This window comes from Streptomyces sp. NPDC058678, assembly GCF_042714835.1.
Classification (GTDB): domain Bacteria; phylum Actinomycetota; class Actinomycetes; order Streptomycetales; family Streptomycetaceae; genus Streptomyces.
In genome coordinates, this window is record NZ_JBHXSG010000043.1 from 1 (window position 1) to 55,249 (window position 55,249).

Here is a 55,249-nt window from a genome sequence, read left to right on the forward strand (position 1 = left end):
CCACTTGATCGAGTCGAACCCGATGCCGTCCCAGGTGGTGAAGGCCAGCGCGATCGAGGCGAAGGCCGTCACCCACACGAGGGCGATGTGCAGGAGCGTCGGCAAACCCGCCATCAGCGCCAGGGTGAACCGGTCGCGGCGGGTGAGCAGGCGGCGGTGCCCGTGGGGCACCTTCTTCTTGGCGGGGGCAGCACCCGCAGGCGGCACGGCGGCCGCCTCCGGGATGTCCTTTGTGGTTTCGGTTGTCATGACGAGGCGAAGATCGTCTTCTTCTGGCGCTCGATCGAGGACAGCAGACTGTCGACGCCCTTGGGGTCACGGACGAACTTCTGCAGCGCGGGCTGCATCACCGTCGAGGTGAAGTCCGGGCGGCTGTCGCGGTCCATGAACTGGGTGAGGCTCTTGGCCCCGGCGATCATGTCGTACGCCTTCTTCTGAAGGGGGGTGTACGCGGAGGTGTCGGCCTTGGTGGAGGCGGCGACGACGCTCGGGTCGGCCTTGAGGTAGGCCTCCTCGGCCTCCGGGGTGCCCAGGAACTCCATGAGCTTGACGCCCTCGGCCTTGTTCTTCGGGCTCTTGCTCATCATGAAGCCGTCGGTCGGCGCCTCGACGGTGTCCTGACCGTACGCCGGGTCGATCTCCGGGAAGGCGAAGAAGTCGAGGTCCTCGAGGTCGGCCGGGTTGGTGAACTGCTGGCCCACGAAGGTGCCCAGCAGGTACATGCCGGCCTTCTTCGACACCAGGGTCTGGGCGGCGTCCTGCCAGGTGCGGCCGACGGCGCCGTCCTGGTGGTACGGGAGGATCTCGGCCCACAGGTCGAAGACGGACTTCACCTTGGCGTCGGTCCAGGAGGCCTTGCCCGCCATCAGGTCGACGTGGAAGTCGTAGCCGTTCTTGCGGAAGTTGATCTGGTCGAAGGTGCCGAGCGCGGGCCAGGCGTCCTTGTCGCCGAAGGCGATCGGGACCAGCTTGTCCTTCTGCATCTGCTTGCACAGCGCGACGAAGTCGTCCCACGTGGTGGGGACCTCGTAGCCGTACTGCTTGAAGACGCTCTTCCGGTAGAACAGCGCCCAGGGGTACGTGTACAGCGGCACGAAGTAGTACTTGCCGTCCTCGCCCTTGCTGAGCTTCTGCATCGCCTCGGGGAAGTTGCCCGCGATCGTCTTCCACACGTCGTCGATCGGGGTGGCCAGACCCTTGGCCGCGAAGAACTGCATCCGGTAGCCGGCGAACCAGGTGAACACGTCGTCCGGCGTGCCCTGCAGGTAGGAGTTGATCTGCTCCTGGAAGGTGTTCGAGTCCTTGGTGTTCACGTCGACCGTGATGCCGGTCTTCTTCTTGTACGCCGCGTAGACGTCGGCGAACGCCTTCTTCGGCACCGCGTCGGACGCCTTGGACCCGAGGGTGACCGTCTTCGGGTCGGAGGACGTGCCGCTGCCGCCGCAGGCGCTCAGCAAGGGTATCCCGGCGCCGAGCAGGGCCGCACCGCCGACGCCGCGCAGCAGGGTGCGGCGGCTGGGAGAGGGGAGGGAGAGACCGGAGGGAGAGAGGTCGGGCATGAACGGCTCCTGACGGGAGGGTCGGTCATGGTCGGGCGAGATCCGATCGCAATCGACCAGAAATCAACTTGACCAAACACGTTTGCGCAATGACAGCCGTATGTCAGGTCATACGTCAATAGCTTTCGGGCCGTTTTGTCGAAACGTAATCGACACGAGCCCTTCCGCCCGGATGGGAACGTTCACGGAGGGGAGGGGACGCTCAAGGAAGGGGTCGGGACCGGTTGCTGAAGGTGGAAACCAGTCGGCCGGGCCGCCTCCGTCGTACGGAGCCTCGGTGTCCCCGCGTCGGCGGTGGCCGCTCGCGACCGTCCAGCTGAATCCAGATCCGCACCTCGGTCCCGCCGAGCACCGACGCCCCGAGGCGCACGTCCCCGCCCGTCTCCTCCGCGAGCCGCCGCACGATGTCGAGTCCCAGCCCGGTCGACCCGGCGCTTCCCGAACCCCGGCCGCGCGCCATCGCCGCCTCGGGGTCGGCTATGCCCGGCCCCGCGTCGGACACCAGCACGATCACCGCGTCCTCGCCGTTGTGCAGGTCCACCGCGAAGGCGGTGCCCACCGGGGTGTGCCGGAAGACGTTGCCCAGCAGGGCGTCCAGGGCGGCGACCAGGTCCGCGCGGGCCACGGGTATCCGCACCGGCCGGTCGGCCCCGGCCACCCGCCACTTGCGGCCCTCGTCCTCCGCGAGCGCCGACCAGAACGCCATCCGCTCCCGCACCACCTCCGCCGCGTCGCACCCGGCGCCCGGTCCGGCCGCCGCGGTCTGTGGCTTGGCGTCCCGGGCGGTACGGATGATCGTGTCGACCTCGCTCTCCAGCTGCGCGACCGCGGCCCGGGTCTGCTCGGCGGCCGACCCGTCCCCCAGCGAGGCCGCGTTCAGCCGCAGCACGGTCAGCGGTGTGCGCAGCCGGTGGGACAGGTCGGCCGCCAGCTCCCGTTCGTTCGCCAGGAGCTGTACGACCTGGTCGGCCATGGAGTTGAACGCGACCGCCGCCAGCCGCAGTTCGGTCGGCCCCTCCTCCGGCACCCTCGCACCCAGCTTCCCCTCCCCCAGTTCGTGCGCGCCCTCGACCAGGCGCTGCGCGGGCCGCACCATCCGCACGCCCAGCCGGTCGGCGACGGCGACCGAGCCGACGACGAGCGCGGCACCGACCCCGGCGAGCACCGCCCAGGCGGTGGCCACGCCGTTGCTGACCTCGGACTCCGGGACGTACACCTCGACGACCGCGATCTCGCCGGAGCTCAGCGCGACCGGCTGGAGCAGCGCGGAGCCGCCGGACACCTCGCTGGTGGAGGCGCGGCCGAGCTTGCGCACGGTCGCGATGTCCCCGTCGGCGGCGCGTCGGCGCCCGAGGTCCATGGCCGCGGCGCCGTCGGACGCCGGTATGTGCACCGTCAGGTCCGCGTCGGAGCCGGCCGAGGCGACGACCCGCTCCAGCTGGTCACGGTCGGTGGTGATGGACAGGGCGGGGGCGACGGCCGCGGCCTGCCGTTCGGCGTTGGAGAAGGCGCGGTCCCGGGCCATCTCCTTGATGACGAGACCGAGGGGGATCGCGAAGGCGACCACGACCATGGTGGTGACCGCCAGCGAGACCTTGACCAGTGCCCACCTCATCGCACGGGCTCCGCTCCCGGTGGCTCGAGCTTCACCCCGACGCCCCGCAGCGTGTGCAGATAGCGCGGGCTCGCCGCCGTCTCGCCCAGCTTGCGCCGCAGCCACGACAGGTGGACGTCGATGGTCTGGTCGTCGCCGTAGGACTGCTGCCAGACCTCGGCGAGCAGTTCCCTGCGGGGGACGACGACACCGGGCCGTCCGGCCAGGAAGGCGAGCAGGTCGAACTCGCGCCGGGTGAGGTCCAGTCGTACGCCGTCCAACTCGGCCTGCCGGCGCAAGGGGTCGACGGTCAGGCCGCCGACGCGCAGCACGCTCTCCGGCGGGGCCTCCCCTACGGCACTGCGGGATCGCCGTAGGACGGCGGCCATCCGTGCCGACAGGTGCTCGACCGAGAACGGCTTGGTCAGGTAGTCGTCCGCCCCCGCGTTCAACAGCCGGACGATCTCCGTCTCGTCGTCCCGGGCGGTGGCGATGATCACAGGCACATCGGTGATGCCGCGCAGCATCTTCAGGGCCTCGGAGCCGTCCAGATCGGGCAGACCGAGGTCCAGGATCACCACGTCGAAACGGAAGTGGGCGACCTCGCGCAGCGCCTCCAGTGCGGTACCCACGCTGCGCACCGTGTGGGCGGCGTCGGTGAGATGCCGGATGAGCGCCGAGCGTACGAACTGGTCGTCCTCGACCACGAGCACACTTGCCATGCGCCGCACCGTACGCCATGCCGCACCGGCCCATCCGGTGCCTGTGGACAACTTCTCGCCGGTGGAAAACGGGGCGGGGAGCGGGCGACACCGGTGGGACGCGTGGGGCAGTATGGCCCGCGATGCGCAGAGGACTCATGCACGTACTGGCTTGGACGCTCGCCACGGGCGCGGCGGCCACGCTGTCGTGGTGGGGCGTCCACACGGTGATGGCGGGCACGGCGTACGACCCGCCGCGCGCCCTGCCCGTCACGGCGGCCGACGCGACCACGCAGGAGTCGAAACCCCTGGCGTCGTCGACGGACCGGCCGACACCGACCCGGTCGGAGACCCCCTCCCGCAAGCCGTCCCCGACCCCCGCGCGGACCCCCTCAAGGACGCCGACGAACAACCCCAGCCCGTCCCCCACCGCGTCCGGGCAGGTCAAGAGCTACGACACCGACGGCGGCCGGGCGGTGTTCGACCTCGGCAGGACCTCCGCGACGCTGGTGTCGGCGACTCCCGGCACCGGCTGGTCGATGCAGGTGTGGAAGACGGAGTCGTGGATCCGGGTGGAGTTCTCCTCGGGCACGGACCGGGTGTCGGTGTTCTGCACCTGGCACGACGGACCGCCGCGGGTGGAGATCGGGACCTACTGAGTCACCTCACCGGAACACCGACGCGGGCGGCGCCGGAGAGGCCACGGCGGCCGCGTCGGTCACCGGTACGGCCCCGCCCGTGAAGTCGGTCAGCGACCTGCCGTGTTCGACGCGGCCCGGGTGCGGGTCGGAGGCCGCGCGACGGGTGAGTTCGGTGACGGGAAGCGGGTGGTCCCCTGCCACGAGGACCGCGTTGCCGAAGCGCTTGCCGCGCAGGACGGTCGGGTCGGCGACCAGGGCGAGTTCCGGGAAGCGGGCCGCCGCGGTGGCGATCTGGCCGCGCAGGTGGGTCAGCGGCGGCCCGTCGGCGAGGTTGGCGGCGTAGCAGCCGCCCGGCTTCAGCGCCCGGCGGACCTCGTCGAGGAACTCGGTGGAGGTGAGGTGGGCCGGGGTGCGGGCCCCGCTGAACACGTCGGCGATGACGAGGTCGGCCCAGCCGTCGGGCACCTTGGCGAGTCCTTCGCGGGCGTCGAGGGAACGCACCCGGATCCGGGCCCCCGAGTCCAACGGGAGTTCCCGGCGGACCAGTTGGACCAGGGCCGCGTCGCGCTCGACGACCTGCTGGGTGGAGCGGGGGCGGGTGGCGGCGACGTAGCGGGCGAGGGTGAACGCGCCGCCGCCGAGGTGCACGGCATGCACGGGCTTGCCGGGCGGGGCGGCCAGGTCGATGACGTGCCCGAGCCGCCGCTGGTACTCGAAGGACAGGTACGCGGGATCGTCGAGATCGACGTGCGACTGCGGCGCCCCGTCGACGAGCAGCGTCCAGGCCCGCGCCCGGTCCCGATCGGGTATGAGCTCGGCGAGCCCACCGTCGACGGCCTCGACGACGGCGGCGCTTTCCCGACGGGCGTTCCTGGACTTTCCCATTGCGCCATTATCAGGCGCCGCGGGACGCTCGGCTCAGCGAGCCCGGGCCGGCGTCACCGGCAGTTGTCCGCCGCCTCGATCAACCGGGCCGCCTCTCCCAGCGCGGCTCTCAGCACCGCGGGATCCGTCGCGAGGTCCGCCTCCCCCGGTGGCAGCAGCCAGTCCGAGCCCTCCACCGGCGGCTCGGGGCTCAGCCGCAGCCCCCGCCCGTCCGTCTCCGTACAGGTACTGCCCGGCACGTCCCACCCGGCCGCGGTCCCCGGCGGCACCACGAACCCCAGCGTGCCGCAGTCGTCGTCGTGCAGGACGGGCCCGACCGCCTCGTCGCCCGCCCCGCGCCTGAGGATGTCGACCGCCTCGAGCCCGTGCCGCGTCGGCACGGTGACGACATCGCACGCGACGTCCGGACACGCGGTCGGCGCACTGAACGAGTGGGACGCACAAGGATCGGCGCTGTGTCTGGTCTCCATGCCGGCCTCCACCACGGAACCCTTCCGACGAACGGCTCGGGAGTCGGGCGGCTCCCGGTCCGCAGGGTTCAACGCGCCCAGGTGTCAACGGCTACGGCGGAAGTTGGCCGCAAAGGATGGCAGTTCATGGCAGATCCCGGATGAGATATCCGGTTTGTAGCCAAACACCGCGTGGCGGGTCCGACACAGCGGGTACGTTCTTGCCCGCCGGAAACGGGGTGTCACACGGACAACTCATCCTGAATCCACTTCGGTTCCGGCATGGTTCGACGGTTCGCACGAGAGGACCCGGCCATGGCGTCGTCAATGGTGACCCCGTCCCCGTCCCCCCGACCACCGCAGCCGAACCTCGCGTTCCGGCAGTTGCGCGGACAGCGCTCGCCGGCCGAGTTCGCCTCGGCGGTACGGCGGGCCGCCCGCGAGATCGGCGAGCGGGTCAGCTGCGACGCACGCTATGTCGGCCGGGTCGAGGCGGGTGAGATCCGCTGTCCCAACTACGCGTACGAACGGGTGTTCCTGCACATGTTCCCCGGCCGCACGCTCACCGACCTCGGGTTCGCGTCCCGCTCGTCCGTACGCGGACGCCGGGCGCGCGAACCCGAGGACGCGCCCCCGTCTCTCGCGACGACCCCGGTGCACATCGCCGGTGAGACGGCGGAGGAGTACGAGCCGTATGAAACGCAGGACCAGTACGAGACGCACGACAACGACGAGGAGAGCGACGTGCTGCGTCGCGCATTCATGACCAGCGGGGGCACCACGATGGCAGTCGCGTCGCTGGGCCCCTTCACACTCGCCTTCGACACCTCGGCCGCGGAACGGCCCGTCCGGCGGGTCGGAACGAGCGAGGCGGGAGCCCTCGAAGAGGCCGTCCGCAGGATCCGGCTGCTCGACGACCGGCACGGCGCGGACGGCCTCTACCGTCGCGCCGCCGCCCCGCTGCGCGCCGCCTACGCCCTGCTCGACGCCGACACGACCCGGCAGACGACCGCCGAACGGCTCCACTCCGGCGCCGGTGAACTGGCCATCTCGGTCGGCTGGCTGGCCCACGACTCGGGCCGCTTCGACGACGCCCGCTCGCACTACGCGGAGGCGCTCGCGACCGCCCGGATGACCGGGGATCCGGGCCTCGAGGCGCACGCCTTCTGCAACACGGCGTTCCTCGCGCGTGACGCGGGCCGGCCGCGCGAGGCGGTGCGCGCCGCTCAGGCCGCGCAGCGCGTCGGGCGCCCGCTGGGTTCCGCCCGCCTGATGTCGCTGCTCGCGCTGCGCGAGGCGGGCGGCTGGGCCGGGCTCGCCGACCGCACCGGCTGCGAACAGGCGCTCGCCCGCGCGCAGGTCCTCTTCGAGCGAGGCCACTCGGACGCCGACCCCGAGTGGATGAGCTTCTACGGAGAGGCCGAGCTGGAAGGGCTGGAGGCGCAGTGCTGGTCGACACTCGGCGACTGGCGGCGCGCGGCCCGGCACGCACGCCGTGCGGCGCAGCTCCAGGACCCGCACTTCACCCGGAACATCGCCCTCTACACGGCGGAACTGGCCGACGACCTCGCGCGCGGGGGATGTCCCGACGAGGCCGCGGCGGCCGGGATGCGGGTGCTGGACCTGCTGGGCGAGGTCCAGTCGTCCAGAATCCAGACGATGCTCGCGGGCACGGCGAGAGTACTGCTGCCGCACCGGCGGGCGTCGGGGGTGTCGACGTTCCTGGAACGCCACGCGAGCCTGCCGCGCACGGCCTAGTGAGCCGGTCCGGAGATGTGTGAGCAGTAGCGGCAGATCCGGTCGAGGATCTGGTCGGCGGTCTTGGTCCATTTGAAGGGCCTGGCCTGGTCGTTCCAGACCTTGATCCAGTCCTCGAGTGCGGCCTTGAGGTCGTCGAGGGAGCAGAACACCCCGCGTTCGAGCCAGCGTCGTTCCAGCTCGGCGAACCATCGCTCGACCTGGTTGATCCACGACGAGTAGGTGGGGGTGAAGTGGAGGTGGAAGCGGGGGTGCGCGAGCAGCCACTTGTGCACCACCGGTGCCTTGTGGGCGGAGAGGTTGTCGCAGATCACGTGGACTGCCAGGCCGGGCTCGGTCTGGCAGTCGATGTCATCGAGGAAGTCACGGAAGTCCACGGCCCGGTGCTGCGCGGACAGCTTCGAGATCACCTTGCCCGTCGCGGTGTTCAGGGCGGCGAACAGATCGACGGTGCCGTGCCGGACGTAGTCGAAACTGCGCCGCTCGGGCACTCCAGGCAGCATTGGCAGGACCGGTGCGGACCGTTCCAGGGCCTGCATCTGCGGCTTCTGCGCAAGCCTGCTGTCGCCCATTCCCACAGCAGACCGCAAACGACCTGGCCCGTCACCGCCCAAGCCACGATCGGAAACAGAACACGACTCAAGTGGCGACGGGAGAACTCAAAACCGGCTCACTAGCCGTGGGCCGTCGTGCCGCCGGGGCGCGGCTCCCGGCCCGCAGAGGCGCGGCACCCGGCCGGCGCGGGCGGGAGGCACCCCACCCGCCGGCACCAGCACCGTGTGCGGCGCTACGCCGTGAGGTGCCCCACATCGTTCCAGCTCTCGATCGCCGGTTCCCCGTAGGCCCAGCCGAGGACGGACAAGGACGTCGGGTTGAGCCTGATCCGCGCCGCGAAGTCGATCGGCAGTCCCAGCCACCTCGCACCGATGGACCGGAGTATGTGCCCGTGCGCGAAGACCAGCACGTCCCGGTCCTCCGCACGCGCCCACGCCACCACCTCGTCCGCCCGGGCCGTCACCCCGGCGAGCGACTCGCCTCCCGGCACGCCGTCGCGCCAGATGAGCCAGCCGGGCCGGATGTCCTGGATCTCCTGCGGGGTCATGCCCTCGTAGGAGCCGTAGTCCCATTCCATGAGCGTGTCCCAGGTGCTCGCGCGCTCGCCGAAGCCGGCGAGTTCGCACGTCTCACGCGCGCGTGCCAGCGGGCTGGTGCGCACCTCCACCCCGGCCAGGCCGTCGCACGGCGCCCGGTGCAGGCGCTCGCCGAGCAGTTTGGCCCCGCGTCGGCCCTCCTCCAGAAGCGGTACGTCGGTCCTGCCGGTGTGCTTGCCGGACAGCGACCACTCCGTCTGTCCGTGCCGGGCCAGCAGGATGCGCGGTGCCATGGAGAGACCCTTCCGGGAGAAATGGGAGGCGGGGCCCCTCCATCATCGCGCACCCTGTTCGGGGGCAACCCGCCGGGCGATCTCTGCGTCTTGAGGGCCGGGGGCGTGCCACGAGGGCGCGCACACGCGCCGTAAAGTGGCACGACCGGAGACAGACCACCGGACGCGCGCGAGACGAAGGGGGAGGCGATCGGATGCCGCAGACCGAGACACCGGGCATCGAGGCGGCCCCGCCCATCCGGTTGCGCTGGTGGACCGAGCTGCCGCTGATCCTGCTGGTGTACGCCTGCTACTCCGCCGGCCGGCTCCTCGCCCGGGGCGACGTCACGAGTGCCGTCGACCACGGTCTGGCGATCCTGCGCGTCGAGAAGGTCCTGCACATCAACGCGGAACACCCGCTCAACCGGCTCTTCACGAGCGAGGCGTGGATCGGGGTCCCGGCCGACTTCTGGTACGCGTCGCTGCACTATCTGGTCACGCCCGCGATCCTGGTCTGGCTGTTCCGGTCCCGTGCCGTGCACTACCGGCTGGCCCGCACCTGGCTGATGGCGTCCACCTTCATCGGCCTGATCGGCTTCACCCTGCTGCCGACCTGCCCGCCCCGGCTCCTCTCGTCGGGCCACGGCTTCGTCGACACGATGGCCCAGTACAGCTCGTACGGCTGGTGGGGCGGCGAGGCGAGCGCCCCGCGGGGCATGGGCGGAATGACCAACCAGTACGCGGCCATGCCGAGCCTGCACGTGGGCTGGGCGCTGTGGTGCGGTGTGATGCTGTGGAAGTACGGCGGGACGCGTACCGCGAAGGTCGCCGGTGTGGTCTATCCGCTGGTGACCACGATCGTGGTGATGGGCACCGCGAACCACTACTTCCTCGACGCGGTCGCGGGGGCCGCGGTGATGGGGGCCGGGCTGCTGCTCGCGCCGGTCGTCAGGCGGTACGCGGAGCGGGTCATGGCGCCGATGCGGGTCCGGTTCGCGGGTGTCGCGGCGGCCACTCCCGGCGCACCTGCCTCAATTGTCAGTGACGGATGCCAGACTTCCGCGGGTGAGCACATTCCACGGCAGCGCGAGTCACAGTTCGCAGGCGGAGCCGAGCCGAGTGCCTCTCCCACGGACGCGGGAGACGGGGCTCCGGCAGCGGCTCGCTGAGCTGCGCGGTCCCGAGGTACCGGCCAAGGCACTGGACGCGCGCGCCCTGGCCGCCCTGGCCGCCAACCCGGGCTGCAAGCGGCGGGCGATCCTCGACGGCGCCGGGGTGGACAAGGCGGCGCTGGCGGACGCGCTGGGCTCGCCCTCCGCCTTCGGCCAGTCGCAGTTCGCCCTGACCCGGGGCAATGCGTTCGAGGCCCGGGTCAAGGCGGACGGCGGCGCGGAGCTGCTGCGGCTGGTGCACGAGAAGCTGGACGGCAAGGCCGAGCCGCCGTCGGACGCCGAGGTGCCCGACCTCACCGCGATCGGCCCCGAGGGCCGCACGGCGCGTACGGCCCTCGCCCTGCGCGACGCCACAGCGACCGACGGCTGGACACTCCTCGACCACCCGATGCTGGCGCTCGACGTCGCGGGTTCGCCCGCCTTCCTGGAGCCGGACGCGGTGGTCGTGCACCCGGACGGCAGCTGGACGGTCGTGGAGATCAAGTCCTTCCCGATGCTGGACGGTTCGGCGGACCCGGCGAAGGTGGGCGCCGCCGCCCGCCAGGCCGCGGTGTACGTGCTGGCGCTGGAGGACGTGGCCGCCCGCCTGACCCCACCCCCGCGCGTGCGTCACCGCGTCCTGCTGGTCTGCCCGAAGGACTTCTCCAACCTCGCCACCGCGTCCGCCGTGGACATCCGCAAGCAGCGCGCGGTGACCTCCCGCCAGCTGGCCCGCCTCACCCGCGTCCAGGACATCGCCGACGCCCTGCCCGAGGGCACCTGCTTCTCCCCCGAGCTGCCCGCCGACGAGCTGACGACCGCGGTCGAGACGGTCCCTGCGACGTACGCACCCGAGTGCCTGTCCGCGTGCGAGCTGGCCTTCCACTGCCGGGACCGCTCCCGCGCGGACGGCGCGGTGACGTCGCTCGGCCGCGCGGTGCGTGCCGAACTCGGCGGTCTGACGACGGTCGAGGACGTCCTGGCGGCGGCCCGCGGGGAGGCCGGGGATCCGGACGATCCGGCGGTGGCGGCGCTCAGGAGGGCGGCCGAGCTGAGGGCACAGGCCCTCGGTCAGGGAGTGGCCGCATGTCACTGATCTCCACCCTCGCCCGCCTCGAAGCCGTCAGCACGGGCCGCGCCCAGCCCGTCGCCACCGTCCGGCACCGGCGTCTTTCCGAGCACCCCCTCGTCTTCGTGCCGCTCACCACCGCCGGTGAGGCCGGTGCCCCGCTCGGCGCGCTGGTGGGCACCGACCGGGACGCCCCGCACCTGCTGGTCGTACCGCAGCCGCGCGACCGTGACCTCAGGTTCGCGTTCCTGACGGAGCTCGCGGACGTCGTCCTGCCCCACCTCGACACGTATGCCGGGTCCGTCGAGGCCGCCGAGCGCACCGAGGCCGATCCGGAGACCGGCAAGCGGGTCAAGGTCGAGGTCGAGCTGTGCACGGACGCCCCGCAGCTGATCGTGCCGAGCCGCGCGGGCATCGAGTTCGTACGGCTCCTCGGCCGCTCGATGCGTTTCCGGCGTACGGCGGAACAGGACCCGGAGACCCCGTACCCCGCGCCGCCCCGGCTGCCGTTGCTCGGCCGCTGGCTGACCCACTTCGCGGAGCGCGCCCGCGTGCCCGGCTCCTCCCTGCTGCTGGCCATGACCGACGTGCTGGCCCGGCACTGGGCGACCGGCCAGTCCACTCTGGAGGACCAGCACCTGGGCGCGCTGCTCTCCTGGATCGACCCGCCGGAGGGGATGTCCGGCGCCGAGGCCGCCCTCCGGGCCGAGCTGCGACGGGACGCGCGGGGCCAGTTGCTGTGGCCGCCCGCCGGCCCGGCCACCGACCCGGCGTTCGACAACAAGCTCCTGGCCCCCGCCATCGAGCGCTACGACCGCGCCCGTACCGCCCTGGCCGCCGCCGAGGACGGACTGGAGGCGGACGACCGGCTGGGGTCGCTCACTGCCGCCGAACGGGAGCTCCGCGACCTGGTGGCGAGTCGTACGCGTCCGACCTGGGACGCGGTGTGGCACGGCCTGGACCTGCTGCGGACGATGCCCGAGGGCGGTCGCGTCGAGGAGCGGTGGACCCGCGACCGCTGGTCGTTCACCGGCCACCGCGACCGCGTACTGGCCGGCGAACCCCCGCAGCCGCGCCGCGACGACGCGGTCACCGCCGCGAACAAGCTCGCCGCGCGCGAGCGCGAACAGGCCCGACTGGAGGCGCAGGAAGCCCTGGACGACCCGCTGGTCATGGCCGGACGGCGGCTGGCCGGTGAGGCGTTCGCGGGGGAGGTCACGGACGTCGTCATGGCGTACAGCGAGGGCAAGCGGCCGAGTCCGCGCCCCCTGGTGACCGTGCGGACGGAGGACCGGCCGCATCTCGGGGAGCGGGTGAAGGTGTACCGCTCGCTGGGCGGGAAGCCGCAGGCGGCCGAGTTCGTGGGCCGGGAAGCGGAAGACCTGCTCGTTCTGCGCATCGTCGACAAGATGGGCCGCGGCAAGGAGCCCGAGGCCGGTTCCGTGCCCGAGAAGGGCGACCCGGTCTGCTTCACCCTCTTCGAGCACGAGCAGCGGGGCGGGGCGAAACTGCCCGACCCGGAGAACACCCCATGGACGCACGGCGGACCACCCGGTGAGGCGACGGCACCGGCTCCCGACCCCGTGACCGAGGAGGATGTGCTGTGACCGCCTTCGATCCCGGTACCGAAGCGTCCCGCGCCACCGAGGCGATCCTCCACGACACCCTGCACGGCTCGGCGCGCGGTGTCGTCGTGGACTCCCCGCCCGGCGCCGGCAAGTCCACGCTGGTCGTCCGCGCGGCGCTGGAACTGGCCGAAGCCGGTCGCCCCCTGATGGTGGTGGCACAGACCAACGCCCAGGTCGACGACCTGGTACTGAGGCTCGCCGAGAAGAACCCCGACCTGCCGGTGGGGCGGCTGCACAGCAGCGACGCCGACCCGTACGACAAGGCGCTCGACGACCTGCCGAACGTCCGGAAGTCGGCGAAGGCGGGCGACCTCACCGGCCTGGCGGTCGTGATCTCCACGGCCGCCAAGTGGGGGCACGTCAAGGTCGACGAACCGTGGCGGCACGCCATCGTCGACGAGGCCTACCAGATGCGCTCGGACGCGCTGCTCGCCGTGGCCGGGTTGTTCGAGCGAGCCCTGTTCGTGGGCGACCCGGGCCAGCTGGACCCGTTCGCGATCGTCGGCAGCGAGCAGTGGGCGGGCCTGTCGTACGACCCCTCGGGCTCCGCCGTGACGACCCTGCTCGCGCACAACCCCCAGCTGCCGCAGCACCGCCTGCCGGTGTCCTGGCGGCTCCCGGCGTCGGCCGCGCCCCTGGTCTCCGACGCCTTCTACCCGTACACGCCCTTCCGCAGCGGCACGGGCCACGGCGACCGACGGCTCGCCTTCGCCGTCCCGGCGGACGGTTCCGGCCCCGACCGAGTGATCGACGAGGCGGCCGAGTCCGGCTGGGGCCTGTTGGAGCTGCCGGCACGGCACACCCCGCGCACGGATCCCGAGGCGGTGCGGGCCGTGGCGGCGGTCGTACGACGTCTGCTCGACCGGGGAGGTGCGGCCACCTCGGAGCGCTCCCCCGACCCCACGCCCCTGACCGCCGACCGGATCGCCGTCGGCACGGCCCACCGGGACCAGGCGGCGGCGGTCCGCGCGGCCCTGGCCGAGCTGGGCGTCACGGACGTGACCGTCGACACGGCGAACCGCCTCCAGGGCCGCGAGTACGACGTCACGGTCGTCCTCCACCCGCTCTCCGGCCGCCCCGACGCCACCGCGTTCCACCTGGAGACGGGCCGCCTGTGCGTCCTCGCCTCCCGGCACAGACACGCGTGCGTCGTGGTGTGCCGAGCAGGCGTGACCGAGCTCCTCGACGACTACCCGTCGACGGAACCGGTCCAGCTGGGAACGCTCGTGAAGTTCCCGGACGGCTGGGAGGCGAACCACGCGGTACTGGCACACCTGGCGGAGCACAAGGTGGCCTGGCGGCCATGACCGGCACCCGGGGAACATCGAGCGGCCCGCAGACCTTGACACCGCTGGAGTGACCAGGGCTGCCGCCGGAGGCACCGGCCCTCTTGCGCGGACGCGGGACAATGGACGGTGGCCCACTCACCGACGGGTCATCCGTACGTACGAGAAGGAGAAGACATGGCGGAGCCCACGCCGCGTCGGAACGAACCGCGGCTACGCCCCGCGCCCCTGCTCTTCGAGCCCGCGCAGGTCGCCGACGACCCGGAGCGCTTCTTCGATCTGGAGTCGATGGACGACCCCCGCGCACTGCTGGCCCGTGCGACGGAGCTGACGCACGCGTTCCGCGCGGCGACCGACCGTGCCGTGGAGTTCCAGGCGATCGCGGCGGCCCAGCTGGCCGACCCGCGCCGCTTCGACCGGCTGACGCCGGCGGACATCGCCGCCCGGGCCGAGTGGACGGAGGACTACGCGAAGAAGATGGTCGAGTTCGGCCGGGATCTGCTGCGGGGCGCCGAGGGGCCGGGACACGCCGACCCGGTGTGAGGCGTGGGAACCGTGTGAGGCATGGGAACCGCATGTACTGAACGCATATGCCAGGCGGGCAAGATACCCCCTCCTCGTCCCCGCCGTCCCGGTTTCCGGCAACCCTCGGAGACCGTACGCTCACGCCCGGTAGATGTAGGTGGCATGAGCAGCCCACACGAAGAGACCGGCACCGACCGCTTCGACGTCTCGGGGGTCACCCCGGACGGAGCCGCCTGGCTCGCCTCGGCGGGAACGTATCCGCGCAGCACCCTCGCGCTCTGGGAGGAGCGGCCGGACGCCCCTGTCGTCCTGCCCTGCGGCACCGCCTTCGACGTCGTCAGCGCGCCCGCGATCTTCGGCCGCCGGATGCTCGACCGGCTGTGGGACGAGGGCCCGGGTTCGGGGCCGGTCGCGGCGTTCCGGGGCCGGATGCTGCTGTTCGCCGCGCCCGGCACGGCACAGCGGCTGCCGTCGCTGCTGCACTGGGAGGAGTTCGGGCGCACGGGCGCCATCCCACCGCTGCTGTGCCACGGCACCGGCGACGCGGTTACCGTCCCCGCACCCGTGGGCGCGGCGGACTCCGGCACCGCTTCCGGCTGCCGCTGGCTGGTCGCCCCTGACACCCGCCGACCCTGGCTGCCGGGCCCCGAGATCCTGCTCTGGGCGGCCGTCCGGGCGGCCCGCGCGGCCGTGCGGATATCGATTTTTCCTCCCGCCGAGCAGGGTGCTAAGGTCTACGACGTCAGCAGGCGCCGCTAGCTCAGTTGGTTAGAGCAGCTGACTCTTAATCAGCGGGTCCGGGGTTCGAGTCCCTGGCGGCGCACGACACGAAAAGGCCCCTCGCTCAGGCGAGGGGCCTTTCGCGTACCCGTCCGGCTAGGCGGTCGTGATCTTCACCGTCCACGCCCCCGAGACCGTCCGCCCCTCCACCTCCAGCCGTACGCCCTCGCCCGGCACCGTGAAACTCTCGCCGACGCCGACCGGAGCGTCCGCCAGGGGCGGGTAGACGGAGGCCTCCCAGCAGGCCTCGCTGTGCGGGTGGGCATCGATCACCTCCACCGGTCCGCCGCCGGACGCGGCGCCGCTGCTCACCCGGTAGACGAGGATGCCCGACCGGCAGACCTGCGAGTCGTTGCCGACCGGCCCCCGCGCCTCGAAGGCGAGCACGCTGTCGACCCCGGTACGCACGACCGCGAGCTTGGTCCCGCTGCCCAGCCCGAAGGCCGGCGCCCCGGCGGCGCCCACGGCCGGGACGCCCGGCCCCGCGCCGAGCGGCTCCAGCGTCAGCCGGGTCGGTCCGGCGCCCCGTACGCACGCCACCTGCCGGGGTTCCAGCCAGCCGAGCTTCCACTTGTGCCAGCCGAACAGGTCCGGAGCCAGCGCGAACTGGCTGCCCATCAGGTCCCAGTCGCCGACGAACGTGTCCCAGTCGCCCTTGCCGTCCACCGGACGGTGGTAGAGGTCCGGCAGGTCGAAGACGTGCCCGGTCTCGTGGGCCAGCACCAGCCGGTCCGGCGGATGCTGCTCGAACACGGTGACGACCCGCCGGATGTCGGTGCCGTCCGCCCGCAGCGGGGTGTCGAGGTTGACGACCTTCGTCGCGTCCGAGTCCACGCCGGGCGCGTCCGGATCGGCGACGAAGTAGACGATGTCGTAGCGCGAGAAGTCGACCTGCCCGTCGGCCGCGGCGAGCGCGTCGCGCAGATAGGCGGCGCGGTGGGCGGGCTTCCAGTCACGCTGTATGGCGTACGAGGTGGAGGTCCGCGGCATCCGGATCCAGTTCCGCAGGGGATGCGGGCGCAGGGTGAACCGGCCGTAGGAGGCGCGCTCGAAGAAGCGGCTGGTGGCCGGGAAGTGGTCGGCGGTCAGTTCGGCGGGGCTGGTCAGCGGGACCGAGTCCGGGAAGGACAGGAAGACCGTCACCGCGTCCAGCACACGGGCCGGGCGCGGATAGGCGGCGTTCCAGGTGTCCAGCCCCTCCGAGTGGTGCGCCTCGGTGCGCTGCAGGGTGCACGGCGACGTCGCGAACGGTTCGGCGACCGAGGGCCCGGTCACGAGGGAGGTGGCGGCGAGCGCCGACAACGTGGTGAACAAGGCCGCGGTGCTGCGCAGTCGGGGGCGCGGGAACGGACGCGGCACAGGGACCTCCGGGTGCGGTTCACGGGACACCACACCCAGACTGCTGGCGTTTGTCGTACTACGCCCCGTTTGTCTGCACCGGACGGGTGAGAAGGGCGAAGAACCGTCAGGATCGACACCACCGAATCGCTCACGGAACGTCACAACTGGTCAGGCGCCTGAAGGACCCTTCCAGACGCGCGCAGAAACGATCTGTCAGAAAGGCCTGTCGTTCCGGGACACTGGACTGTGGCTGGAAGGGCCCGGGGCCAGCCTCTATGATCGGCACACTTTCCTGGCGGACAGCGATCGAGTGCACTGCGGGAGCAAGCGGTGAGCGGAACGTCCGAAGGGCCGACGGCCGCGGCAGACCTCGACGGGTCAGCCGTAACAGAGAGTAATGTCCGCACGTCTCCCGGTTGCGAGACCCCGTCTTCCGGCATCGCGCCCCTGTCGCTCGGCACGGCGTCACTGTCGCTCGACACCGAGTCCCTGTCGCTCGGCACAGCGACACCGTCACTCGATACCGCGCCCCCGCCTCCCGATACCCGGGCTCCGTCTCCCGATACCGCGCCCCCGCCTCCCGATACCGGAGCTCCGTCTCCCGCCACCGAAGCTCCGTCCTACCGTTCGGTGTTCACCGCCGCGCCGCTCGCGATGGCCGTCGTCGACCGGGAGGGACTGGTCGTCGGGGCCAACGACATGCTCGTCACCCTGCTCGGCACCGGCTCCGAGTCACTGACCGGCCGCGTCGCCGCCGACCTCGTGGACCTGGGCTCGGACGCCCGCACCTGGCACGCGTACCGCGAGGTGCTGCGCGGCCGCCAGGCGAAGCTGCGCTGCACGCGCCGCCTCAAGCACCCCGACGGGCACTCCCTGTGGGTGCAGGTCACCGTCGCTCCCCTGGGCGGGGACGAACCCGGGGTCCTGCTGTCGGTCGCCGACATCAGCGCCCGCCGTGAACTCCAGGCGCGGCTGCGGCACTTGCAGATGCACGACCCGGTGACCCGGCTGCCCAACCGCACCCTGTTCTTCGAGCGCCTTTCGGCCGCGCTGGAGGCGGAGTCGTACGAGCAGAGCGGCACCGGCCGGATCGGGCTGTGCTACCTGGATCTGGACGGGTTCAAGGCCGTCAACGACACCCTCGGCCACCGCGTCGGCGACCGGCTGCTGGCCGCCGTCGCCGAACGCCTCACCCGCTGCGCGGACGAGGCGGGCTACGGCCGGGCGACCGCCCCGCTGGTCGCCCGGCTCGGCGGTGACGAGTTCGCCCTGCTCGTCGAGGACTCCACCGGCACCGAGCAGCTCGCCGATCTCGCCGAGGCCGTCCTGGAGGCGGTCCAGGCCCCCTTCGACCTGTCCGGTCAGCGGATGTCGGTGTCGGCCTCGATCGGTGTGGTGGAGCGACAGGCGGCGGGCACCAGCGCGACCGGTCTGATGCAGGCCGCCGACACGACGCTGTACTGGGCGAAGGCCGACGGCAAGGCCCGCTGGACCCTCTTCGACCCGGAGCGCAACGCCCACCGCATGACCCGCCAGGCCCTCGCCTCCACGCTCCGCCCGGCCATCGAGCGCGACGAGTTCGTGCTGGAGTACCAGCCGCTGGTGAGCATGGAGAACGGCCGGCTGCGGGGCGTGGAGGCCCTGGTCCGCTGGAAGCACCCGCAGTTCGGGATGCTGACGCCGAATCGGTTCATCGGACTGGCCGAGGAGGACGGCTCGATCGTGCAGCTCGGCCGCTGGGTCCTGGCCACGGCCTGCCGCCAGGCTCGGCGGTGGCAGCTGGACCACCCCGACGAGCCGCCGATCTTCGTCAGCGTGAACGTGGCGGTGCGTCAGGTCTGGGACTCGGATCTGGTCGCGGACGTGGCCCGGATCCTGGCGGAGACGGGGCTGGAGCCGCGTCTGCTGCAGCTGGAGCTGACGGAGTCGGCGGTGATGGGCTCGGCGGGACGCCCGCTGCAGGCCCTCCAGGCGCTCAGCGACATGGGTGTGGGCATCGCGATCGACGACTTCGGGACCGGCTACTCGAACCTGGCGTATCTGAGCCGGCTGCCGGTGTCGGTGCTGAAGCTGGACGGGTCGTTCGTACGGGGCTTCCAGTACGAGGGCGAGGGCGTCCCGCCCAACCCGGCCGACGAGGTCGTCGTGGAGGCGATGATCCAGCTCGCCCACCGGCTCGGCCTGACCGTCACCGCGGAGTGCGTGGAGACCTCGGCGCAGGCGTCCCGGCTGCGGCGGATCGGCTGCGACACCGGCCAGGGGTGGCTGTACTCGCGGCCGGTGCCGCCGGATCGTATCTCCGGATTGTTGGACGTACGGGTGTGACGGGCGCCGCGGGGCTCAGGTGGTGGGCAGTCCGTAGGCGTTCGCGATGAGCTCGTACGAGCGCAGGCGTACGTCCCCGCCGTGGGCGTTGCCCGTGATCATCAGCTCGTCGGCGCCGGTGCGCTTGTGGAGGTCGTCGAGGCCGGAGCGGACCTCGTCGGGGGTGCCGTGGATGACGTTGGCGTTCCAGGAGTCGGCGAAGTCGCGCTCCATCGGGCTGAACTCGTAGGCCTCGGCCTCCTCCGGGGTGGGGACCAGCCCGGGGCGGCCGGTACGCAGCCGGATCATGCTGAGCGCGGCGGCCTTCACCTGGCGGCGGGCCTCCTTCTCGTCCTTGGTGGCGAGGGCGGAGACGCCTATGAGGGCGTACGGCTCGTCGAGGGTCGCGGACGGCCGGAACGACTCCCGGTACAGGTCGAGGGCCGGGATGGTGTTCTGCGCCGAGAAGTGGTGCGCGAAGGCGAAGGGCAGGCCGAGGGACCCGGCCAGGCGGGCGCTGAAGCCGGAGGAGCCGAGCAGCCAGACCGGCGGGCGGTGTGGGGACTGGACGCCGCCGGGGGAGGTCGCCTGGATCGGGCCGGGTACCGCGTGGATACGGCGGTAGGGATGGCCGTCCGGGAAGTCGTCGTCCAGGAAGCGGACGAGCTCGGCGAGCTGCTGGGGGAAGTCGTCGGCGCCTTCATTCAGGCTGTCGGTGCGGCGGAGGGCGGCGGCGGTGGCGCCGTCGGTGCCGGGGGCTCGGCCGAGGCCGAGGTCCACGCGGCCGGGGGCCATCGCTTCGAGGGTGCCGAACTGTTCCGCGATCACCAGCGGGGCGTGGTTCGGGAGCATCACGCCGCCCGAGCCGAGGCGGATGCGGGTGGTGTGGGCGGCGAGGTGGGCGAGGATCACGGCCGGAGAGCTCGACGCGACGCCCGGCATGGAGTGGTGCTCGGCCACCCAGTAGCGGTGGTAGCCGCGGGACTCCGCGAGGCGGGCGATGGCGACGCTCGTGCGGAGGGCGTCGGTGGCGGTGCGGCCGGCGCCGACGGTGACCAGGTCCAGTACGGAGAGGGGGGTGGGGGCGGTGCCGTGCGGTGTTCCCCGGGTCTCGTCTGCCGTTGCGGTCACGGTGGGTGCCTCCTGGTTTGGGCCGTGCGCTGTCCTCCGGGGGTTAACAGGAGGCAGTCCCCGGTTATTCCCTGGTTGCCCGGCGTGGGTGCGGGCCCTCGGAACCTTTGCCCACCCACCACCCGACTCGGTGGGTCGAGAGGTGGAGTTGCGCCACCGGGGCGAGGGCCGCCTTTTGTCCGACCGAGTCGGGTGGTGGGTGGGCAAAGGACCGGGGGTCCAGGGGGCGGAGCCCCCTGGTACCTGGCGGGGACAGTCAGGCCTGGATGATCGGCTCACGCGTGAACAGCGCACCGAGCGCCGGCGCGTTCACTCGCCGGTCCGTCAGCCGCAGCGCCTCCCACACCGTGACCTGGTTGGCGGTCAGCACCGGCTTGCCGAGTTCCTTCTCCAGGGACGGGATGTGGGCAGCCGTGTGCAGTGCCGTGTCGGGGAGCAGTACCGCGTCCGCCGACACGTCGTCCACCGCGCGGGCCAGCGCGAAGACCTCCGCCTCCTCCCACGTCCCGACCTCCGCCGCCGTGATGATCCCGGACCCGCGGACCCCGACCACCTCGATGCCCGCCGCCCGCAGGAACTCCGCGAACAGTCCGGCCACGTCGTCCGGGTAGGTCGCGCCCACCGCGACCCGCTTCGCCCCGATCTCCTTCGCCGCGTGCACGAAGGCGAAGGACGTCGAGGAGGCCGGCATGCCCGCCGTACGGGCAAGGGCGCGGACCTGGTCGTGGGCGCCCTCCCAGCCGTACACGAAGCTGCCGCTGGTGCACGCCCAGACCACCGACTCGGCGCCCGACATGCGCAGTTCCTCGACGCCGGCCGCGAGCCGCCCCGCCGAGCCCATCTCGAGGAGGGCGTCGACCCGGTGGGCGTCCTCGCCTATGTCGGTGTGCACCAGGTCCAGCCGGATGTCGCTCCCGAGCAGTTGCTCGATGCGTGGGTAGTCGTCCTCGGCGGAGTGGCCCGGATAGAGGAACCCCAGTGCTGTCATGTCCACCCTTCCTGCTGCTGTTCTTCGTCCGGCAGTCCCGGTAGGTCCGGCAGTGCCTGCGCTTCCGGCAGTGTCGACACGACTTCCGGCAGTGTCGGCACGTCGGGCAGTACGGGACCGGTCCGTCGCGCCGCCGGATCGATCAGCGCCTGGTACGGCCCCACGGCCCGGGTACCCAGTCGGCGCAGGGCCGCCCACATCGTCACCTGGTTGGCCGAGATCACCGGGATGCGCAGTTCCGCCTCCAGTTGGGGGATCACGTCGTACGTCGGCAGGTTGGTGCAGCTGATGAACAGCGCCTCGGCGCCGCCGTCCACCGCCCGGCGCGCCATCTCGGCCACGTCCCGGTACGGCACCTTCCAGATGTGCCTGGTCAGCCCCATGTACGCGCATCCGGTGACGGCGACGCCCGCCTCCGCCACGTACGCCTCCAGGGCCCGGGTGACGGACACCGTGTAGGGCGTCACCAGCGCCACCCGCCGTACGTCCAGCTCCGCCAGCGCCTCCAGCAGCGCGCCGGACGTGGTCACCGAGGGCAGCGCGCCCGCGTGGGTCATCGCGCCGCACATCGCGCGTTCCCCGGCGATCCCGCCGACGAAGCTGCCGGAGGTGCAGGCGTAGGCGACGACCTCGGGGGCGATGGCGGTGAGGGTGCGTACCGCGTCGTGCAGGGTCTCGTGCTCGCTGACCAGCCGGGCCAGGTCGAGGCTGACCTCGACGGGGACGTAGGGCGTGCGGGTCAGATGGAGGGACACCTCGTCGGGCACCCAGCGCCACAGTTCGCGGTCGAGGGCGAAGTCGAAGGGGGCGACGACACCGACGCCGCGCTGCGGGCGGGGACCACCTAGAAAGGTAACGTCCATGGCAGACACCGGCCTCACTGTGGGAAGCGGGATGGGAACGGACCGTGCACATGCCCGTGTTGACGAAGGTAGGTTCGGGTGCGAGCGTGGTCAATCCGCCCTCGTGACGCCCAGGTCACGCCTTGGTCAACTGCTCGTGTCCGCCCATGTCGGACGGCTGCCGCCCTCCGAGAATCGGCTCAGGAAACCGGTCAGGAAACCGGCTCACGCATCGGCCCCGGAAACGGCTCCTGAAACGGCTCCAGAAATGGCTCCAGAATGACCGCCTCCACGTCCGGTACCCCTCCCACCCTCCTCGTCCTCGACGCCGACCCGCTCCCCCGCCTCGGCAGGCTGACCGGCCGGGCCCGGATCGAGCACGCGGACGCGTCGACGCTGGCCGAACGGCTGCCGTCCGCCGATGTGCTGCTGGTCTGGGACTTCGCCTCGCACGCGGTGCGTTCGGCCTGGCCGGGCGAAGGGCCGCGGCCGCGGTGGGTGCACACGGCGAGCGCGGGCGTGGACCATCTGATGTGTCCCGAACTGGCGACGTCCGACACCGTGGTGACGAACGCCCGGGGCGTCTTCGACCAGCCGATCGCCGAGTACGTCGCCGCGCTGGTCCTGGCGATGGCCAAGGACCTGCCCCGGACCTGGGAGCTGCAGCAGCAGCGGACCTGGCGGCACCGCGAGTCGCAGCGGGTCGCCGGCACGCGCGCGTGTGTCGTCGGGTCGGGGCCCATCGGGCGGGCGATCGTCGCCACCCTCAAGGCGCTCGGTATCACCGCGGCGCTGGTCGGGCGCACTCCGCGTACCGGCATCCACGGCCCCGAGGACCTCGACCGGCTGATGGCCCGCGCCGACTGGGTGATCGCCGCGGCGCCGCTCACGGAGCAGACGTACGGCATGTTCGACGCCCGCCGCTTCGGCGTGATGCAGCCCTCCGCGCGGTTCGTCAACGTCGGGCGGGGACAGTTGGTCGTCGAGGACGCGCTCGCCGAGGCGCTGTCCAAGCGGTGGATCGCGGGCGCGGCCCTGGACGTCTTCGAGCACGAACCCCTCACCCCGGACAGCCCGTTGTGGCAGGTCCCGAATTTGATCGTGTCCCCGCACATGAGCGGCGACACGATCGGCTGGCGGGACGAACTGGGCACGCAGTTCATCGAGTTGTACGAGCGCTGGGAGGCGGGCAGACCACTGACGAACGTGGTCGACAAAAAGCGCGGCTACGTCCCAGGACGCTGAACCCCCACGGCTGGAGAGCGCATGACGGAGCAGGACCTCGACCTCACCGGGCTGAGCGCTGTACAACTCCTCGACGGTTACCGCAAGGGCGAGTTCAGCCCCGTCGAGGTGACCCGCGCGACCCTGGCACGGGCCGAGCGGATCCAGCCGGAGGTGAACGCGTTCGTACGGCTCACCGCGGACGAGGCCCTCGCACAGGCGCGGGCGTCGGCCGACCGTTGGCGGCGCGGCGAGCCGGCCGGTCTGCTGGACGGTGTTCCGGTCACGGTGAAGGACATCCTGCTGCTGCGCGGGGCGCCGACCCTCAAGGGTTCCAGGACCATCTCCGAGCAGGGAAGTTGGGACGAGGACGCACCGTCCGTCGCCCGCCTGCGCGAACACGGCGCGGTCTTCCTCGGCAAGACCACGACCCCGGAGTTCGGCTGGAAGGGCGTGACGGACTCGCCCCTCAACGGTGTGACCCGCAACCCGCACGACCCCACCCGCACCGCGGGCGGCTCAAGCGGCGGCGCGGCGGCGGCCGTGGCACTGGGGGCGGGACCGCTGGCCCTGGGCACGGACGGCGGCGGCAGCGTCCGTATCCCGGCGGCCTTCTGCGGGGTCTTCGCCCTGAAGCCCACCTACGGCCGCGTCCCCCTCTACCCCGCGAGCGCCTTCGGCACCCTCGCCCACGTGGGTCCGATGACCCGCGACGCGGCCGACGCGGCCCTGCTCCTCGACGTCATCGGCACTCCGGACTCCCGTGACTGGTCGGCCCTCTCACCGCCGCCCGCCTCCTTCGCGGCAGGCATGGCTGGCGGGGTACGGGGCCTGCGCGTCGCCTACTCCCCCTCCCTCGGTGGCCAGGTCGCCGTCCAGCCGGCGGTCGCGGCAGCGGTCCGGCGGGCGGTGGAGCGCCTCGCGGAACTGGGCGCGTACGTCACGGAGGCCGACCCCGACTTCACCGACCCGGTGGACGCCTTCCACACCCTGTGGTTCAGCGGCGCGGCGCGCGTCACCCAGCATCTCGGCCCCGAGCAACGGGAGTTGCTCGACCCCGGCCTCCGGGAGATCTGCGCCCAGGGCGCCCGCCTCACCGCCCTCGACTACCTGGCCGCGGTCGACGTCCGCATGGAACTCGGCCGCCGCATGGGCCGCTTCCACGACTCCTACGACCTTCTGGTCACCCCCACCCTGCCGATCACGGCCTTCGAGGCGGGCGCCGAGGTCCCGAAGGGGTCGGGCCACCGCCGCTGGACGGGTTGGACGCCGTTCACGTACCCCTTCAACATGACCCAGCAGCCGGCGGCCTCCGTACCGGTGGGCACGGACGCGGACGGCCTCCCGGTGGGCCTCCAACTGGTGGCGGCCCGGCACCGGGACGACCTGGTCCTGCGGGCGGCCCACTCGCTGTACGAGGCAGGCGTCACGCCCTCCGGAAGCTGAGCGTCTCGCCCGCCGCCCCGGTTCGCCACAGGTCGTTGCAGGCGTCCGCCAGTTCCGGCAGGCCTTCGACGATCTGGCCCCAGACGATGCCCGGCACCCAGCCCACATCACCGTTGAGCAGCAGGTTGTTGCGTTCGTAGAAGAGGGCCAGGTCGACGACCGTCGTGCCCGGGCGCACCTCGCGGTCGTAGCCGTAGGACTTGGTGCCCAGTTCCGCTCCGGCGAAGGAGAAATAGCAGAGATCGCCGGGGATGGGGGTGACTGTCGGGTTTTCCAGGGGTGGCTCGGATGTCGCGAAAGGGGGGAACAGGGCGTAGATCTCGTTGCGTGCGTATTTGGCGTGGTAGACGTCGCCGGCCAGGGGAAGGGCGTCCCAGACGGCCGCGCAGGTGATCGGTGCGCGGTCGTCGAGGAGCTTGGCGGTGCAGGTGATACCCCGCTTGACCAGGGAGACTTCGATGTAGCGATCAGCCATGCGTTCCATGGTCCCTCGTCGGTCAAGAGGGCCTTGTCGAAGATCGGGGCTGAAATCGATCGGCATACCTCGCATGGTCTCGGGTAGCCGCGCCGCCATGGCTCCACCACTGGAACATGGCACACACACGTCCGGGACCACACGCCGGTCGCTGCTCGCGGGGGTAGCGGCGCTCGGCGCACTGGGTGCCGCCGGGTGCTCGCGCGTGGCCACCGCGTCGAGCACGGAGGGCGGTGAACTCCTCGACCGGCTGAAGGCGGCCGGTGTCGTACGGCTGGGAATAGCCGGTGAGATTCCCTTCGGGTACATCGACACGAACGGCGAGATGACCGGCGAGGCACCCGAGCTCGCGAGGGTGATCTTCAAACGGCTCGGGGTCGACAAGGTGCAGCCCGTGCCGACCGAGTTCGGTTCGCTCATTCCGGGGCTGAACTCGCAGCAGTTCGATGTCGTCGCCGCCGGGATGTACGTCAACCCCGAGCGCTGCGAGCAGGTCATCTTCTCCGACCCCGACTACCAGATGCTCGACTCGTTCATCGTGCGGAAGGGCAATCCGAAGGGACTGCACGACTACAAGGACGTCGTCGAGAAGAAGGCCAAGTTCGCCACCGGCACCGGATACGCCGAGATCCAGTACGCCGTCGAGGCGGGGTACAAGGAGAGCGACATCCTGATCGTTCCGGACCAGGTGGCCGGGTTGAACGCCGTGGAGGCGGGGCGGGTCGACGTCTTCGCCGGGACCGCGCTCACCACGCGCGAAGTGGTGAAGAAGTCGAGCAAGGCCGAGGCCACCAAGGCCTTCGCGCCGCTCGTCGAGGGCAAACCGCACGTGGACGGGGGCGCCTTCGCGTTCCGGCCCACCGAGACGAATCTGCGGGACGCCTTCAACGTCGAGTTGCAGAAGCTGAAGAAGAGTGGGGAGTTGTTCCGGATCCTCAAGCCCTTCGGGTTCACCGAGGCCGAGATGACCGACCTCACCGCGAAGGAGTTGTGCGGCGGATGACCTCAGGACTCTGGGAACTCGTACTCAAGGGGATATGGACCACCGTCCAGCTCCTCGTCTTCAGCGCGCTGCTCGGCGCGGCGGTGGCCTTCGCCGCCGGCGTCGCCCGCACCCACCGCCTGTGGATCGTCCGCTTCCTCGCGGGCCTCTACACCGAGGTGTTCCGCGGGACCTCCGCGCTGGTCATGATCTTCTGGGTGTTCTTCGTACTGCCGATCGCCTTCGGCTGGCAGCTGGTCCCGATGTGGGCGGGCACGCTCGCGCTGGGGCTGACCTACGGGGCGTACGGCTCGGAGATCGTGCGCGGCGCGCTGAAGGCCGTCGACCCCGCACAGCAGGAGGGCGGGATCGCCCTCAGCTTCACACCGTGGCAGCGGATGCGGCTGATCATGCTGCCGCAGGCGGTGCCGGAGATGATCCCGCCGTTCTCCAACCTGCTGATCGAGCTGCTCAAGGGCACCGCGCTGGTGTCGGTGATGGGCATGGGCGACCTGGCGTTCAGCGGCAACCTGGTGCGGCTCGCGCTGCAGGAGAGCGCGGAGATCTACTCGTACCTGCTGGTGATCTACTTCGTGATCGCCTTCCTGCTCACCCGCGTGATGCGGGGGCTGGAGAACAAGCTGAAGGCAGGCGTCGGCAAGGTGCCGGAGCGCAAGGTCGTCACGGAGCCCGGGCCCGTCGGTACCGGGGTCGGCGTGGCCGGGGGTGGTTCGTGATGAAGTGGGACTGGGACGCTGTGAGCGGCTTCATGCCGCACTTCTGGGGCGGTCTGCTGGTCACCCTGCAGGCGCTGGTCCTGGGATCGTTGATCTCGTTCGCCCTCGGTCTGGTGTGGGCGCTGCTGATGCGCACGCCGTCGCGCTGGGTGCGCTGGCCGGTGGGCGTGGTCACGGAGTTCGTACGCAACACCCCGCTGCTGGTGCAGCTGTTCTTCCTCTTCTACGTGCTGCCGGAGTGGGGCGTGACCCTGTCGGCGCTGACCACGGGTGTGATCGGCATCGGGCTGCACTACTCGACGTACACGATGCAGGTCTACCGCGCCGGCATCGAGGCCGTGCCGGCCGGCCAGTGGGAAGCCGCGACGGCGCTGAATCTGCCGGTCACCCGGACCTGGCGGGTGGTGATCCTGCCGCAGGCGATCCGCCGGGTCGTGCCGGCGCTCGGCAACTACGTCATCGCGATGCTCAAGGACACGCCGATGCTGATGGTGATCACCGTCCTGGAGATGCTCGGGCAGGCGCGGCTGTACTCCCAGGAGCACTTCCAGTTCACCGAGCCGCTGACCGTGATCGGCGTGGCCTTCATCCTCATTTCCTATCTGGCCTCCCTTCTTCTGCGAGCACTGGAGCGACGTCTTGTCCACTGACGCCCCCCTGATGAAAGAGCCCGACGCCAACGCCAACCGGCCGGTGGACGGCAGTGAACTGATCCGCTTCGAGCAGGTCACCAAGCGCTTCGGGACGAACACCGTCCTCGACCGGCTCGACTTCTCCGTGGACTCCGGCAAGCACGTCACCCTGATCGGGCCCTCCGGCTCCGGCAAGACGACGATCCTGCGGCTGCTGATGACGCTGACCAAGCCCGACGAGGGCACGATCACCGTCGACGGGCAGCGGCTCTTCCCCGCCCCGGAGAAGCAGGTCCGCGAGGTCCGCAAGAACATCGGGATGGTGTTCCAGCAGTTCAACCTGTTCCCGAACATGACGGTCCTCAGGAACATCACCGAGGCCCCCGTCACCGTCCTCGGCATGTCCAGGGACGAGGCGGATGAGCGGGCCCGCGAGCTGCTCGAACTGGTGGGCCTGGCCGACAAGCGGGACTCCCGCCCGACCCAGCTGTCCGGCGGCCAGCAGCAGCGGGTGGCGATCGCCCGGGCCCTGGCGATGCGGCCGCAGGTGCTGCTCCTGGACGAGGTGACCTCGGCGCTGGACCCGGAACTGGTCGCGGGCGTCCTGGACGTGCTGCGGGACATCGCCCGCACCACCGACATCACGATGCTCTGTGTGACCCACGAGATGAACTTCGCCCGGGACATCTCCGACCAGGTCCTGATGTTCGACTCCGGCCGGGTCATCGAGTCGGGACCGCCGGAGAAGATCTTCAGCGAGCCGGAGCAGGACCGGACGCGGGAATTTCTCAGCGCGGTTCTGTGACGACAAGAGGTGAACAGAGCTCAACACCCGAGGTCCACGGGTCGGAGCTTGTCTCTGGCATATGCCAGAGTGCCAGTGCCCCTGCTGAGAGGGCTGCGCCACCGACGCAATCTCGTCAACAACCGCTCACTACAAGCCTCTTGCCCGTTATCGTGGAGGGGATTCGCTGTCCGGATTACGGCCCAGTAGTAAGAGCGACCGAGCGAGCGCAGGGGGAAACACCGTGGCGCTGATGCACGAGCCGACCGCGCCGTACCACTCGGCCCAGGACGCCCTGCGCGTCCTGGAGACCGTGGCGCGACACACCACCGGAGTCACCGACACCCGTCTCGCCCGCCTGACCGGCCTCAACCCTGAGCGACTGACCACGCTCCTGAGGATGCTGCGCCGCGAGGGTTACGTCGAGCAGGTCACCGACGGGGCGTACGTCACCGGCGCCGCCCTCACCCGCCTCGGCTCCGCCGAGGGCCGTGACCAGGCGCTGCGCGAGCGTCTCCAGCGCACCCTGGACCGGCTGCGCGACTCGATCGGCGCCGCCGTCTACATCAGCCGGTACGTGGACGGCGAGGTCACCATCGCCCAGTACGCCGACGGCCCCACCACGCCCTCGGTCAACGAGTGGGTCGACTTCCGCTACTCCGCCCACGCCACCGCGCTGGGCAAGAGCCTGCTCGGCCAGCTCGACCACAACGGCCGCCGGGACCATCTCTCCCGCCACAAGATGGCCCGCCTCACCTCCCGCACCATCACCAGCGACAAGCTGCTGCTCTCCCGTCTGGAGACCCAGCCGCCCACCGTGCCCCACCTCGACCTGCAGGAGTACGCCGTCGGCACGGTCTGCGCGGCCGTCCCGATCACGGCCGGCTCCTCGGTCGGCTGCCTCGCCCTGTCCCTGCCGGTCGAGCACGCCCACCGGCTCCGCCAGGCCGCCGACAAGCTGAACCGGGGGGCGGCTCCGGTGCTGCTGTCCCTGGCGATCTAGGGCCACCGGCAGGTGGTCCGAAGCACCCCCGCGGACCGGGTAGTATTTTCTGTGTCGTCGGCCGCGAAGAGCAGTCGGCGAGAGTCATGCGCCGCTAGCTCAGTTGGTTAGAGCAGCTGACTCTTAATCAGCGGGTCCGGGGTTCGAGTCCCTGGCGGCGCACAGATGAAGGGCCTCTCGTGGAAACGAGGGGCCCTTCGGCGTCTGCCGAGGTCAGCCTCCGGTACGCCTGCTCCCCGGGAGGCCGCCACCACACCGGATCGGCGCAGCGGACCCCTTCCTTCCTGAGCCGCGCCCGGTGGATCTTGTTCGTGGCCGTGACCGGCATCCGCTCCAGCACCCGCACGAACCGGGGCGCCATCTTCGTCCCCAGGTCCGGCTGGGCGAGCAGGAACTCGGCGAAGGCCCGGGGTTCGAAGTCCCCGGCGACCGCCGCCATCACCTGGTCCCCGGTCACCGGGTCCGGCACCGCGTACACCGCGACGGCGACCGCGCCCTCGTACCGGGCGAGGATGTTCTCGATCATCGCGGCGGCCAGGTTCTCGCTGTCGACGCGCAGCCGGTCGTCGGTGCGGCCGGCGAAATAGAGGTAGCCGTCGGTGTCGCGGTAGAAGAGGTCACCGGTCCAGTACCAGCCGTCGTCCCGCAGCCGTGCCGCGTCCGCGTCCGGGTTGCGCCAGTAGCCCTCGAAGGGGCTCGGGCCGCGGTTCACCAGCTCCCCGATGGCCTCGTCGCCGTTCAGCAGCCGCCCGGCCTCGTCGAAGACGGCCGGTGGGCACTCCTCGCGGGTGGCCGGATCGAGCACCGCGAGTCCGGGGGCCGACGGGCCGACCGCGCCGGGCGGGGTGCCGGGCCGCCACTGGATCGCCGCGCCGCCCTCCGAGGAGCCGTATCCCTCCACCAGCCGCACCCCGAACCGCCGCTCGAAGGCCGCCGCGTCCACCGCGCCCGCCTCCGTGCCGAAGCCCAGGCGCAGAGGGTTGTCCCGGTCGTCGGGGCGCGGCTCGGTGGCCAGGAGGTACTGGATCGCGCGGCCCACGTAGGTGAAGTACGTCGCCTGGTACGCCCGTACGTCCGCCAGGAACCGTGACGCCGAGAACCGCCTGCGCAGCGCCACTCCCGCCCCGGCCGCGAGGGCGGGGGCCCAGTCGGCGATCACCGCGTTGCCGTGGAACATCGGCATGCAGACGTAGTGCACGTCGCCCTGGCGGACGGCGAACTGGTCGGCCAGCGAGTGCCCGGCGGCGGCCAGGCGGCCCTGCGAGCACAGCGCGGCCTTCGGGGCGCCGGTCGAGCCGGAGGTGAAGTAGAGGAGGAACCGGTCGGCCGGGGTGGCCCGGGAGGCGTCCGGCCGCGCGTCCGCGTAGGGGGCGAGCAGGTCCTCGTACTCCTGCGCATCGGTCACCAGGAGGCGGACGCCGGGGAGCCGGAGGCCGGCGAGGAGTGGCAGGTGGGTGCGTTCGGTGACCAGGACGCGGCACTCGGTGTGCAGGATGTCTCGTTCGAGTTCGGGGCCGCGGCGGGTGGGGTTGACGCCGGCGACGGCGGCGCGGGCGAGGGCGGCCGCGCTCAGCCACATCGGGTACTCGGGGGTGTTGTCGAGGAGGACCCCGATGTGCGGACGGGGCGGCAGCAGGTCGGCCAGCAGCGCCGCCCTGGCCGCGGCGCCGGCCGCCACCTCGTGGTGGGTGAGCGCCCTCCCCCGCTCTCGGCTTCGCTCGAGCGGGGAGACCCCCATCTCGCACCACAGCCCCGGCCGGTGGTCGCCCCACCGGCCGGCGACGAGTTCGGCCACCGTGCGCGCCTTGGACTCCATGGCCGCGCACGCTAGTTGACGAGCCGTCAGATGTGGAGACCCAGGTCGCCAAGTCGTCCGTCAGACGAACACCACCAGCGCCACGGCCATGAAGCCGAGGCAGAACAGGGCGATCATTCCGAGGAGCGCCAGCAGGCAGCCGGTGCTTGCCGCCAGCCGGCCGCGGGCCGGCGGTTTGGCCGTGGCCCGCTCCGGGCGGTTCGCCGCGTAGTGCACGAGGACGATGTCGCCCGCGACGGTCGTCCTCGGGCCGCCCGCCTCGTCGAACCGGACGACGCGGCCCTCCCACGTGACGAACTCGTAGACGTGGTGCAGCGTCGTGTGCACGGACGAGTTGCCGCCGCCGCTGGTCGTCGTGTACGCCCGCAGACAGCGCGCGTGGGCCGTCAGGCCGCTGTTCCAGGCGCTGCTGACGTCCTGGGCGCGACGGATCACCGCGAACGCGGCGAAGCCCACGATCCCGAGCATGAGCAACGGCATGACGAAGAAGAGCGCTTCCATGGTGTCCCCCGATGTTCCCGCGCCGTCACGTTCGGCGGCGTGTGGGGAACGTACCCGCGGGGAGTGCCGGGCTCTCTCAAGTAAGGCTCAGAGTTCCGGCACCCCCGCGGGCAGCGATCAGAACGTGACGTCCGAGCAGGCGTAGAAGGCGTTGGTGGTGTCCGCGACCGTCCACACCGCGACGATGACGTGACGGCCGCTCAGCCCGGACGGCAGGGTGCCGCTGTGGGAGAGCGTGGACGGGGGTCGCTGGCCGCCGTAGGGGACGGTCAGGAACGGGGTGAGGTTGAGGTCGGAGCGGGCCAGGTTGTGGTTCTGGTTCCAGCCCGCCTTGGTGACGTAGTACTTGAAGTCGCTCGTGGCGTGCATGGCCGTGAACTGCCAGCGGAACGTGTAGCTCTGGCCGCCCGACACCTTGGTGGCGGGCCAGGCGCCGCCCGCCGGGGTCCTCGGGCTGTCGAGCTGGGCGAAGCGCGTGTTCCCGCCGGAACAGATCCGGCCGTCGGCCGGGCCGGAGGCCGGGAAGCCCTTGGGGCCCTCGACGCTCTGCGGCTCCCACTGGATGTCGCCGCAGCTGGTCACGGAGCCGTTCTGGCAGAGCTTCTGACGGCTGACAGGGAGGTCGGTGTAGCCGTGGCCGCTCGCGCCGCCGGACGAGAGCACGAGGGCTCCGGTCGTCGTGAGGCCGAGCGCGGCGGCGTACCACTTGGTCTTTTTGCGCATGCTGCCGCTCCTGGAGAACGTGGGGGAGGTGCAGTGAGCTGTGCAGGTAGGTCTAGACCAAGTCCCAGATTATTGCCGCCTCTTAGGCATGTCCATACCAATCACTGTCCCGACTCTCCGCGCCCCGCGCAGAACGCCACCGTCAAGTCCTTCACCAGCGCCTTGCGTTCGTAGTCGTCCAGTTCCACCAGCCCTCGCATGGTCAGCCGCGTCACCGTGTCCTCCACCGAGTCGACGACGGAGGTGAGCACGCTCGCCCGGTGCTGGGCGTCCAGCGCTGCGATCCGGCGGCGGTGTATCGCGGAAGCGACCTCGGGCGCGTACTCCAGCCGTACCGGCTGCACCGAGAACACCTCGACCCCGACCGGCGCCGCGTCCGCCGCGACCAGCCGGGTCAGCGCGTCCCCCGCCGTGTCCGCGGACCCCCGCCCGGAACCGGGCATCTCCACCGGCACCCGGGCGAGCCCCGCCTCCACGCACTCGCGCAGATACGTCTCGTGGTCCTCGACACCCAGCGTGGCCCGCGCGGTGTCCCGCACCCGCCACACCACCAGCACCACCGCCCGCAGCGCGACCCCGCTCGCGTCGGCCGCCGGCATCGGCTCGCTGCGCCAGTGCCGCAGCCGTACGTCCACCCGGCGGCGCAGCAGCAGCGGGTTGACCCACATCAGGCCGGTGCGCCGGACCGTGCCCCGGTAACGGCCGAACAGTCCGAGCACCCAGGCCCGCCCGGTCCGCCCCCGGGCCAGCCCGCCGAAACCGAACAGGGTGAGGACGCCCGCGCCCGCGTACGCCGCCCACTGCGCGAGGCCGAGGCCCGCCCCGGCGTACGACGGCAGCCCCAGCGCCTCCACCGCGAGCGGCGGCAGCGCGCCCGCCCACCACGACGTGGCCAGACAGCCGGCCGCCCCGCAGGCGCCGGCGAACACGCCCGCCGCACCCGGCAGCACCCGTGCGGGCCGTTCCGTCAGCGCGGGGTCGACCTCCGGCGCGGGCCGCGGCTCCAGGGCCGTCTGACGGCGGAAGCGGGGCTGCTCCCCCGTCCCCTGCCGCCGCCCCACGACCGCCGGCTTCAGCGGCACCGACACCGGGTCGGGTTCGTCGCGGAACAGCAGGTGGACGGGGATCTCGGTGGTCGACTCGTTCTGGATGAGCCGGGCGGGACGGGATGGTCCCTCCGACTCGGGGGTGTGGGAAGTGGTCGTACTCATGCGTGCCTCCAGCCTCCGCGCCAGATACGCCATGAACAGTGCGTGGGATCGCGAGCAGTGCGTCGTGGGTCCGGGACGGCGAGCGGTCCCCCGGGCCTACGAGAAGAGCCGCCGCCAGGTCTCCGGACCCGGGTGGCCGTCCGCCGCGCCGCCCCGCCAGCCCTGGGCACGCTGGAAGGCCTTGACGCCTCGCCGGTCCGCCTCGCCCCAGCGCGGTCCCGGCCCGGTCGTGTAGTACGTGCCGAACCCCTTCTTCACCAGCTGCTTCCCGAGCTCGGTGACGTACTGGTTGTTCGCCCCGGGCCGGAACATCGCCCGTCCCGGATAGCCGGGCACTCCATGGGAGGAGGGCCCGCCCGTGACGTCCCTGCCCCGCCCCGTCACCAGCAGCGCCCAAGTCCGCGGACCCGGCAGCCCGTCCGCGTCGTCGCCCCACCAGCCCTGGGCCGCCTGGAATGCCTGGGTCGCCCTCCGGTCGGCGTCCGACCAGCGCGGGCCGGGACCGGAGGTGTAGTGGCGCGCGGCGCCGCGTTCGACGAGCATGCGGCCGAGCTCGGTGACGTACTTGTTGTTCGCGCCCGGACCGAAGTACGCCGATCCGGGGAACGGCGTCCCGGCCGGCGCGCCCGGCTTCGCGCTGTCGGACTTCGGGGGGTCCGGTGCCGCCCCCGCCGCGGCGCGGGCGAGCCCCTTGTAGCGGTAGGCGACGTACCGGTCGGAGTGGCTCCAGTAGGCGTACGGGGTGGACTGCCGGCGGACGTGCGGGCGGGTCGCCTCGTAGGCGACGTAGTAGGTGTGCGTGTAGTCCGTCCAGCCGCCGAAGATCACGACGTGCGACCCGTTCTCCGGGTCCGCCGGGTTGTGGAAGAGAAGGATGTCGCCGGGTTGCAGATCGTCCTTCACGATCCGCACCCCGTACCGGCCGAGGCTGCCCGTCCACTCGTTGCCGGGCAGGCTCCAGGCCATCGACACGAAGCCCGAGCAGTCCTGCCGGTACCCGTCGGCCCAGTACCGGCTCATGTTGTACGGCACCTTCGCGGCGACCCACCGCTTGGCCCGGGTGATGATGTCCGCGCGAGTGGTCGGGGGAACCTTCACCGGGCCCGCGGGCCGCCCGCCCGGGCCGTGCAGCGGGGCCTTGCCGCCCTGCGGGGTCTCGGGCTCGTCACCCACGGGAACGCCCGGGCGGGCGGGCACGTGGGGGGCGGCGACCGCCGGTGCCGCATGGCCGGAAACGAGCGCCGTGGAGGCCGCCGCGGCGAGGATCACCGCCCGGTGGGCGGCGGGGTGGCGGCCGGCCGGGGACGACGGGGAATGCGGCAGGACCCGTCGCCAGTGAACGCATCCGGGGCAGTCGCAGTCGCTCGCGGGATCGAATTCCTCGAAGACCGGAGTCGTCATCCGCTTCCCTTCACACTCCAGATGGAAATGTCCGCACCTGTGCACGTTCGCCAGTTTCGCAACTGTCGCCCCGACGCGCATGCTGACGGTCCGAATGATGTACGTACGGCCCCCTCCGGGGCGCCGCCCGGCGGCTCCGGTGGTCCGTGGCACTCTCCGGCATCCGGTAGAGTTGTGCAGGTCAGCGCGCGCCGCTAGCTCAGTTGGTTAGAGCAGCTGACTCTTAATCAGCGGGTCCGGGGTTCGAGTCCCTGGCGGCGCACAGACACGACAGGCCCCCCGCCCAGGCGGGGGGCCTGTCCGCTCTCCGGCCGGGTCCGTCGGCCGATCCGCCGTACACAATGACTCCACAAGGTCCCCACAGGCGCCACAATGAACGCGTATGACCGGTAAACACCGCGTTTCGCATCTTGCGATCATGATGAACACCGTAGAACCCTGGTTTTCAAGATGCTGCGGATACGCGGCAGTTGGGGGGAAGGAGCCGGTTGCCCGGTTGATCGGGGAGAGGGGCCCCGTTCACGACCGGATGCCGAGGGGGGCATCATGCAACCGGAAGGTCGTGGTTCCGTGTCTTGTAAGTGTGGAGCATGTGGTGACTGCGACCCACCGCTGATACGACTGTGAAGGTCGAGGGGGACCTGAGCAGACGTAAGGAAACGACGAAACACGCGGCGTTCCCGCGTGTGGGGGGAATGACTCATGACGTCGACGCCGACGGGCGCCCGGCAGGACCTCGATCCGTCCCAGACCACCCAGCTAAGGGTGGCTTCGCATCGGACCGGTGCCTTCCGCCGGATCAAGAAAACGCTGCCCAAATACGACTACGAGCACTACAGCAGACTGGCCGGTCCCCTCACGCAGCCCGATCCGGGCAAGCCGTACAGGGTGCAGTACCGCTCGTTGATCTCGCAGGAGCCGCACCGCATCAGGGTCGCGCTGATGCTCGCCGCCGCGCCGCTGCTCTCGCTGGTCCTGCTGGCCTGGCTGCTCCAGCCCGAGCACTGGACCGAGCGCGACTACCCGGCCTTCTCCTGGCTGCCCGCGCTCGACATCGTCATGCTCGTCTCGATCGGCCTGATCGAGTTCTTCCGGTGCATGAACGTGCTGTCGAACGCGCACGCCACCCTGGTCGCCCGCGACCCGATCCCGGTGGTGCCCGAGACCGGCACCAGAGTGGCCTTCCTCACCTCCTTCGTTCCCGGCAAGGAACCGCTGGAGATGGTGACGAAGACCCTGGAAGCCGCGGTGCGGATCCGGCACCGCGGCCTCATGCATGTCTGGCTCCTCGACGAGGGCGACGACCCGGCGGTCAAGGAGGTCTGTGAGCGCCTCGGCGTGCACCACTTCTCCCGCAAGGGCGTCGCCAAGTGGAACCAGGCCAAGGGCCCGCACCGCGCCAAGACCAAGCACGGCAACTACAACGCCTGGCTGGACGCGCACGGCGACAACTACGACTTCTTCGCCTCCGTGGACACCGACCACGTGCCGCTGCCGAACTACCTGGAGCGGATGCTCGGCTTCTTCCGCGACCCGAACATCGGCTTCGTCATCGGCCCGCAGGTCTACGGCAACTACGACAACTTCATCACCAAGGCCGCCGAGTCCCAGCAGTTCCTCTTCCACGCGCTGATCCAGCGCGCCGGCAACCGCTACGGCTCGCCGATGTTCGTGGGCACGTCGAACGCCGTGCGCATCAAGGCGCTCAAGCAGATCGGCGGCCTGTACGACTCGATCACCGAGGACATGGCCACCGGCTTCGAGATCCACCGCCACAAGAACCCGGCGACGGGCAAGAAGTGGCGCTCGGTCTACACCCCGGACGTGCTCGCCGTCGGTGAGGGCCCCAGCGCGTGGACCGACTTCTTCACGCAGCAGATGCGCTGGTCCCGCGGTACCTACGAGACGATCCTCAAGCAGTACTGGAAGGGCTGGTACTCGCTGCCGCCGAGCAAGCTCTTCAACTACACGATGATGATCATCTTCTACCCGATGTCCGCCCTCAACTGGATCCTCGCGGCGCTGAGCTGCGCGCTGTTCCTGGGCCTGGGCGCCTCGGGTGTGGACATCGACCCGACCGTGTGGCTGATGCTCTACGGCAACGCCTCCGCGCTCCAGATCGGCCTGTACATCTGGAACCGCCGGCACAACGTCTCCCCGCACGAGCCGGAGGGCTCCGGCGGTGTGGCAGGCATGGTCATGTCCGCCCTGTCGGCGCCGCTCTACGCGAAGGCGCTGGTCGACACCGTCCTGCGGCGCAAGAGCAAGTTCGTGGTCACCCCGAAGGGCGATTCGGCCAGCCCCGACAGGTGGTTCGGCACCTTCCGGTACCACTGGTACTTCATCCTGATCTTCGGCGCGTCGATCACCGCCGGCTTCGTCTTCGGGCACTCGCACCCGGCGATGATCATCTGGGCGATGTTCGCCACCCTGATCACCGCGACGCCGATCTTCGCCTGGCGCCACATGCTGCGCCAGGCGAAGAAGAAGAAGCCCGACGTGCCCACGCAGGAGCCGCAGGACGCGGCTCCCGCCCCTCAGCCCGCTGCTCCCGTGGGGGCGTACGAGCCGCAGCCGCTGCCCGTGCAGCGCACACCGGCCCAGCACGCCCCGCAGCACAAGCCGAGCTGGGCCGCCTCGAACGGGACGGGCGACCAGACCATGCAGATCGCCCTTGGTGGACTTGGGGGACGTAAGGAATGAACGACCGTGCAGGCCGCCGCCGGGCCCGTCGACTCGCGATAGGCACGGCGGTGGTGCTCGCGCTGGCCGGGATGAACGGGCCGTGGCTGTACCGCTTCGGGACCGAGAAATACCACCAGTACCAAATCAACAAGCCCGAGTACAAAGCCGAGAACGGCAAATGGGACGTCATCGAGTTCCCTGAGGAGTACCGGCAGAACACCATCCACGCGGCGCTGCTGCGCACCGGCAAGGTGCTGCTCGTCGCGGGGTCGGGCAACAACCAGGACAACTTCGACGACAAGAAGTTCGACACCCGGATCTGGGACCCGGTCAAGGGCACCATCAAGAAGGTCCCCACGCCCAAGGACCTGTTCTGCACCGGCCACACCCAGCTCGCCAACGGCAACCTGCTGATCGCCGGCGGCACCAAGCGGTACGAGAAGCTGAAGGGTGACGTCACCAAGGCCGGCGGCCTGATGATCGTCCACAACGAGAACCCGGACAAGCCGATCACCCTGCCCGCGGGCACCAAGTTCGTGGGCAAGGAGAACGGCAGGACCTTCGTGTCGAAGGACCCGGTCGTCGTCGAGCGGGCGACGAAGAACTTCGACAAGAAGACCGGCGAGTTCCTCGGCAACACCCCGGGCCTCGGCCGGATCTACGTCGAGGCGCAGAAGAGCGGCGCCAAGTACGAGACGGGCACCCAGGACAACTACACCGTCTCGGGTCTGTCCGGCGCCGATGCCAAGAACACGTACGGCATCGCGCAGAAGCTGGCGCTCGACAAGAAGGACTTCCAGGGCATCCGGGACGCCTTCGAGTTCGACCCGATCGCCGAGAAGTACATCAAGGTCGACCCGATGAAGGAGGCCCGCTGGTATCCGACGCTCACCACCCTGAGCGACGGGAAGGTCCTCAGCGTCTCCGGCCTCGACGACATCGGGCAGTTGGTCCCCGGCAAGAACGAGGTCTTCGACCCGAAGACCCGCAAGTGGACCTACCTGCCGAAGACCATGCAGTTCCCGACGTACCCGGCGCTGTTCCTGATGCAGAACGGCAAGATCTTCTACTCGGGTGCCAACGCGGGCTACGGGCCGGACGACGTGGGCCGCGACCCGGGTGTCTGGGACGTGGACACCAACAAGTTCACCAAGCTGCCCGGACTCAGCGACCCGAACATGCTGGAGACCGCGGGGACCGTGCTGCTGCCGCCGGCGCAGGACGAGAAGTACATGGTGATCGGCGGCGGCGGGGTCGGCGAGTCCCAGCTGTCCAGCAACAAGACACGGCTCATCGACCTGAAGGCGGACAGCCCGAAGTTCGTGGACGGGCCGTCGATGGAGAAGGGCACGCGCTATCCGCAGGCCTCGGTGCTGCCCGACGACACGGTTCTCGTGTCGGGCGGTTCGGAGGACTACCGCGGGCGCGGTGACTCCAACATCCTGCAGGCGCGGCTGTACCACCCGGACACGAAGACGTTCGAGGAGGTCGCCGATCCGCTGGTGGGCCGGAACTACCACTCCGGGTCGCTGCTGCTGCCGGACGGGCGGGTGATGTTCTTCGGTTCGGACTCGTTGTACGCGGACAAGGCGAACACGAAGCCCGGCGAGTTCGAGCAGCGGATCGAGATCTACACGCCGCCGTATCTGTACCAGGGTTCGCGGCCGTCGCTCTCGGGCGGCCCGCAGACCATCGAGCGGGGCGAGTCGGGGACGTTCAGCTCGCAGCACGCCTCCTCGATCAAGTCGGTGCGGCTGATCCGGCCCAGTGCCGCGACGCACGTGACCGATGTCGACCAGCGGTCGATCGCGCTGGACTTCAAGACGTCGGGCAACAAGGTCACCGTGACCGTCCCGGAGAACAAGAACCTTGTTCAGTCGGGGTGGTACATGGTCTTCGTGAACGACGACCAGGGGACGCCGAGCAAGGCGCAGTGGGTCAAGGTTCCCTAGGCCGTGGGCAGCAGTACGCACGTGGGGGCGCCCTCCGTCACGGAGGGCGCCCCCAGTCGTGTGGAAGGGACTATCCGGAAGCCTTGGCCAGCTTCAGTGCGTAGTCCGCCCACCACTCGCCCGCCTTCGGGCCGCCCTTGCACTCGCCGTCCGACTCCCCCGGGCGTTTGACCCAGAGGTAGGCGTCCACCAGGGGGTCCGCCGTCTTGGTCGTCGGGGTCTCCCCCAGCGCCCGGCCGGGCGGGTTGCACCAGCGTTCGTCCTGGTTGCCGCCCGTGTACGGGCCGTTGCCGTTGCGGCTGGTGTCGATGACGAAGGGCTTGTCGCCGACCTTCGAGGAGAGGTTCTTGCCGTAGGCGATGGACTCCTGGGTGGAGTAGAAGTTGGAGACGTTGACCGAGAAGCCGTCGGCCTGGTCGACGCCCGCGCGCCGGAGGGGCTCGAAGATCTGGTCGGGGTTGCCCCAGCCGGCGTTGCCCGCGTCTATGTAGACCTTGGTGTTCTCCAGGGTCTTGAGCTTGCCGACGGCCTCCTTGAGGAGGGCGTAGCGCTCCTCGTGGAACTCCTCGCCGGTGCAGCCGTCGACCAGGTGCAGTACGGCGTCGGGCTCCAGGACCACCGTGGCCGAGCGGTCGCCGATGCCCTTGGCCACGCCGTCGATCCAGGTCCGGTAGGCGTCGCCGTCGGCGGCGCCTCCTTGCGAGTACTGGCCGCAGTCGCGGTGCGGGATGTTGTAGAGGACCAGCAGCGCCGTGCGGTCGGCCTTCTCGGCGGCCTCGGTGAAGCCGCGCGCCTCCTGTTCCGGGTCCTCCACGCCGATCCACTCGCCGGTCGGCTGCTCGGCGATCTTGCGGATCTGCTCGGCCTCCGCCTTCTTGCCGGACTTCTCGTAGGCGGCGACCTGCTCCGCCGCGTTGCCGGCCGGGTTGACCCAGAAAGGGTCACTCGCCTTGGGCTGTTGCGTGATCCCGGCGCCGGCGCCGTCCTTCTCCTCGTCGTCCCCGTCCCCCGACGAGGAGCACCCCGCGATCAGCAGTGCCGCCCCCAGCACCGCCGCGGAAGCGCGTGTTCGAGCCCCCCTGCTGACGTACATCCAACCCCCCTTGGGTGCACCGTTCCAAGCCCCAATCCTGACACACCCGTCGCGCGGCCCTCGACGGCGTCCGGGCCTTGTCCAAGAGCTGTTACAGCACCCATGGTCCGGGTAGGCGCGCGCCTGCACGGGGGCGCTCGGCACCAGTAGGAGAGTGCTCGCGATGCGGTACACCACCAGGGAGTTCCGGCTGGCGGCGGCACTGGTGGAGGCGGCGGACACGCTCACCGACGGCTTCGAGGCCACGCCCTGCCTGCAACGGGTCTCCGACCACTGCGTCGAACTGCTGTCCGCACGCACGGCCGGGATCATGCTCATGGACGGCGGAGAGGCGGTGTCGCCGGCCTGCAGCAGCCGGCACCAGGGCGTGGCGCTCGACCTGCTGGAGGCGCAGCACGGCGGCGGGCCCTGTCTGGAGAGCTACGGCTCCGGGAAGCCGGTGCCGCCGGTGTCCATCCGGGTGGCCCACGCGGACGCCCGCTGGCCGGCCTTCACCGAGCGGGCCCTCAGGCACGACATCGTGGCGACCTACGCGGTCCCGCTGCGCCGCCGCGAGACCCTGCTGGGCGCGCTGAACGTGTTCGTGCCGACGCCGCCCTCCTCGCCGAAGGACGGCACGGCCCAGGAGCTGCTGGTGGCGCAGGCGATGGCCGACGCGGCGGCGGTCGGTCTGCAGAACCACCGCACGTACAGCCAGTACCGCACCCTGTCCGGGCAGTTGCGGCAGGCCCTGTCCAGCAGGGTGCGCATCGAACAGGCCAAGGGCATGCTCGCCGAGCGCCGGCAGGTCGGCGCCGACCAGGCGTTCACCGCGCTGCGCCGGCACGCCCGGCGGCGCCGACTGCCGCTGGACCGGGTGGCGAGCGCGATGATCGAAGGGCTGGCGGACGACGACGCCGAACTGCGCGGGGAGACGCCGCCCGGCGGGACGCCGTAGAAATCGCGTACCGCCCTGTCCTCCTTCGCATCACCAGCGCGGATGACGCAGAGCCACCGGACGGGAACTTGGCGTCGATCGACCTCTAGGCCGCGGCGCTCATCCACCCTAGAGTCGTTGCATACGGCCCCAGCCCCCGGCCACTCAGGCCTCCCGCGCAGGCGCCGGGTCACTCCCGCAGCCCGTGCGCGCGCGGTCGAGGACCAGCCCGGTCGGCGGCTTTGGGGGGAGCGGGCCGCCGACCGGGCCGGGTGTGACCCGGAACCACCTGTCAGGCCCGGTTGCGCCTGACGAACAGGACCAGTGCGCCGCCGAGCAGGAGCGCGCCCGTGGCGGCGGCGGCCGCCAGGGGCAGGGTGCCGCTGCTGCCGGTGGAGGCGAGGGAGCCGGTACCGGTGGCGTCGTCGGCCGCGGAGACCGTCTGGGTCCGGGGGCTGTTGCCGTCGGTCCCGGGGGCGGTGGACGCCGACGCGGAGGCACTCGGCGCGGGGGCGCCGCCGTTGCCGCCGCCCTCGACCTCGACCGTGACGGGCGCGGTGTCGTTGCCGTGCTTGTCGTCGAAGGTCATGGTGTTGCCGTACTGCGTGGTCGCCAGGACCTCACCGCTGGTGGTCACGGCGTTCGCACGGATCTGCAGGCCGAACCGGAAGGAACGGGTGTCACCGACCGCGAACTGGAGCGGCCGGGGGTGGCAGATGTACTGCGGCGCGCCCGGCGTCTGTTCACCGGTACCGGCCTCGGCCTCGTCGTTCCACACGCTGCAGCGGTCGGGGATCTCCACCGCCTTGGTGCCGGTGGGGACCGTCACCAGCAGCGCGGGCTGGTCGTCGCTGGCGTTGTAGCCGACCCAGCCCGGGCCCTCGTTGCTCAGGGAGACGTCCACGTGCACCAGGTCGCCCGGTGCGCCCTCGGCGGTGTCGCCGCCCGCGACCATGTCGGCGGTGCTGTCGGCGTCGATGTGCCGTCGGCTGATCGGTGTGCCGTCGGTGGCCGCGGCTCCGGCGGCGACCAGGGAGAGCGCGGGACCGTTCCCCGCGGGAGGCTTGGTGTCGCCGCCGGACAGGGGCAGGGCCTCGTGGCTGAAGTACTCGAACAGGGCCTGCGGGGTCAGGTCCAGCTTGACCGGCTGGTCCAGCCGGTAGCTCTTGCCGGGCTCGACGACCGTGTCGAACGTGCACAGCGCCTGCTCCGTCAGACCGTAGGCGTCCCCGACGGCCTTGGAGTACACGCAGTTGGAGAAGCGGTCCGCGTACGCGAGTCCGATGGTGGTGCGCAGCTGCAGCTGGACCCCGTCGGCGGGCAGCGTGCCGGTGTTGCTGATGGTGACCGGGGACTCGATCGTGGATCCGGGCTTGTCGCCCTTCCGGTCGGGCAGCTTGTTCACCGTCAACTCGGTCGTTCCCGCCGTCAGTTCGACGGGGACGGAGACCACGGTGCCGTTGGACGACGTGCCGCTCAGGGTCACCGTGCCGGTGGTACCGAGCGGCGTGCCGGGCTCGGCGTTCACATCCACGATGTAGCCGGCCTTGTTGCCCTCGGGGACGTCCGCGATCGCCGGCCAGGAGAAGGTGTCGAGCGACTTCCCGTTGACCGTGACCCAGTCCTTGACGTCGCTGAGGTCCACGCTGATGGTGACGTCCTTCGCCGCGCCGGGCCCGTCGTTCTTCAGGTACCAACCGATCTGCGGCGGATCGTCGCTGGGCGGTACGGGCAGCCCGATGCTGTCGCTCCGCAGTTCGATGTGTACGACCGGGCCGTCGGCCGCCTGGGCGGACGTGGCGGGCAGCCATGCGGCGACGGCGGCCGCGAAGGCGGCCAGAACCGCCCCCGTCTTGCGTCGGCGGTTGATCATCCCTGGGTCCCTCCCCGCGGGGCGAACCTCGCCCCGCCAGCCACTCAGACACCCGCCAGCCACCCAGGGTTGTACGGGAGTTCTAGAGACCGCTGCCCGTGAGGTACGCCGAGACGATCACGTTCGCCGTGTAGCTGCGGCTCGCCCGGTCGAAGCTGCCGCCGCAGGTGATCAGGCGCAGCTCGGCCCGTCCGGTCTGGCGTGGGCCGTAGGCCTGCTGTGCGTCGAAGTGGTCGCGGGTGACGACCCGGACGTCGTCGACGGTGAACTCGGCGACCTTGCCGTCGTCGCGTATCACCCGGACCGTCTCGCCGGGCTTGAGGGAGCTGAGCTTGTAGAAGACGGCGGGCCGGGTCTCGGTGTCGACGTGCCCCACCATCAGTGCGGTCCCGGCCGCCCCCGGCCGCACGCCCCCGGCGTACCACCCCACGACCCCCGACAGCCCGAACGGCGGCGGGTCGATCGCTCCTTCCCTGTCCAGCCCTCGCGCCACCACGGGCGCCTGCACCCCGAGGTAGGGAATGTCGACGCGCTGCGGCAGGGCCGCACCGAGCGGGCGGTGCGCGGGCGGCAGCTCCACCTCCGGCGGCCGCCCGACCGCCGCCATGTCGCCCGTGGTGGGCGCTGATATCCCCGGTCGTACGTCGGTCACCTCGCGTCCCCACAGCCACAACCCGAGCAGCAGCACCGCCCAGGCCACGCCGGTCATCAGACGGCCGGTGCCGGAGGAATGTCGTTCGTGGTCGGACATGGCGGTCAGCCCGTCCTGCGGCTCCGGCGGGTACTCCGGAGCGCGACGGCCACCGCGGCGCCCGCGGCGAGGATCAGCCCGATCACGGCGTGCCCGGTGCCGGGTCCGGCGGCGCGGGCGTCCTCGGCGGCGTCCGCTACCGCGAGGCGCGCGGTGCCGCCGCCTCCGGCGCGCACGGGGGCGACCGGGGAGGCGGGGGTGGTGGGCTGGTGTGCGGACCGGTCGGACCCCGGTGTCTTCTCCACGACGGTCAGGGCGGCCTTGCGGTCGCTGTCCCCGCAGGTGACCTTCACCTCGTAGGAGCCCGCCCTGACCGAGGCGCGCACGCGGGTCTCGCCGACGAGCGTGCCGTCGGTACCGGTGAGCTCGAGGTCCGCGACGAAGGCCACCGAGACGGCCGTGGCGGTCCGGGCCGTGCAGTCCGAGACCCGCAGCGCGATGTCGGTGCCGGGGGCGGGGGACGAGGGGGTCACCACGATGCCGGTGCCTCCGTCCGTCGCGTACGCCGTCGGGGTGAGAGCGGCGGCGACCATGAGACCGGAACAGAGAGTGAGACTTGCAGAACCCATCGTGAACCTCCAGATGTCTGGAGCCTCCCTCTCGGGCCGCGGCCCCGCATCCTCAGCGGGGCCGCACTGCTCCGAACGGGTCAGAAAGGGTTTCAGACCCGGTCGACGAGGTCCGCGATCGAGTCCACGACCCTGGACGGCCGGTACGGGAAGTTCTCGACCTGCTCGGGCCGGGTCAGGCCGGTGAGCACCAGGAACGTCTGCATTCCGGCCTCTATGCCGGCCAGGACGTCGGTGTCCATGCGGTCGCCGATCATGGCGCTGGTCTCGGAGTGCGCGCCGATCGCGTTGAGCCCGGTCCGCATCATCAGCGGGTTCGGCTTGCCCGCGAAGTACGGCTGCCTGCCGGTCGCCTTGGTGATCAGCGCGGCGACGGCTCCGGTCGCCGGGAGCGGGCCCTCGGTGGAGGGGCCGGTCTCGTCGGGGTTGGTGGCGATGAAGCGGGCGCCGGCCTCGATGAGCCGTACGGCCTTGGTCATGGCCTCGAAGGAGTACGTGCGGGTCTCGCCGAGGACGACGTAGTCCGGCTCGTGGTCGGTGAGGATGTAGCCGATGTCGTGCAGCGCGGTGGTCAGGCCCGCCTCGCCGATCACGTACGCCGAGCCTCCCGGCCGCTGGTCGTCCAGGAACTGGGCGGTGGCCAGCGCCGAGGTCCAGATGGACTCGACCGGCACGTCCAGGCCCATGCGCCGCAGCCGGGCGTGCAGATCGCGCGGGGTGTAGATCGAGTTGTTCGTGAGGACCAGGAAGGGCTTCCCGGACTCCTTCAGCCTCTTGAGGAATTCCTCGGCGCCGGGAATCGGTATGCCCTCGTGGATGAGCACACCGTCCATGTCGGTGAGCCACGACTCGATGGGCCTGCGGTCTGCCATGTGCGGGATCTCCTGCCGTACGCATGCCGCATGAACGCGGTGCTGGGTGCGCCCCAGCCTAGACAGTGGCCGGATCTTGGGGGAATGGCCAGTTTCCGTGGAGATGACCGCAGACCGGATCAGCGGCGTCCGCGGGAGATGACCGCAGGCCGGATCAGCGGCGTCCGCGGGCCAGCAGCAGGGCACCGCCGGTGACGAGCAGCAGGGCGACGGCCGCGAGGGCGACGGCCGCGCGGAGGCCGGTGAGGGCGAGTTCCTGGGCCTCGCGGGTGAAGGGGAGTCGGGTGGTGGGGCTGGGGGTGGGGGTTGAGGTCGCGGTGGGGGTTGGGGTCGCGGTGGGGGTGTGGGGGGCGGATTCGGGGGCCGGTGTGCGCTCGGGGGGAGGTTCCGTGCCGATGCCGAAGCGGTAGTCGTTGGACTGGCCGATCCACTCGCCGTCGTCGTCGTGGCGTTGTACGACGGCCGCGTTGGCGGTGACCTCGTTCGGTACGGCATCCGAGGTGAGAGCGAGCCGGACCTTCACCGTGAGGGTCTTTCCCGGGCCGACGGTGAACCCGGGAAAGCCGGCCCGCTCGTCGGCGAAGGCGCCCACGAGCTCGTCGGCGTCGGTGCGCTCGAAGCGGACGGGGTGGGGACGATTACTGCCCCGCGCTGTGCCGTCGTAGAACTCCAGGCGGGGTTGGGAGGGTTCCAGGGCCCGCTTCTCGTCGGCGAGGACGACGACCGGGTGGATGCTCCCGCAGGTCCGGGTGGTGGTGTTGGTGAGGTCCAGGTACCAGGTGCCGTAACCGCCCCCGGCCTCGTACGAGCGGGGTCCACCGTGGATACGCGTGGTGACCGGAAAGCCCCGGTCCCCGAGGGCGGCACAGGAACCGCCGTCGTCGGCATACGCCGACACGGGGACGAGCGCGGCGGCGGCTGCTGCGAGGCAGAGGGACACGGGCACGGGCATGGGCAGTCGCATGAACACATGACCATGCCGGGTGGGAGTGGTCCGGCGAGGGTGCCATGCCGGACGGGGGCACGGAGGGGGCGGGATTCCGCCCGATTGGCGGGGGGCGCGGCACCCCGTCACACCGCGGGCAGTCGTGCCGCCGGGGCGACACGGGCGGGCGCGGGCGGCACCCCGCCGGCGCCGGACTGCGCGATCCGCCCCGCCCGGCCACAGCCGACCCGCACGCACGGACCGGCGTCACCCGTCCCCCCGCCCGAACAACGGCGCCAGCAGCAACTGAGCCGCCCCTTCCGCGACCCCGCCGGAGGCGACCCGCACCGGTACCGCACCAGCACGCCCCGCGCGCGCGTCGAGAACCGCCGCGACCCCTCGTAGGAAAGCCTCCGGCGCCGCGGTGACCGTACGGCCGCCGAGCAGGACGAGGTCGATGTCCAGGAGACCGACGAGGTTCGCGGCGCCCTCCCCCAGTACCCGCGCCGCCTTCTCGACCTCGCCCCGAGCCACCGCGCCCAGGCACAGGGTCTCGACGCAGCCCCGGTTCCCGCACTCGCAGCGCGGCCCGTCCAGCTGGATGACCTGGTGTCCGAACTCCCCCGCCCCGGTCCGCGCCCCCCGGTGCACCGCCCCGCCGATCACCAGCCCGGCGCCGAGTCCCGTACCGAGGTAGAGATAGGCGAAGGACCCGCCCGCCCCGCCCTCGCCCGCCACCGCCAGTCCGAGCGCCGCCGCGTTGGTGTCCTTGTCGACGACGACCGGCACCCCGAGCCGCCGTACCAGCGCGTCCCGCAGTGGAAAGCCGTCCCACCCGGGAAACCCGGTGACCCGGTGCAGCACGCCCCGGGCGTGATCGAGGGGGCCGGGGAGGGCCACCCCGACACCGAGGAGGGTGGTGACATCGACGAGGGGGTGGGCAGCAGGGGCACCGCCCCCCACCAGCCCCTCGACCTCCCGCGCCACCGCCCCCACCACGGCATCCGCGCCCGCCCCCAGGTCCAGCGGCGCCCGGCGTTCGGCCACCACGGTGCCGTCCAGGTCGACCAGGACCGTACGCAGCTCGTCCCGGTCCAGGTGCGCTCCGACCGCGTGGCCCGCTCCCGGCACGAGCCGCAGTACCGTCCGCGGCTTCCCGCCCGTCGACGCCCGGCGCCCGGCCTCCGCTGCCAGGCCCTCCGTCCGCAGCCGGGCCGTGATCTTGCTGACCGCCTGAGGGGTCAAGCCCGTCCGCTCGGCGAGTTCGAGGCGGCTGATGCCCTCCGTGCCGGCCGTGCGCAGCAGGTCGAGCACCAGCGCGGTGTTGTGGCTGCGCAGGGCGAGCAGGTTCACCCCTGCCGCGCCGCCGCCCACCCCTGCGTCATTGCCGCCCCTCGCCCTGTTCACGCTCCCATTGTCCCCGGCGCTTGCACTTTGGCAACAGCGTTGTGAAAGTGGAGGTCATGACTGGACGCAAGACTGCTGGTACCCCCCTCCGCGTGGGCCTCGTGGGCTACGGCCTCGCCGGCTCCGTCTTCCACGCCCCGCTGATCGCCGCGACCGAGGGCCTCGCCCTGGACACCGTGGTCACCTCGAACCCGGAGCGGCAGGAGCAGGCCCGCGCCGAGTTCCCGGACGTGCGCCCCGCCGCCACGCCGGACGAGCTGTTCGACAGGGCCGCCGAGCTGGACCTGGTCGTCATCGCGTCCCCGAACAAGACGCACGTCCCGCTCGCCACCGCCGCCCTGAAGGCCGGCCTGCCCGTGGTCGTGGACAAGCCCGTCGCCGGCACCGCCGCCGAGGCACGCGAGCTGGCGGCCCTCGCCGAGGAGCGCGGCCTGCTCCTGTCCGTCTTCCAGAACCGCCGCTGGGACAACGACTTCCTGACCCTGCGCAAGCTCCTGGCGGAGGGCGAGCTGGGGGACGTGTACCGCTTCGAGTCCCGCTTCGAGCGCTGGCGGCCACAACTGAAGGGCGGCTGGCGGGAGTCCGGCGACCCGGCAGAGATCGGAGGTCTGCTCTACGACCTCGGCAGCCACCTCGTCGACCAGGCGCTGGTCCTCTTCGGCCCCGCCGCCTCCGTGTACGCCGAGTCGGACCTCCGCCGGCCGGGCGCGGAGACGGACGACGACACGTTCATCGCCCTCACGCACAGCAGCGGGGTCCGCACCCACCTGTACGCCTCCGCGACCACCGCCCAACTCGGCCCCCGCTTCCGGGTGCTGGGCTCGAAGACGGGCTACGTGAAGTACGGCCTCGACCCGCAGGAGGCGGACCTGCGGGAGGGCGGGCGCCCCGGCGGGACCGGCGAGTGGGGCGCGGAGCCCGAGTCGCTGTGGGGCCGGGTCGGGGCCGGCGAGTCCCCGCTGACCGGCGGCGGCCGCGCCGAACCGACCCTTCCCGGCGACTACCCGGCCTACTATGCGGCCGTGGCCAGGGCCCTTGCCGACGGCGGTCCCAACCCGGTGACCGCGCTGGAGGCGGCCGCCGCCCTCGACGTACTGGAGGCGGCGCGCCGTTCGGCCCGTGACGGAGTGGCGGTGTCGCTGTGACGCAGAACCAGTCGCACAATCAGTCGCGCAACCAGTCGCACAACCAGGAGATCACCCCGAAGTTCCACCCGGAGCTCACCCCGCCCCTGGAGGAGTTGGAGGCGCAGGAACGCCGTCTGGTCTTCCGCCAGTTCACGTACGACGACGCGTGGGCGCTGGGCTCCCTCATCGTCGACCTGGCCCGCGAACGCCAGGCCCCCGTCGCCGTCGACATCCACCGCGCCGGCCAGCAGCTCTTCCACGCGGCGCTGCCCGGCTCCGCCCCCGACAACGACGCCTGGATCACCCGCAAGCGCCGGGTCGTGGAGCGCTACGGCTCGGCCTCCTACCTGGTGGGCGCCCGCTTCCGCGCCAAGGGCACGACGTTCGAGGAGTCCTCCCGCCTGGACCCGGACCAGTACGCGGCCCACGGCGGTTCCTTCCCGATCACCGTGGAGGGCGTGGGCGTGATCGGCGCGGTGACGGTCTCGGGGCTGCCGCAGTTGCAGGACCACCGGTTCGTCGTGGAGGCGCTGGAGCAGTTCCTGGGGCTCTGACCGGTCGAGCAGTGACCGGTCGAGCAGTGACCGGTCGGCAGTGACCGGTCGGCAGTGATCGGTGGAGCAGTGACCGGTCGGCAGTGATCGGCGGAGCAGTGATCCGTCGAACACCGGCCGGTCGAGCAGCGACCGGGCACTGCGGGAAGATCTCGGGGCACCCTCCGGTTGGCATCGCTGTACGACACACGCACCGACTGGAGGGGCCACCCCATGAGCCACGCGCTGAAGGAATCCATCGGACGGTACGGCGTCTGGAGCGTCGGCCTGCGCTCGGAGGACCCGGACCGGCGCGGGGAACTCGCCGAGGCCGCAGCCGAGTTGGAGCAGCTCGGGTTCGGCGCGGTGTGGCTGGGCGGCAACAGTTCCGCACGCAACGCCGCCCCGCTCCTGGAAGCCACCTCGACGCTCACGGTCGGCACCAGCATCCAGAGCATCTGGGAGCACGGGGCCGCCGACAGCGCCGCGAGCTTCGCCGATCTGGAGGCCGCCCACCCCGGCCGCTTCGTCCTGGGCCTCGGCGTCAGCCACGCCAAGGCCACGGACCAGTACCGCCGCCCGTACTCGGCCCTGGTCGCCTACGTCGACGCCCTGGACGAGGCGGCCGTACCGGCGGGCCGTCGCCTCCTGGCCGCCCTCGGCCCGAAGACGCTGGAACTGTCCCGCGACCGGGCGGCCGGCTCGATCCCGTACCTGGTCACCCCCGAGCACACCGCCTACGCCCGCGAGATCCTCGGCGAGGCCCCGCTCCTGGCCCCCGAACTGGCGGTCGTCCTGGAGACGGACCCGACTCGCGCCCGCACGCTGGCCCGGGAGTTTCTCGCCATGTACCTCACCCTCCCGAACTACACGAACAACTTCCTGCGCCACGGCTTCACCGAGGACGACCTCGCGAACGGCGGCAGCGACCGTCTGGTCGACGCGCTGTTCGCGTGGGGCGACGAGACGACGGTCCGCGCCCGCATCGACGCGTTCCACGAAGCGGGCGCGGACCATGTGGCGTTGCAGGTGGTGGACGGCGAGCCGAGGGACGTTCTGCCGAGGGCAGCTTGGCGTCGGCTCGGGGACCTGCTGGCCTGAAGGGGCGCGGGGAACTGCGCGACCAGCCACCGGCAACGCGCAGCCGACAGCGCACCCGCAGTTCCCCGGCTCCCCCCGCGGAGCGCTAGGCGTCCTTGAACTCCTGCCGCTGCCGGCCGAGCCCCGCGATCTCCAGCTCCACCACGTCACCGGCCCGAAGGAACGGCTTCGGCTCGGGCGCACCGAGCGCAACCCCCGACGGCGTCCCCGTGTTGATCACGTCACCGGGATACAGGGTCATGAACTGGCTGACGTACCGCACCACTTCCCCGACGGGGAAGATCTGCTCGGCCGTCGTGCCGTCCTGCTTCAGCTCCCCGTTGACCCACAGCTTCAGCGACAGATCCTGCGGATCGGCCACCTCGTCCGCCGTCACCAGCCACGGCCCCAGGGGGTTGAACGTCTCGCAGTTCTTCCCCTTGTCCCAGGTCCCGCCCCGCTCGATCTGGAACTCCCGCTCGGACACGTCGTGCGCCACCGCGTACCCGGCGACACACCCGAGCGCCTCCTCCGTGGACTCCGCATACCGAGCCGTACGCCCGATGACGACCGCCAGCTCGACCTCCCAGTCGGTCTTCACCGACCCGCGAGGGACCAGAACCGTGTCGTACGGCCCGACCACCGTGTCCGCGGCCTTGAAGAAGATCACGGGCTCGGCGGGCGGCTCGGCCCCCGTCTCCCGCGCGTGGTCGTGGTAGTTCAGCCCGATGCACACGATCTTGCCGATCCGTGCGAGCGGCGGTCCGACCCGCAGCCCGGTGGCGTCCAGCGCGGGCAGCGAACCCGCGTCGACGGCGGCGCGGATCCGGCCGAGCGCGGCGTCGTCGGCGAGCAGCGGTCCGTCGATGTCCGGTACGACGCCGGACAGATCCCGCAGGGTTCCCTCGGCGTCGAGCAGCGCGGGCCGCTCCGATCCCGCCGTACCGACTCGCAGCAGCTTCATGGTCACAATCTCCCTCGATCGCGGGCACGTCGACCGACGGGTGCAGCCATCGGATGACTGGTCGATCGTCCAAGGTCGGCGTCCAGTCCGCAATACCCGGTTCACGGACTGGACCGGTGGCCTCCAACCCCAGGACTCGGCGCGGACTCGGCGCGGACTCGGCGCGGGCTCAGCGGTAGAGCACCGCCCGCTCCACCGCACTCCACGTCGTGCTGGTCACCACGTACAGCGCGGCGGCCAGCGGCACCACCGCCACGGTGAAGAGCGTGAAGAAGGACATGAACGGCATGACCTTGGTCATCGCACCCACCCCGGGCACCTGCTCGCCGCCTCCCACCGGAATCGCCGGATTCGCGGCCATCATCCGCTTCGTACGGCGGTAGTTGAACACGGCCACCACGGCGACGAACACGAACAGCCCGACGTAGACGAGCCCGGCGGCCCCGAACGCCCCGCCGTCGCCGAGCGCGTCCGCCCAGCGGTCGCCGAGGGGGGCGGCGAACAGCTGGTGCGAGAGGAGTCCGTTCGCCTGTCCGCCGATCCGCGTGTTGGAGAACAGGTGGTAGAGGAGGAAGAACGCGGGCATCTGGAACAGGCTCGGCATGCAGCCCGACAGCGGCGACACCTTCTCCTCGGCGTGCAGCTCCATCACGGCCTTCTGGAGCTTCGCGGAGTCCTTCCCGTGCTTCTTCCTGAGCTCCGCGACCTTCGGCTGGAGCGCGGCCCGGGCCTTCTGTCCCCGCGCGGCGGCCCGGGACAGGGGATGCACGAGGAGTCGTACGAACGCGGTGAACAGGACGATCGCGGCGGCCGCCGCGGTCGCGCCGAACAGCGGCTGGAGCAGGTCGGCGAGATGCCGGACCAGATCGGCGAAAACGGACATGGGTGAGCCCTCCGAGGGTCTCGTCGTGCCGGGTGATGAACGACGGCATGACGACCCGCGCGGGGCGGCGGTGGAGTGTGGGGGGTGCGGCTGATGCCCTACGCGACGGTCGTCAGGAGGGCGCGCCCCGGCGCTCGGGGCCGTGTGCGCCCCTTCGCGTCGGGGTCGCGTTGCGTCAGGAACGCCGTACGGCGGGCGCGGTCGCGGATGGCCGTACGCACCCGGGTGGGCGGCACGGCGAGCGCGGAGCGGGAGGCGAGGAGCGAGCAGGCGGCGAACGCGGAACCGGCCGCGGCGGTCGCGGCGAGCGCGACGGTCGCGGAGAGGCTGCCGGCATCGAGCATCACGACGTCGAGGAAGAGGATCAGCAGGAGGGCGGCGGGACGCAGATTCGCCAGATTGCGGATCATGGGGCGGGCCCTCCTCTCGTGCGTCGGCCGGTACGTGTACGTCAGTTTGTCCTGCCCTTGGTTATACCTGATCGGGCTCGGCGTGGGGGTGGCCCGTCCGGCCCGCCCGGAGACGAGCTGATCGCGGGCCGCCGACCGCCGGCAGCAGGCCACTGGTGCCGGACCGCTGATCGCAGCCGCGTGTTCGGTACCTCGCACGCCTTCCTCTACAGGTTTCGAAAAGGGCTGTCACATCCCTGTACAACCCCACACGCCACACCCGATGCTTCCTCGTGGCACGAACGGGGACAGGCCACGACTCCGGTTCAGGGACCGGTCGTCGATCGAATCGGAGAAGCCATGATCCGACGCAGAACACTGCTCACAGCCGCGGGCGGGACGCTCCTCGGCAGCGCCCTGGCGACCGGTACCGCACGCGCGGACGCCACCATCGCCGTCAACCCCGGCACCTCGTACGGCACGTGGGAGGGCTGGGGCACCTCCCTGGCCTGGTGGGCCAACGTGTTCGGTGCCCGGGACGACTTCGCCGACGCCTTCTTCACCACCAAGTCGGTGTCGTACAACGGGACGACGCTCCCCGGCCTCGGCATGAACATCGCCCGCTACAACCTGGGCGCGTCCAGCTGGAACAGCGTCGGCGGCGAGACGATGGTGGAGTCGCCCAACATCCCCGCCTTCAAGCAGATCGAGGGCTTCTGGCAGGACTGGAACAACGAGGACCCGGCGTCCTCGGCGTGGAACTGGTCGGCGGACGCGAACCAGCGGGCGATGCTGGTGAAGGCGACGCAGCGAGGCGCCGTGTCCGAGCTCTTCGCGAACTCCCCGATGTGGTGGATGTGCGCCAACCACAACCCGTCGGGCGCGACGGGCGGCGGCAACAACCTCCAGACCTGGAACTACCGCCAGCACGCCTCCCACCTGGCGGCCGTGGCCCTGCGCGCGAAGTCGAACTGGGGCGTGAACTTCGCGACCGTCGACCCCTTCAACGAGCCGGCCGCGTCCTGGTGGACCGCCACCGGCACCCAGGAGGGCTGCCACATGGACCCCGCGGTCCAGGCCGCGGTACTCCCCTACATGCGCAGCGAACTCGACAAGCGCGGCCTCACCGGCCTGCGCATCACCGCGTCCGACGAGACGAACTACGACACCGCCCGCTCCACCTGGGCCGCCTTCAACTCCACCACCAAGGGGCTGGTCAGCCAGGTCAACGTGCACGGCTACCAGGGCTCGGGCGGCCGTAGGGATCTCCTCTACACGGACGTCGTGACAACATCCGGCAAGAAGCTCTGGAACTCGGAGACGGGCGACAGCGACGGCACGGGCCTCACCATGGCGTCGAACCTCTGCCTCGACTTCCGTTGGCTGCACCCGACGGCGTGGGTCTACTGGCAGGTGATGGACCCGACGGCGGGCTGGGCGATGATCGCGTACGACCAGAACACGCTCCAGCCGACGACGGTCCAGACGAAGTACTACGTCATGGCGCAGTTCAGCCGCCACATCCGTCCCGGGATGCGGATCATCGACACGGGTGTGGGCTACGCGGCGGCGGCCTACGACGCGGCCGCGAAGCGCCTGGTGATCGTGGCGGTGAACACCTCCACGTCCGCCCAGACCCTCACCTTCGACCTCTCCCGCTTCACCACGGTGACGGGCGGCTCGGGCGGCCTGGTCCCGCGCTGGAACACGGTCACGACGGGCGGCGACAAGTACAGGGCGTACTCGGACACACGGCTGAGCGGGAAGTCGGTGGCGGTGCCGTTCGCGGCGAAGGCGGTGCAGACGCTGCAGATCGACGGGGTGACGATCTAGAACGGCCGTTCACACCTCCGGGGCTCCGGGACTACGGAGCCCCGGAGCCTCGGGAGGGAACGTGCGAGACGTAGGCGGTACGAGCCGGTACGAGCGGGACGTGCCGGTACGAGCCGGACGTGCCGGAACCCACTCCGCCGATCCACGAGCCGCTGATCCGCCTGCTGGCCTGGGGATACCTCTCCCTTTGTCACGGCCCGGCAGTACGGTGTCATGCATGCGCCCCGACACGCCTGCCGAGAACGTCGACCACACCGCCGAAGCGGCACGCCTGGAGCGGACCGCCGGCCTGTATCCCGAGGACGCCGAAGCCCTGCTCCTGCAGGCCGCGGCCCACCTGGAACTCGCCGGCGACCGCCCCGCCGCGAGCACCCTCTACGACCGTCTGCTGTCGTCACCGGACGGCTTGGAGTACCCCTTTCTCGTACGAGCCCTGAAAGCCTCGAACCTCTGGGAGTACGGCCACG

The 55,249-nt window shown here is 71.2% G+C and carries 51 protein-coding genes, 3 tRNA genes and 1 pseudogene (1 of these 55 cut by a window edge); 27 read left to right on the plus strand and 28 right to left on the minus strand.

Annotation, left to right across the window (positions count from 1 at the left end):
- The 4 genes and pseudogenes from ACFWWR_RS31955 to ACFWWR_RS31970 all read right to left on the minus strand — a co-directional run.
- Positions 1–249 (minus strand): annotated as a pseudogene (locus ACFWWR_RS31955) (sugar ABC transporter permease); the annotation flags it as partial.
- Positions 246–1,559 carry an ABC transporter substrate-binding protein gene (locus ACFWWR_RS31960; protein WP_383859144.1) on the minus strand — a complete coding sequence of 438 codons (1,314 nt, stop codon included), beginning with the start codon at positions 1,557–1,559 and terminating at the stop codon, positions 246–248. The pseudogene ACFWWR_RS31955 and the gene ACFWWR_RS31960, both read right to left, overlap by 4 nt.
- Positions 1,560–1,761: 202 nt before the next feature.
- Entirely contained in the window at positions 1,762–3,174 is a 1,413-nt protein-coding gene (locus ACFWWR_RS31965) for a sensor histidine kinase (protein WP_383859146.1), read from the minus strand.
- Positions 3,171–3,875 carry a response regulator transcription factor gene (locus ACFWWR_RS31970; RefSeq protein WP_383859149.1) on the minus strand — a complete coding sequence of 235 codons (705 nt, stop codon included), beginning with the start codon at positions 3,873–3,875 and terminating at the stop codon, positions 3,171–3,173. Before ACFWWR_RS31970 ends, ACFWWR_RS31965 begins: the two co-directional genes overlap by 4 nt.
- A 122-nt stretch (positions 3,876–3,997) precedes the next feature.
- Here ACFWWR_RS31970 and ACFWWR_RS31975 point away from each other — a divergent pair, with 122 nt between their 5' ends.
- The gene (locus tag ACFWWR_RS31975; RefSeq protein ID WP_383859152.1) at positions 3,998–4,513 is read left to right on the plus strand and encodes a hypothetical protein; all 516 of its coding nucleotides are present in this window, start codon (positions 3,998–4,000) and stop codon (positions 4,511–4,513) included.
- Positions 4,514–4,519: 6 nt separating this feature from the next.
- Here ACFWWR_RS31975 and ACFWWR_RS31980 read toward each other — a convergent pair whose 3' ends face one another.
- Both ACFWWR_RS31980 and ACFWWR_RS31985 read right to left on the minus strand, forming a co-directional pair.
- Positions 4,520–5,380, minus strand: a complete 861-nt coding sequence (locus tag ACFWWR_RS31980; RefSeq protein WP_384306866.1) for a spermidine synthase — start codon at positions 5,378–5,380, stop codon at positions 4,520–4,522.
- Positions 5,381–5,433: 53 nt separating this feature from the next.
- Entirely contained in the window at positions 5,434–5,865 is a 432-nt protein-coding gene (locus tag ACFWWR_RS31985) for a hypothetical protein (RefSeq protein WP_383859158.1), read from the minus strand.
- 279 nt (positions 5,866–6,144) lie between these two features.
- On the opposite strand from ACFWWR_RS31985, the gene ACFWWR_RS31990 reads away from it, so the two are divergent.
- Entirely contained in the window at positions 6,145–7,587 is a 1,443-nt protein-coding gene (locus ACFWWR_RS31990; protein WP_384306869.1) for a hypothetical protein, read from the plus strand.
- Here the strand turns inward: ACFWWR_RS31990 and ACFWWR_RS31995 are convergent.
- Together ACFWWR_RS31995 and ACFWWR_RS32000 are read right to left on the minus strand one after the other, a co-directional pair.
- Positions 7,584–8,159, minus strand: a complete 576-nt coding sequence (locus ACFWWR_RS31995) for an IS630 family transposase (RefSeq protein WP_384306871.1) — start codon at positions 8,157–8,159, stop codon at positions 7,584–7,586. The genes ACFWWR_RS31990 and ACFWWR_RS31995 overlap by 4 nt on opposite strands.
- A 215-nt stretch (positions 8,160–8,374) precedes the next feature.
- Positions 8,375–8,971, minus strand: coding sequence for a histidine phosphatase family protein (locus ACFWWR_RS32000; protein ID WP_383859166.1), 597 nt, complete (start codon positions 8,969–8,971; stop codon positions 8,375–8,377).
- A gap of 194 nt (positions 8,972–9,165) precedes the next feature.
- Here ACFWWR_RS32000 and ACFWWR_RS32005 point away from each other — a divergent pair, with 194 nt between their 5' ends.
- The 7 genes from ACFWWR_RS32005 to ACFWWR_RS32035 all read left to right on the plus strand — a co-directional run bounded on the left by ACFWWR_RS32005 (position 9,166) and on the right by ACFWWR_RS32035 (position 15,432).
- Positions 9,166–10,119, plus strand: coding sequence for a phosphatase PAP2 family protein (locus ACFWWR_RS32005; protein ID WP_383859170.1), 954 nt, complete (start codon positions 9,166–9,168; stop codon positions 10,117–10,119).
- Positions 10,070–11,197 carry a hypothetical protein gene (locus tag ACFWWR_RS32010; protein ID WP_384306874.1) on the plus strand — a complete coding sequence of 376 codons (1,128 nt, stop codon included), beginning with the start codon at positions 10,070–10,072 and terminating at the stop codon, positions 11,195–11,197. Before ACFWWR_RS32005 ends, ACFWWR_RS32010 begins: the two co-directional genes overlap by 50 nt.
- Positions 11,188–12,777 carry a hypothetical protein gene (locus ACFWWR_RS32015; protein ID WP_384306877.1) on the plus strand — a complete coding sequence of 530 codons (1,590 nt, stop codon included), beginning with the start codon at positions 11,188–11,190 and terminating at the stop codon, positions 12,775–12,777. Before ACFWWR_RS32010 ends, ACFWWR_RS32015 begins: the two co-directional genes overlap by 10 nt.
- Entirely contained in the window at positions 12,774–14,105 is a 1,332-nt protein-coding gene (locus ACFWWR_RS32020; RefSeq protein WP_383859178.1) for an AAA domain-containing protein, read from the plus strand. The genes ACFWWR_RS32015 and ACFWWR_RS32020 overlap by 4 nt, the downstream gene beginning before the upstream one ends.
- 156 nt (positions 14,106–14,261) lie before the next feature.
- Complete coding sequence (locus tag ACFWWR_RS32025; RefSeq protein ID WP_383859181.1) at positions 14,262–14,627, plus strand: hypothetical protein; 366 nt, start codon at positions 14,262–14,264, stop codon at positions 14,625–14,627.
- 144 nt (positions 14,628–14,771) lie between these two features.
- Positions 14,772–15,368, plus strand: coding sequence for a bifunctional DNA primase/polymerase (locus tag ACFWWR_RS32030; protein WP_383859183.1), 597 nt, complete (start codon positions 14,772–14,774; stop codon positions 15,366–15,368).
- Positions 15,359–15,432, plus strand: a tRNA-Lys gene (locus ACFWWR_RS32035). Before ACFWWR_RS32030 ends, ACFWWR_RS32035 begins: the two co-directional genes overlap by 10 nt.
- Before the next feature lie 53 nt (positions 15,433–15,485).
- Here the strand turns inward: ACFWWR_RS32035 and ACFWWR_RS32040 are convergent.
- A complete protein-coding gene (locus ACFWWR_RS32040) occupies positions 15,486–16,748 on the minus strand; it encodes a M6 family metalloprotease domain-containing protein (RefSeq protein ID WP_383859186.1) in 1,263 nt (420 codons plus the stop codon).
- Between the two features lie 312 nt (positions 16,749–17,060).
- On the opposite strand from ACFWWR_RS32040, the gene ACFWWR_RS32045 reads away from it, so the two are divergent.
- Positions 17,061–19,055: a putative bifunctional diguanylate cyclase/phosphodiesterase gene (locus ACFWWR_RS32045; protein WP_384306880.1), complete on the plus strand. Its 1,995-nt coding sequence runs from the start codon at positions 17,061–17,063 to the stop codon at positions 19,053–19,055.
- A gap of 15 nt (positions 19,056–19,070) precedes the next feature.
- Here the strand turns inward: ACFWWR_RS32045 and ACFWWR_RS32050 are convergent, their stop codons facing one another.
- From ACFWWR_RS32050 to ACFWWR_RS32060, 3 genes are all read right to left on the minus strand, one after another.
- Entirely contained in the window at positions 19,071–20,165 is a 1,095-nt protein-coding gene (locus ACFWWR_RS32050; RefSeq protein ID WP_384306883.1) for an LLM class flavin-dependent oxidoreductase, read from the minus strand.
- Between the two features lie 256 nt (positions 20,166–20,421).
- Positions 20,422–21,153, minus strand: a complete 732-nt coding sequence (locus tag ACFWWR_RS32055; protein WP_383859195.1) for an aspartate/glutamate racemase family protein — start codon at positions 21,151–21,153, stop codon at positions 20,422–20,424.
- A complete protein-coding gene (locus tag ACFWWR_RS32060) occupies positions 21,150–22,016 on the minus strand; it encodes an aspartate/glutamate racemase family protein (protein ID WP_383859198.1) in 867 nt (288 codons plus the stop codon). Before ACFWWR_RS32060 ends, ACFWWR_RS32055 begins: the two co-directional genes overlap by 4 nt.
- 258 nt (positions 22,017–22,274) lie before the next feature.
- On the opposite strand from ACFWWR_RS32060, the gene ACFWWR_RS32065 reads away from it, so the two are divergent.
- Together ACFWWR_RS32065 and ACFWWR_RS32070 are read left to right on the plus strand one after the other, a co-directional pair.
- Positions 22,275–23,240 carry a D-2-hydroxyacid dehydrogenase gene (locus ACFWWR_RS32065; protein WP_384306885.1) on the plus strand — a complete coding sequence of 322 codons (966 nt, stop codon included), beginning with the start codon at positions 22,275–22,277 and terminating at the stop codon, positions 23,238–23,240.
- A gap of 21 nt (positions 23,241–23,261) precedes the next feature.
- Positions 23,262–24,665, plus strand: a complete 1,404-nt coding sequence (locus ACFWWR_RS32070) for an amidase (RefSeq protein WP_383859204.1) — start codon at positions 23,262–23,264, stop codon at positions 24,663–24,665.
- Here ACFWWR_RS32070 and ACFWWR_RS32075 read toward each other — a convergent pair.
- The gene (locus tag ACFWWR_RS32075; RefSeq protein ID WP_383859206.1) at positions 24,646–25,140 is read right to left on the minus strand and encodes a DUF3830 family protein; all 495 of its coding nucleotides are present in this window, start codon (positions 25,138–25,140) and stop codon (positions 24,646–24,648) included. The two genes, ACFWWR_RS32070 and ACFWWR_RS32075, sit on opposite strands and share 20 nt — an antisense overlap.
- Before the next feature lie 97 nt (positions 25,141–25,237).
- On the opposite strand from ACFWWR_RS32075, the gene ehuB reads away from it, so the two are divergent.
- The 6 genes from ehuB (at position 25,238) to ACFWWR_RS32105 (ending at position 29,440) form a co-directional block, all read left to right on the plus strand.
- Positions 25,238–26,143, plus strand: a complete 906-nt coding sequence (gene ehuB / locus ACFWWR_RS32080; protein WP_383859209.1) for an ectoine/hydroxyectoine ABC transporter substrate-binding protein EhuB — start codon at positions 25,238–25,240, stop codon at positions 26,141–26,143.
- A complete protein-coding gene (gene ehuC / locus ACFWWR_RS32085) occupies positions 26,140–26,859 on the plus strand; it encodes an ectoine/hydroxyectoine ABC transporter permease subunit EhuC (protein WP_383859212.1) in 720 nt (239 codons plus the stop codon). Before ehuB ends, ehuC begins: the two co-directional genes overlap by 4 nt.
- Positions 26,859–27,509, plus strand: a complete 651-nt coding sequence (gene ehuD / locus ACFWWR_RS32090) for an ectoine/hydroxyectoine ABC transporter permease subunit EhuD (protein ID WP_384306888.1) — start codon at positions 26,859–26,861, stop codon at positions 27,507–27,509. The genes ehuC and ehuD overlap by 1 nt, the downstream gene beginning before the upstream one ends.
- A 10-nt stretch (positions 27,510–27,519) precedes the next feature.
- Entirely contained in the window at positions 27,520–28,296 is a 777-nt protein-coding gene (gene ehuA, locus ACFWWR_RS32095) for an ectoine/hydroxyectoine ABC transporter ATP-binding protein EhuA (RefSeq protein WP_383859674.1), read from the plus strand.
- A gap of 223 nt (positions 28,297–28,519) precedes the next feature.
- Positions 28,520–29,278, plus strand: a complete 759-nt coding sequence (locus ACFWWR_RS32100) for an IclR family transcriptional regulator (RefSeq protein ID WP_383859218.1) — start codon at positions 28,520–28,522, stop codon at positions 29,276–29,278.
- Between the two features lie 88 nt (positions 29,279–29,366).
- Positions 29,367–29,440, plus strand: a tRNA-Lys gene (locus ACFWWR_RS32105).
- On the opposite strand, the gene ACFWWR_RS32110 is transcribed toward ACFWWR_RS32105, so the two are convergent.
- From ACFWWR_RS32110 to ACFWWR_RS32130, 5 genes are all read right to left on the minus strand, one after another.
- Complete coding sequence (locus ACFWWR_RS32110) at positions 29,406–31,094, minus strand: AMP-binding protein (RefSeq protein ID WP_384306891.1); 1,689 nt, start codon at positions 31,092–31,094, stop codon at positions 29,406–29,408. The two genes, ACFWWR_RS32105 and ACFWWR_RS32110, sit on opposite strands and share 35 nt — an antisense overlap.
- A 60-nt stretch (positions 31,095–31,154) precedes the next feature.
- Positions 31,155–31,595, minus strand: coding sequence for a hypothetical protein (locus ACFWWR_RS32115; RefSeq protein WP_383859224.1), 441 nt, complete (start codon positions 31,593–31,595; stop codon positions 31,155–31,157).
- Between the two features lie 117 nt (positions 31,596–31,712).
- On the minus strand, positions 31,713–32,318 hold the full coding sequence (locus ACFWWR_RS32120) for a lytic polysaccharide monooxygenase (protein ID WP_383859227.1): 606 nt from the start codon (positions 32,316–32,318) through the stop codon (positions 31,713–31,715).
- Between the two features lie 101 nt (positions 32,319–32,419).
- Positions 32,420–33,529 (minus strand): SPFH domain-containing protein, encoded by a 1,110-nt coding sequence (locus ACFWWR_RS32125; RefSeq protein ID WP_384306893.1) that lies wholly within the window; start codon positions 33,527–33,529, stop codon positions 32,420–32,422.
- Between the two features lie 96 nt (positions 33,530–33,625).
- Positions 33,626–34,930, minus strand: a complete 1,305-nt coding sequence (locus tag ACFWWR_RS32130; RefSeq protein ID WP_384306897.1) for a peptidoglycan-binding protein — start codon at positions 34,928–34,930, stop codon at positions 33,626–33,628.
- Positions 34,931–35,118: 188 nt separating this feature from the next.
- On the opposite strand from ACFWWR_RS32130, the gene ACFWWR_RS32135 reads away from it, so the two are divergent.
- The 3 genes from ACFWWR_RS32135 to ACFWWR_RS32145 all read left to right on the plus strand — a co-directional run bounded on the left by ACFWWR_RS32135 (position 35,119) and on the right by ACFWWR_RS32145 (position 39,567).
- Positions 35,119–35,192, plus strand: a tRNA-Lys gene (locus ACFWWR_RS32135).
- Between the two features lie 440 nt (positions 35,193–35,632).
- Positions 35,633–37,633 carry a glycosyltransferase family 2 protein gene (locus tag ACFWWR_RS32140; RefSeq protein ID WP_383859236.1) on the plus strand — a complete coding sequence of 667 codons (2,001 nt, stop codon included), beginning with the start codon at positions 35,633–35,635 and terminating at the stop codon, positions 37,631–37,633.
- Positions 37,630–39,567: a galactose oxidase-like domain-containing protein gene (locus ACFWWR_RS32145; protein ID WP_384306900.1), complete on the plus strand. Its 1,938-nt coding sequence runs from the start codon at positions 37,630–37,632 to the stop codon at positions 39,565–39,567. Before ACFWWR_RS32140 ends, ACFWWR_RS32145 begins: the two co-directional genes overlap by 4 nt.
- A 70-nt stretch (positions 39,568–39,637) precedes the next feature.
- On the opposite strand, the gene ACFWWR_RS32150 is transcribed toward ACFWWR_RS32145, so the two are convergent.
- A complete protein-coding gene (locus ACFWWR_RS32150) occupies positions 39,638–40,660 on the minus strand; it encodes a glycoside hydrolase family 6 protein (protein WP_383859242.1) in 1,023 nt (340 codons plus the stop codon).
- 163 nt (positions 40,661–40,823) lie between these two features.
- Between ACFWWR_RS32150 and ACFWWR_RS32155 the strand changes: the two genes are divergently transcribed.
- On the plus strand, positions 40,824–41,597 hold the full coding sequence (locus ACFWWR_RS32155; RefSeq protein ID WP_384306903.1) for a GAF and ANTAR domain-containing protein: 774 nt from the start codon (positions 40,824–40,826) through the stop codon (positions 41,595–41,597).
- A 271-nt stretch (positions 41,598–41,868) separates the two neighbouring features.
- On the opposite strand, the gene ACFWWR_RS32160 is transcribed toward ACFWWR_RS32155, so the two are convergent.
- The 6 genes from ACFWWR_RS32160 to ACFWWR_RS32185 all read right to left on the minus strand — a co-directional run bounded on the left by ACFWWR_RS32160 (position 41,869) and on the right by ACFWWR_RS32185 (position 47,973).
- Positions 41,869–43,449 carry an LPXTG cell wall anchor domain-containing protein gene (locus ACFWWR_RS32160; RefSeq protein WP_383859251.1) on the minus strand — a complete coding sequence of 527 codons (1,581 nt, stop codon included), beginning with the start codon at positions 43,447–43,449 and terminating at the stop codon, positions 41,869–41,871.
- An 82-nt stretch (positions 43,450–43,531) separates the two neighbouring features.
- The gene (locus tag ACFWWR_RS32165) at positions 43,532–44,200 is read right to left on the minus strand and encodes a class F sortase (RefSeq protein ID WP_384306906.1); all 669 of its coding nucleotides are present in this window, start codon (positions 44,198–44,200) and stop codon (positions 43,532–43,534) included.
- A gap of 5 nt (positions 44,201–44,205) precedes the next feature.
- Positions 44,206–44,769, minus strand: coding sequence for a hypothetical protein (locus ACFWWR_RS32170; RefSeq protein WP_383859257.1), 564 nt, complete (start codon positions 44,767–44,769; stop codon positions 44,206–44,208).
- Between the two features lie 92 nt (positions 44,770–44,861).
- On the minus strand, positions 44,862–45,641 hold the full coding sequence (locus ACFWWR_RS32175) for an HAD-IIA family hydrolase (RefSeq protein WP_383859259.1): 780 nt from the start codon (positions 45,639–45,641) through the stop codon (positions 44,862–44,864).
- A 154-nt stretch (positions 45,642–45,795) separates the two neighbouring features.
- Positions 45,796–46,605, minus strand: a complete 810-nt coding sequence (locus ACFWWR_RS32180) for a hypothetical protein (RefSeq protein ID WP_384306908.1) — start codon at positions 46,603–46,605, stop codon at positions 45,796–45,798.
- A 228-nt stretch (positions 46,606–46,833) separates the two neighbouring features.
- Positions 46,834–47,973 (minus strand): ROK family protein, encoded by a 1,140-nt coding sequence (locus ACFWWR_RS32185; protein ID WP_383859264.1) that lies wholly within the window; start codon positions 47,971–47,973, stop codon positions 46,834–46,836.
- Positions 47,974–48,029: 56 nt separating this feature from the next.
- On the opposite strand from ACFWWR_RS32185, the gene ACFWWR_RS32190 reads away from it, so the two are divergent.
- From ACFWWR_RS32190 to ACFWWR_RS32200, 3 genes are all read left to right on the plus strand, one after another.
- On the plus strand, positions 48,030–49,118 hold the full coding sequence (locus ACFWWR_RS32190) for a Gfo/Idh/MocA family oxidoreductase (protein ID WP_383859267.1): 1,089 nt from the start codon (positions 48,030–48,032) through the stop codon (positions 49,116–49,118).
- A complete protein-coding gene (locus ACFWWR_RS32195) occupies positions 49,115–49,654 on the plus strand; it encodes a heme-degrading domain-containing protein (protein WP_384306911.1) in 540 nt (179 codons plus the stop codon). The genes ACFWWR_RS32190 and ACFWWR_RS32195 overlap by 4 nt, the downstream gene beginning before the upstream one ends.
- 213 nt (positions 49,655–49,867) lie before the next feature.
- Entirely contained in the window at positions 49,868–50,734 is an 867-nt protein-coding gene (locus tag ACFWWR_RS32200) for an LLM class F420-dependent oxidoreductase (RefSeq protein WP_383859273.1), read from the plus strand.
- An 85-nt stretch (positions 50,735–50,819) separates the two neighbouring features.
- On the opposite strand, the gene ACFWWR_RS32205 is transcribed toward ACFWWR_RS32200, so the two are convergent.
- The 3 genes from ACFWWR_RS32205 to ACFWWR_RS32215 form a co-directional block, all read right to left on the minus strand.
- Positions 50,820–51,677: a fumarylacetoacetate hydrolase family protein gene (locus ACFWWR_RS32205; RefSeq protein WP_383859276.1), complete on the minus strand. Its 858-nt coding sequence runs from the start codon at positions 51,675–51,677 to the stop codon at positions 50,820–50,822.
- 169 nt (positions 51,678–51,846) lie between these two features.
- A complete protein-coding gene (locus tag ACFWWR_RS32210; protein WP_383859279.1) occupies positions 51,847–52,560 on the minus strand; it encodes a YidC/Oxa1 family membrane protein insertase in 714 nt (237 codons plus the stop codon).
- Between the two features lie 98 nt (positions 52,561–52,658).
- On the minus strand, positions 52,659–52,970 hold the full coding sequence (locus tag ACFWWR_RS32215; RefSeq protein WP_383859282.1) for a DUF6412 domain-containing protein: 312 nt from the start codon (positions 52,968–52,970) through the stop codon (positions 52,659–52,661).
- Positions 52,971–53,309: 339 nt separating this feature from the next.
- Between ACFWWR_RS32215 and ACFWWR_RS32220 the strand changes: the two genes are divergently transcribed.
- Both ACFWWR_RS32220 and ACFWWR_RS32225 read left to right on the plus strand, forming a co-directional pair.
- On the plus strand, positions 53,310–54,782 hold the full coding sequence (locus tag ACFWWR_RS32220; RefSeq protein WP_384306913.1) for a beta-1,6-galactanase: 1,473 nt from the start codon (positions 53,310–53,312) through the stop codon (positions 54,780–54,782).
- 217 nt (positions 54,783–54,999) lie between these two features.
- Positions 55,000–55,249 carry the start of an SEC-C domain-containing protein gene (locus tag ACFWWR_RS32225; RefSeq protein ID WP_384306916.1) on the plus strand. Its footprint extends 770 nt past the window's final position, so the window shows 250 of its 1,020 coding nt (coding positions 1–250); its start codon is at positions 55,000–55,002; its stop codon lies beyond the right edge, outside the window.

What these genes read in the sequence shown, in the direction of transcription:
- ACFWWR_RS31960 (WP_383859144.1), bottom strand. Translation starts at nt 1,559, where the DNA reads ATGCCCGACCTCTCTCCCTCCGGTCTCTCCCTCCCCTCTCCCAGCCGC.
- ACFWWR_RS31965 (WP_383859146.1), bottom strand. Translation starts at nt 3,174, where the DNA reads ATGAGGTGGGCACTGGTCAAGGTCTCGCTGGCGGTCACCACCATGGTC.
- ACFWWR_RS31970 (WP_383859149.1), bottom strand. Translation starts at nt 3,875, where the DNA reads ATGGCAAGTGTGCTCGTGGTCGAGGACGACCAGTTCGTACGCTCGGCG.
- ACFWWR_RS31975 (WP_383859152.1), top strand. Translation starts at nt 3,998, where the DNA reads ATGCGCAGAGGACTCATGCACGTACTGGCTTGGACGCTCGCCACGGGC.
- ACFWWR_RS31980 (WP_384306866.1), bottom strand. Translation starts at nt 5,380, where the DNA reads ATGGGAAAGTCCAGGAACGCCCGTCGGGAAAGCGCCGCCGTCGTCGAG.
- ACFWWR_RS31990 (WP_384306869.1), top strand. Translation starts at nt 6,145, where the DNA reads ATGGCGTCGTCAATGGTGACCCCGTCCCCGTCCCCCCGACCACCGCAG.
- ACFWWR_RS31995 (WP_384306871.1), bottom strand. Translation starts at nt 8,159, where the DNA reads ATGGGCGACAGCAGGCTTGCGCAGAAGCCGCAGATGCAGGCCCTGGAA.
- ACFWWR_RS32000 (WP_383859166.1), bottom strand. Translation starts at nt 8,971, where the DNA reads ATGGCACCGCGCATCCTGCTGGCCCGGCACGGACAGACGGAGTGGTCG.
- ACFWWR_RS32005 (WP_383859170.1), top strand. Translation starts at nt 9,166, where the DNA reads ATGCCGCAGACCGAGACACCGGGCATCGAGGCGGCCCCGCCCATCCGG.
- ACFWWR_RS32015 (WP_384306877.1), top strand. Translation starts at nt 11,188, where the DNA reads ATGTCACTGATCTCCACCCTCGCCCGCCTCGAAGCCGTCAGCACGGGC.
- ACFWWR_RS32025 (WP_383859181.1), top strand. Translation starts at nt 14,262, where the DNA reads ATGGCGGAGCCCACGCCGCGTCGGAACGAACCGCGGCTACGCCCCGCG.
- ACFWWR_RS32030 (WP_383859183.1), top strand. Translation starts at nt 14,772, where the DNA reads ATGAGCAGCCCACACGAAGAGACCGGCACCGACCGCTTCGACGTCTCG.
- ACFWWR_RS32055 (WP_383859195.1), bottom strand. Translation starts at nt 21,153, where the DNA reads ATGACAGCACTGGGGTTCCTCTATCCGGGCCACTCCGCCGAGGACGAC.
- ACFWWR_RS32060 (WP_383859198.1), bottom strand. Translation starts at nt 22,016, where the DNA reads ATGGACGTTACCTTTCTAGGTGGTCCCCGCCCGCAGCGCGGCGTCGGT.
- ACFWWR_RS32065 (WP_384306885.1), top strand. Translation starts at nt 22,275, where the DNA reads ATGACCGCCTCCACGTCCGGTACCCCTCCCACCCTCCTCGTCCTCGAC.
- ACFWWR_RS32070 (WP_383859204.1), top strand. Translation starts at nt 23,262, where the DNA reads ATGACGGAGCAGGACCTCGACCTCACCGGGCTGAGCGCTGTACAACTC.
- ACFWWR_RS32075 (WP_383859206.1), bottom strand. Translation starts at nt 25,140, where the DNA reads ATGGCTGATCGCTACATCGAAGTCTCCCTGGTCAAGCGGGGTATCACC.
- ehuB (WP_383859209.1), top strand. Translation starts at nt 25,238, where the DNA reads ATGGCTCCACCACTGGAACATGGCACACACACGTCCGGGACCACACGC.
- ehuC (WP_383859212.1), top strand. Translation starts at nt 26,140, where the DNA reads ATGACCTCAGGACTCTGGGAACTCGTACTCAAGGGGATATGGACCACC.
- ehuD (WP_384306888.1), top strand. Translation starts at nt 26,859, where the DNA reads ATGAAGTGGGACTGGGACGCTGTGAGCGGCTTCATGCCGCACTTCTGG.
- ehuA (WP_383859674.1), top strand. Translation starts at nt 27,520, where the DNA reads ATGAAAGAGCCCGACGCCAACGCCAACCGGCCGGTGGACGGCAGTGAA.
- ACFWWR_RS32110 (WP_384306891.1), bottom strand. Translation starts at nt 31,094, where the DNA reads ATGGAGTCCAAGGCGCGCACGGTGGCCGAACTCGTCGCCGGCCGGTGG.
- ACFWWR_RS32115 (WP_383859224.1), bottom strand. Translation starts at nt 31,595, where the DNA reads ATGGAAGCGCTCTTCTTCGTCATGCCGTTGCTCATGCTCGGGATCGTG.
- ACFWWR_RS32120 (WP_383859227.1), bottom strand. Translation starts at nt 32,318, where the DNA reads ATGCGCAAAAAGACCAAGTGGTACGCCGCCGCGCTCGGCCTCACGACG.
- ACFWWR_RS32125 (WP_384306893.1), bottom strand. Translation starts at nt 33,529, where the DNA reads ATGAGTACGACCACTTCCCACACCCCCGAGTCGGAGGGACCATCCCGT.
- ACFWWR_RS32130 (WP_384306897.1), bottom strand. Translation starts at nt 34,930, where the DNA reads ATGACGACTCCGGTCTTCGAGGAATTCGATCCCGCGAGCGACTGCGAC.
- ACFWWR_RS32140 (WP_383859236.1), top strand. Translation starts at nt 35,633, where the DNA reads ATGACGTCGACGCCGACGGGCGCCCGGCAGGACCTCGATCCGTCCCAG.
- ACFWWR_RS32145 (WP_384306900.1), top strand. Translation starts at nt 37,630, where the DNA reads ATGAACGACCGTGCAGGCCGCCGCCGGGCCCGTCGACTCGCGATAGGC.
- ACFWWR_RS32150 (WP_383859242.1), bottom strand. Translation starts at nt 40,660, where the DNA reads ATGTACGTCAGCAGGGGGGCTCGAACACGCGCTTCCGCGGCGGTGCTG.
- ACFWWR_RS32155 (WP_384306903.1), top strand. Translation starts at nt 40,824, where the DNA reads ATGCGGTACACCACCAGGGAGTTCCGGCTGGCGGCGGCACTGGTGGAG.
- ACFWWR_RS32160 (WP_383859251.1), bottom strand. Translation starts at nt 43,449, where the DNA reads ATGATCAACCGCCGACGCAAGACGGGGGCGGTTCTGGCCGCCTTCGCG.
- ACFWWR_RS32165 (WP_384306906.1), bottom strand. Translation starts at nt 44,200, where the DNA reads ATGTCCGACCACGAACGACATTCCTCCGGCACCGGCCGTCTGATGACC.
- ACFWWR_RS32170 (WP_383859257.1), bottom strand. Translation starts at nt 44,769, where the DNA reads ATGGGTTCTGCAAGTCTCACTCTCTGTTCCGGTCTCATGGTCGCCGCC.
- ACFWWR_RS32175 (WP_383859259.1), bottom strand. Translation starts at nt 45,641, where the DNA reads ATGGCAGACCGCAGGCCCATCGAGTCGTGGCTCACCGACATGGACGGT.
- ACFWWR_RS32180 (WP_384306908.1), bottom strand. Translation starts at nt 46,605, where the DNA reads ATGCGACTGCCCATGCCCGTGCCCGTGTCCCTCTGCCTCGCAGCAGCC.
- ACFWWR_RS32190 (WP_383859267.1), top strand. Translation starts at nt 48,030, where the DNA reads ATGACTGGACGCAAGACTGCTGGTACCCCCCTCCGCGTGGGCCTCGTG.
- ACFWWR_RS32200 (WP_383859273.1), top strand. Translation starts at nt 49,868, where the DNA reads ATGAGCCACGCGCTGAAGGAATCCATCGGACGGTACGGCGTCTGGAGC.
- ACFWWR_RS32205 (WP_383859276.1), bottom strand. Translation starts at nt 51,677, where the DNA reads ATGAAGCTGCTGCGAGTCGGTACGGCGGGATCGGAGCGGCCCGCGCTG.
- ACFWWR_RS32210 (WP_383859279.1), bottom strand. Translation starts at nt 52,560, where the DNA reads ATGTCCGTTTTCGCCGATCTGGTCCGGCATCTCGCCGACCTGCTCCAG.
- ACFWWR_RS32215 (WP_383859282.1), bottom strand. Translation starts at nt 52,970, where the DNA reads ATGATCCGCAATCTGGCGAATCTGCGTCCCGCCGCCCTCCTGCTGATC.
- ACFWWR_RS32220 (WP_384306913.1), top strand. Translation starts at nt 53,310, where the DNA reads ATGATCCGACGCAGAACACTGCTCACAGCCGCGGGCGGGACGCTCCTC.